At 42.9% G+C, this 42,895-nt stretch carries 29 protein-coding genes and 1 riboswitch; of the genes, 14 read left to right on the top strand and 15 right to left on the bottom strand.

Annotated features, from left to right (window positions below; translation table 11 throughout):
• Positions 1–341: 341 nt before the first annotated feature.
• The 7 genes from BLT15_RS10070 to BLT15_RS10035 all read left to right on the top strand — a co-directional run bounded on the left by BLT15_RS10070 (position 342) and on the right by BLT15_RS10035 (position 9,385).
• Positions 342–2,120 carry a sigma 54-interacting transcriptional regulator gene (locus BLT15_RS10070; protein ID WP_234985589.1) on the top strand — a complete coding sequence of 593 codons (1,779 nt, stop codon included), beginning with the start codon at positions 342–344 and terminating at the stop codon, positions 2,118–2,120.
• A gap of 324 nt (positions 2,121–2,444) precedes the next feature.
• Positions 2,445–3,737, top strand: coding sequence for a GntP family permease (locus BLT15_RS10060; protein WP_200769749.1), 1,293 nt, complete (start codon positions 2,445–2,447; stop codon positions 3,735–3,737).
• 151 nt (positions 3,738–3,888) lie between these two features.
• On the top strand, positions 3,889–5,454 hold the full coding sequence (locus tag BLT15_RS10055) for an acyl CoA:acetate/3-ketoacid CoA transferase (protein ID WP_089761286.1): 1,566 nt from the start codon (positions 3,889–3,891) through the stop codon (positions 5,452–5,454).
• A 59-nt stretch (positions 5,455–5,513) separates the two neighbouring features.
• A complete protein-coding gene (locus tag BLT15_RS10050) occupies positions 5,514–6,257 on the top strand; it encodes a beta-ketoacyl-ACP reductase (protein ID WP_089761283.1) in 744 nt (247 codons plus the stop codon).
• 126 nt (positions 6,258–6,383) lie between these two features.
• On the top strand, positions 6,384–7,571 hold the full coding sequence (locus BLT15_RS10045) for a thiolase domain-containing protein (protein ID WP_089761281.1): 1,188 nt from the start codon (positions 6,384–6,386) through the stop codon (positions 7,569–7,571).
• 28 nt (positions 7,572–7,599) lie between these two features.
• Positions 7,600–8,781 carry an acetyl-CoA C-acetyltransferase gene (locus BLT15_RS10040; protein WP_089761278.1) on the top strand — a complete coding sequence of 394 codons (1,182 nt, stop codon included), beginning with the start codon at positions 7,600–7,602 and terminating at the stop codon, positions 8,779–8,781.
• A gap of 199 nt (positions 8,782–8,980) precedes the next feature.
• Positions 8,981–9,385 carry a universal stress protein gene (locus tag BLT15_RS10035; RefSeq protein ID WP_089761276.1) on the top strand — a complete coding sequence of 135 codons (405 nt, stop codon included), beginning with the start codon at positions 8,981–8,983 and terminating at the stop codon, positions 9,383–9,385.
• A 206-nt stretch (positions 9,386–9,591) separates the two neighbouring features.
• On the opposite strand, the gene BLT15_RS10030 is transcribed toward BLT15_RS10035, so the two are convergent.
• Together BLT15_RS10030 and BLT15_RS10025 are read right to left on the bottom strand one after the other, a co-directional pair.
• A complete protein-coding gene (locus tag BLT15_RS10030; protein ID WP_089761274.1) occupies positions 9,592–10,611 on the bottom strand; it encodes an aldo/keto reductase in 1,020 nt (339 codons plus the stop codon).
• Positions 10,612–10,809: 198 nt separating this feature from the next.
• The gene (locus BLT15_RS10025; protein WP_089761271.1) at positions 10,810–12,813 is read right to left on the bottom strand and encodes a methyl-accepting chemotaxis protein; all 2,004 of its coding nucleotides are present in this window, start codon (positions 12,811–12,813) and stop codon (positions 10,810–10,812) included.
• Positions 12,814–13,076: 263 nt separating this feature from the next.
• On the opposite strand from BLT15_RS10025, the gene BLT15_RS10020 reads away from it, so the two are divergent.
• The gene (locus tag BLT15_RS10020) at positions 13,077–14,276 is read left to right on the top strand and encodes a SpoIIE family protein phosphatase (RefSeq protein WP_089761268.1); all 1,200 of its coding nucleotides are present in this window, start codon (positions 13,077–13,079) and stop codon (positions 14,274–14,276) included.
• A 309-nt stretch (positions 14,277–14,585) separates the two neighbouring features.
• Positions 14,586–14,790, top strand: a riboswitch (cobalamin riboswitch).
• Between the two features lie 98 nt (positions 14,791–14,888).
• Positions 14,889–15,665, top strand: coding sequence for a TVP38/TMEM64 family protein (locus BLT15_RS10015; RefSeq protein ID WP_089761290.1), 777 nt, complete (start codon positions 14,889–14,891; stop codon positions 15,663–15,665).
• Between the two features lie 31 nt (positions 15,666–15,696).
• Here the strand turns inward: BLT15_RS10015 and BLT15_RS10010 are convergent, their stop codons facing one another.
• Genes BLT15_RS10010 through BLT15_RS10000 form a run of 3 tightly spaced genes read right to left on the bottom strand, consistent with a single transcriptional unit; the run spans position 15,697 to position 20,572 of the window.
• On the bottom strand, positions 15,697–17,172 hold the full coding sequence (locus BLT15_RS10010) for an HD domain-containing phosphohydrolase (RefSeq protein ID WP_089761266.1): 1,476 nt from the start codon (positions 17,170–17,172) through the stop codon (positions 15,697–15,699).
• A gap of 29 nt (positions 17,173–17,201) precedes the next feature.
• Entirely contained in the window at positions 17,202–18,455 is a 1,254-nt protein-coding gene (locus BLT15_RS10005; RefSeq protein WP_089761263.1) for a DUF2225 domain-containing protein, read from the bottom strand.
• A gap of 14 nt (positions 18,456–18,469) precedes the next feature.
• Positions 18,470–20,572: a methyl-accepting chemotaxis protein gene (locus BLT15_RS10000; RefSeq protein ID WP_089761261.1), complete on the bottom strand. Its 2,103-nt coding sequence runs from the start codon at positions 20,570–20,572 to the stop codon at positions 18,470–18,472.
• A 416-nt stretch (positions 20,573–20,988) separates the two neighbouring features.
• Here BLT15_RS10000 and mgtE point away from each other — a divergent pair, with 416 nt between their 5' ends.
• Positions 20,989–22,368 (top strand): magnesium transporter, encoded by a 1,380-nt coding sequence (gene mgtE / locus BLT15_RS09995; RefSeq protein WP_089761259.1) that lies wholly within the window; start codon positions 20,989–20,991, stop codon positions 22,366–22,368.
• A gap of 55 nt (positions 22,369–22,423) precedes the next feature.
• On the opposite strand, the gene BLT15_RS09990 is transcribed toward mgtE, so the two are convergent.
• The 9 genes from BLT15_RS09990 to BLT15_RS09960 all read right to left on the bottom strand — a co-directional run bounded on the left by BLT15_RS09990 (position 22,424) and on the right by BLT15_RS09960 (position 35,464).
• On the bottom strand, positions 22,424–22,726 hold the full coding sequence (locus BLT15_RS09990; protein ID WP_159429899.1) for an STAS domain-containing protein: 303 nt from the start codon (positions 22,724–22,726) through the stop codon (positions 22,424–22,426).
• A gap of 178 nt (positions 22,727–22,904) precedes the next feature.
• Positions 22,905–24,995, bottom strand: a complete 2,091-nt coding sequence (locus tag BLT15_RS09985) for a sensor domain-containing protein (RefSeq protein WP_089761255.1) — start codon at positions 24,993–24,995, stop codon at positions 22,905–22,907.
• Positions 24,996–24,999: 4 nt separating this feature from the next.
• Positions 25,000–25,842, bottom strand: coding sequence for an ATPase domain-containing protein (locus BLT15_RS13445; RefSeq protein ID WP_200769748.1), 843 nt, complete (start codon positions 25,840–25,842; stop codon positions 25,000–25,002).
• Positions 25,835–26,188, bottom strand: coding sequence for an ATPase domain-containing protein (locus BLT15_RS13640; RefSeq protein WP_268762249.1), 354 nt, complete (start codon positions 26,186–26,188; stop codon positions 25,835–25,837). Before BLT15_RS13640 ends, BLT15_RS13445 begins: the two co-directional genes overlap by 8 nt.
• Positions 26,189–26,232: 44 nt before the next feature.
• A complete protein-coding gene (locus BLT15_RS13635; protein ID WP_200769747.1) occupies positions 26,233–26,469 on the bottom strand; it encodes an RAD55 family ATPase in 237 nt (78 codons plus the stop codon).
• 134 nt (positions 26,470–26,603) lie between these two features.
• A complete protein-coding gene (locus tag BLT15_RS09975) occupies positions 26,604–29,111 on the bottom strand; it encodes a SpoIIE family protein phosphatase (RefSeq protein ID WP_159429898.1) in 2,508 nt (835 codons plus the stop codon).
• An 87-nt stretch (positions 29,112–29,198) separates the two neighbouring features.
• Positions 29,199–31,052 carry a FapA family protein gene (locus BLT15_RS09970; RefSeq protein WP_089761251.1) on the bottom strand — a complete coding sequence of 618 codons (1,854 nt, stop codon included), beginning with the start codon at positions 31,050–31,052 and terminating at the stop codon, positions 29,199–29,201.
• 15 nt (positions 31,053–31,067) lie between these two features.
• Positions 31,068–32,534: an HD-GYP domain-containing protein gene (locus BLT15_RS09965; protein WP_089761248.1), complete on the bottom strand. Its 1,467-nt coding sequence runs from the start codon at positions 32,532–32,534 to the stop codon at positions 31,068–31,070.
• Between the two features lie 275 nt (positions 32,535–32,809).
• Positions 32,810–35,464 carry a diguanylate cyclase gene (locus BLT15_RS09960; protein ID WP_089761246.1) on the bottom strand — a complete coding sequence of 885 codons (2,655 nt, stop codon included), beginning with the start codon at positions 35,462–35,464 and terminating at the stop codon, positions 32,810–32,812.
• Positions 35,465–36,055: 591 nt separating this feature from the next.
• Here BLT15_RS09960 and BLT15_RS09955 point away from each other — a divergent pair.
• The 4 genes from BLT15_RS09955 (at position 36,056) to BLT15_RS09940 (ending at position 41,839) form a co-directional block, all read left to right on the top strand.
• Positions 36,056–37,846, top strand: a complete 1,791-nt coding sequence (locus tag BLT15_RS09955; RefSeq protein WP_089761244.1) for an alpha-amylase family glycosyl hydrolase — start codon at positions 36,056–36,058, stop codon at positions 37,844–37,846.
• Positions 37,847–37,907: 61 nt separating this feature from the next.
• On the top strand, positions 37,908–38,861 hold the full coding sequence (mnmL, locus tag BLT15_RS09950) for a tRNA modification radical SAM protein MnmL/YtqA (RefSeq protein WP_089761242.1): 954 nt from the start codon (positions 37,908–37,910) through the stop codon (positions 38,859–38,861).
• Positions 38,862–38,881: 20 nt separating this feature from the next.
• The gene (gene mnmG / locus BLT15_RS09945; RefSeq protein ID WP_089761240.1) at positions 38,882–40,768 is read left to right on the top strand and encodes a tRNA uridine-5-carboxymethylaminomethyl(34) synthesis enzyme MnmG; all 1,887 of its coding nucleotides are present in this window, start codon (positions 38,882–38,884) and stop codon (positions 40,766–40,768) included.
• 312 nt (positions 40,769–41,080) lie between these two features.
• Entirely contained in the window at positions 41,081–41,839 is a 759-nt protein-coding gene (locus tag BLT15_RS09940) for a hypothetical protein (protein WP_089761238.1), read from the top strand.
• Between the two features lie 642 nt (positions 41,840–42,481).
• On the opposite strand, the gene BLT15_RS09930 is transcribed toward BLT15_RS09940, so the two are convergent.
• Positions 42,482–42,895 (bottom strand): transposase (locus BLT15_RS09930; RefSeq protein ID WP_200769746.1); only part of this gene is annotated, 414 nt, incomplete at its 5' end.

Raw genomic sequence — 42,895 nt, 5'->3', positions numbered from 1 at the left:
CAGTTGATAGATATAGTATTAGATCACTGTCATGACAATAATGGCTGGAAGATATAAAGCAAAGTGATACTCGAAATTTTTCGAGATTCAGGTTAAGTCCATGGCCAAAAAATAGTGTCCCCGGCTCAGGAGGTGCCGGGCTGAGCGGGAGCTCAGGGATAAGCTTTTGCGAAGGAAGCGCAATTTTTTGGCCGAAAACTAAACTTATGCCGGGGAAAAATTTCATTGTGAACGCAGCTTTATATCTTACAGCACAACTAAATGAGGTTTTTACACACCTTTTAGCCAACTGAAGACAAGAAGATCCATATTTTTTATCCTGAACAGAGGTGATATTAAAATTGCTCTTAAATGAAAAAATCACCGAGGAATTCAAACAAAACGATAGATTCAGTGACTGGCTTCAGGCGCTTTTAAATTCTGTTTATAACGGGATTATAGCGGTTGATGAAATCGGCAAAGTCGTTTATTGCAATAGATCGGCGGAGCATATAATTGAGATTAACAGAAACAAAATTTTGGGCAGGGATATAAAAGAAATATTACCTAAAAGCGGTCTTTTACAAACTCTGGAAAAAGGGGAACCCGAACTTTCCGATCGCCTGACCATCAAAGGTAAAGAAATTTTTTCTAACAGAACCCCAATTTTCCAGGGTGGTGAGCTTAAAGGAGCAATAGCGGTTTTCCAGGAGCTCAATGACATCACCAAACTTCAGGGCAGACTGGAGGATGCCAGACATCAACTTCAGATTTTTGATGCAATCCTGAATAAAGTATACGAAGGTGTAATTATCGTCGACCAGAATGGTTATATAACCAAATTCAACAAAGCCTACCAGGAATTTTTAGGAGTCGATGAGGAGGATATGGTGAGTGAACATGTGACAGATGTTATTGAAAACACCAGAATGCACAAGATCATACAGACCGGCGAAAAGGAAGTGGGGCATATTCAGCGCATTCACGGTAATGATATGATCTGCAGCCGTCACCCGATTTTCGAAGGCGAGAAAATCATCGGTGCTGTCGGTATAGTGCATTTCCAGGATATAGAAGAGCTGCGGTCGCTGGCCATGCGACTGGAAATCATGGAAGATCATCTGGGCAAATTCAAAGGAGAGTTTAAGAGGCTGCAGGAAGCTAAATACTCCTTCGACAATATTCTGACCAAAAATCCCAAAATGAAGTATCTGAAAGAGATGGCCGGCAGGGCAGCAGAAAATAATTCCTCAGTCCTGATAGAAGGTGAAACCGGTACCGGCAAAGAACTATTTGCTCATGCAATTCATGAAGCCAGCTATAGAAAATACGGTTCCTTCATCAGGGTTAACTGCGCTGCCATACCCCGAGACCTGCTGGAGTCGGAACTTTTTGGTTATGAAGAAGGAGCCTTTACCGGAGCTAAAGAAGAAGGAAAACCGGGTAAGTTTGAAATGGCTGACGGTGGCACTATATTTTTGGATGAAATCAGCTGCATGCCGAAGGAAATGCAGGCTAAACTTTTGAGGGTGCTGGAAGAAGGAGAATTCACCCGGGTGGGTAGCACCCAATCAAATCAGCTCGACGTCAGAGTTATAGCTGCTACCAACGAAAATCTGGAAAAGAAAATTCAGGCCGGGGATTTTCGAGAAGACCTTTATTATAGATTGAACGTAGTCAGAATCAGCATCCCTCCTCTGCGCGAGCGGCGTGAAGATATCCCTCTGCTGGCAAGAAAAAAACTCAAAGATCTGATAGCTGAACTGACCCTGGAGGAGAAGATTTTTTCCGATCAGACGATAAAACAGCTGAAAGCTTATTCCTGGCCCGGCAATGTTCGAGAGCTTTTCAATGTGGTCGAAAGAGCCGTCAACACCACCGACAACAGATTGATTCAGACACGACATCTGCCGGAAATTATCGGAAAAGAAAAGCCTGATGTCGATGAAAATGATCAGGATGATATAGATATAGATATAAATGATGATTTAGATCTCAACCAAAATATCGAGGAGCTCGAAAAAAAATCGATTAAAAAAGCTCTTGAAATAACCGGGAATAATAAGTCTAAAGCCGCTGAAATTCTGGGCATTCATCGCACCAGTCTGTATAATAAGTTAAAAAAATATAATCTGAAATAGTTCACTGCTTCTGGTCAAAAAATTTTAGCCTGTAAAAGTGAAGTAATTATATACAGGTTACAGCCTGTGTATAAGTTTTCTACAGACGGGCTGCTCTCCTTCATGATCGAGATAAAAGCTTTTCTCCCCAGCTTATTGTACAATTTTTATACAAACCCTCTATAATTTTGGCAAAAATAAAAATCATATAAAACTGAGTTTATCAGCTCAAATCTCCTGTCCTGCGGGGATCTGAGCGTTTTTTTCTTTTCTGGTATAAAATATGCATGTATAATAGGTGGCAATAATAAAATTATCACCTCTTGAAGGGAGGAAAAAAGTAACATGTCACTATCTCTGCTGGGCATTATTCTAGGACTGATCCTGATCATGGCTGCCTGCATGAAAGGTATGAGCATTTTGATTGCTGCTCCGATCTCCTCTATGGTGGTCGCCGCCTTCAGCGGTTATCCGCTGCTGGAAACATTTTTAGAGACTTATATGGACGGTACAGTGGGTTATGTATTTAGCTTTTTCCCCATGTTCTTTCTGGGAGCTATCTTCGGAAAAATCATGGAGGATACCGGCGCGGCCGCTGCGGTGGCCAGCTGGGTCATGGACAAAATCGGCTCGGATAAAGCTATTCTGGCTGTAGTTCTGGCCTGTATGGTCTTAACTTACGGTGGAATCAGTCTTTTCGTGGTCGTCTTTACCATGTATCCTCTGGGCATGGCTATTTTCAAAGAGGCCAATGTACCCAAAAGATTTATAGCCGGTTCAATTGCTTTTGGCTCTTTCACCATAACTATGACCGCCACCCCGGGAACTCCTCAGATACAAAATATCATCCCCACCGAATTTTTCGGAACCGATGCTATGTCCGCTCCTTTCCTGGGACTTGCTGCTGCCGTATTGATATTCCTCGGAGGTTATTTTTACCTTCAGCGGGAGCTCAAAAAAGCCTGGGAAAATGGTGAGGAATATTCCGAAGGCGAGGATGAAGACTTCGGCGGCAACGATGAAGATCTGCCAGGAGTATTGAGATCCATCTTACCATTAATCTCTGTGGTTGTTCTGTTAAACGTATTCGGCATCGACATAAATGGCTCTCTTTTCTGGGGTAATGCCCTGGCCTTAATTCTGCTCTGGGATCGCTTTGATTATATCATGGAAGCGGTCAATACACTCAATGAAGGTGCTGATGGTTCGCTGACAGCAATAATGAACACTTCTATGGCAGTCGGCTTCGGCACGGTAGTTCAGGAAGTACCCGGTTTCGATGAGCTGGTTGAGGTGCTGGCCGATGTCACTCTGGGAAATGTCTATCTTTTTGGAGTTGTTTCAACCAATGTGCTGGCAGGAGCCACTGGATCAGCTTCTGGTGGCATGAGCATAGCTCTGGAGGCGCTGGCTGATACCTTCCTGGATATGGGCGGTAATCCCGAACTTCTGCACAGGACAATAGCAATAGCTTCTGGAGGTCTCGATGTTCTGCCGCATAACGGAGCCGTTATAACCCTTCTGGTTGTAACCGGTTTGACCCATGATGATGCCTATAAAGATATCTTTGTAACTGCTCTTCTGATCCCCGCGATAGTCGGTCTGCTGAGCGTCATTCCCGCCACTATAATCGGCTAAAATTCCCCAGCTGCTTTTGGGGGCCTATTGATAATGTCATCGGCCGGAGGTCTGCTTATTACAGACTTCCGGCTCAAATCGCCCTATAATTTACTCGAAGATAGATTTCCTTTATTCTCTTATTATAAAATTACACTGAGGAGGAGAAAGTATGTCTGTTGGTTTTGAGAAAAAAATCACAGTTTCTGAGGCCTCTCATTTAGTTGATGACGAAGACACCGTGGCTATAGCTGGATTTGTTGGTTTTGGCCATCCGGAAGATATCACTGCCAATCTGGAAAAAAGATTTCAGGAAGAAGAAAAACCGGAAGATCTAACACTTGTATATGCTGCTGGACAGGGGGACGGCAAAACTCGGGGAATGAATCACCTTGCTTATGAAGGAATGCTCAAAAGAGTCGTGGGTGGACACTGGGGTCTGGCCCCAGAATTGGGTAAGCTGGCCAACCAGAATAAAATTGAAGCTTATAACTTTCCCCAGGGCGTTATAACTCACATGTATAGAGATATAGCTGCCGGTAAACCGGGAACTATTACCCATGTAGGCCTTAAAACACTGGCCGACCCCCGGGTGCAGGGTGGAAAACTAAACGATATTACCGAAGAAGATCTGGTCGAACTAATAGAGATAGATGGAGAAAAATATCTCCGCTATAAACCCCTGTCGATAGATGTGGCAATTATAAGAGGCACTACTGCCGATGAAAAAGGCAATATCACCATGGAAAAAGAAGCGCTCACCCTGGAAAGTCTGCCCATCGCACAGGCCGCTCAAAACTCCGGCGGTATAGTAATCGCTCAGGTGGAGAGAACAGCAAGAAACGGCACTCTCGATCCCAAACTGGTGAATATTCCTGGCATTCTGGTTGATTACGTCGTTGAAACCGAAAATATGGAAAATCATCAGCAATCTTTTGTGGAAGAACACAACCCAGCCTTTACCGGCGAAATAAAAGTTCCTCTGGAATCTCTGGAAACTATGGAGCTTACGGAGAGAAAAGTCATAGCCAGGCGGGCCGCCATGGAGCTCGTTCCCAACGCAATAGTTAATCTGGGCATAGGCATGCCAGAAGGAGTTGCTTCGGTGGCTTCAGAAGAAGGAGTCAGCGAGGAAATGAAGCTGACAGTTGAGGCCGGGCCTATCGGAGGGGTTCCCGCAGGAGGCGGCAACTTCGGAGCTGCAACCAATCCTGAGGTTATAATCGATCAGCCCTATCAGTTTGATTATTATGATGGTGGCGGTCTAGATGTGGCCTTTCTTGGGCTGGCTCAGGCTGATGAGACAGGCAATGTAAATGTGAGCAAATTCGGTCCCCGCATCGCAGGAGTCGGTGGATTTGTCAATATAACTCAAAATGCTCAAAAGGTAGTATACTGCGGCACCTTTACGGCTAAAGGACTGGAAGTAGAAGTAAGTGAAGGAACGCTTGAAATTATCGAAGAAGGTGAAATAATTAAGTTTCTGGAAGAAGTAGAACAGATTTCTTTCAGCGGAGAATATGCCGTTGAAGAGAACCAGGATATTCTTTACGTGACGGAAAGAGCTGTATTTGAACTCAATTCTGAAGGCATAAAGCTGACTGAAATAGCTCCGGGTGTTGATCTGGAAAAGGATGTGCTGGAGCAGATGGGGTTTGAGCCTCAAATAGCCGATGATCTTCAAAAAATGCCAGAATCTATATTCCAGCCAGAGAAGATGGGACTGGAAATAGGATAAAAATCAGGACTTGAGAGATCCATTTAAATAATAACAAACCTTCAAGGAGGGATTTTGTGATGAAATTAAAAGATAAAGTTGCAATCATAACCGGAGCGGCCAGAGGCATAGGCGAAAAAACGGCCAAACTTTTCGCAGAACACGGAGCTAAAGTGGTGGTTGCCGATTATGATGAAATTCCGGGCCGTGAAACCAGAGATGAGATACAGTCTGAGGGCGGAGAAGCCTGCTTTGTAAAAGTTGATGTGTCCGATTTTGAAGATGCCCAAAATCTGATAGATGTGGCTCAGGAAGAATATGGCAGTATAGATATTTTGATCAACAATGCCGGCATAACTGCCGATGGATTTTTGACCAAGATGAGCGAAGAGGATTGGGATAGAGTGATAGATGTAAATCTAAAAGGAACTTTTAACTGCTCTAAGTTCGCTGCTCAAAAAATGATGGAACAGGAAGATGGCGGAGTCATTATCAATGCTTCCTCCGTAGTCGGCCTGCATGGTAACATCGGCCAGACCAATTACGCCGCCAGCAAATTCGGCGTTAAAGGCCTGACCAAAACCTGGGCAAAAGAGCTGGGAGGCCGGGGTATAAGAGTCAACTGCGTAGCACCCGGTTATACAAATACCCGCATGATGGACGATGTGCCAGAAAAAGTACTCGACAGCATCAGAGATAAAAATTCTCTGGGCAGACTGGGTGAATCCGAAGAGATCGCCCATGCATATCTCTATTTATCTTCGGAAGAAGCAGCCTATGTTAACGGCGCAATCCTGCCTGTTGATGGCGGTCAAATTCTTTAAAAAAACTGTCTGAAGGCATGATTAAGCCTGTTAAATGGCCGGAACTCAACCCTGCCAGCTATTATCCCCGGCAGGGTTGAGATTTATCCCGGCTGATAGCAAAATATTGTGCAGGAGGTTAAATTTATGAGCGTTAGCATTATTGGAACCGGACATACCGAGTTCGGCAATCTCGATAAAGATCTGTATGAGCTGCTCGAAGAATCTGGGAAAGAAGCACTGGCAGATACTGAGCTCGCTCCTGCAGATATCGACGGAATCTGGATAGCAAATTACAGCGCTGGAAGTTTCAATAATCAGGAACATCTTGGCCCATACGGGCTGGAAATACATGAAGATCTTCGCTTCACTCCGGCCACCAGGGTTGAAAATGCCTGCGCCTCGGGATCTGCAGCCATAGATGCTGCCCGCAATGCTCTGCTTTCCGGCAGCGCCGACTATGCACTCATAGTAGGTGTTGAAAAGATGAATTCGCTCGACACAAAAGGGGCCATGAAAGCTCTTTCTAAAGCTTCCTACTGGCCTGATGAGGGAGCTGAGGGAATGACATTTCCCGGGCTTTTTGCTGAATTTGCCAGAGGGTACGGAGAAAAATATGGATATGATCAGGAAGAGATGGAAGAAATTCTGGCCCGTATTTCAGCTAAAAATCATCGCAATGCAGAAGAAAATGAACTGGCTCAGATGCCCTGGAACTGCAGTCATCAGGATATTTTGGACCTGGAAGAGGATAAAAACCCGATAATAGCCGATCCCCTCAGATTATATGACTGCTCGCTTATCACTGACGGAGCTGCAGCTCTAGTTTTGACTCGTTCGGAAATTGCCGAAGAGAACGGCTTTGAAGGTGTGGAAATTACCGCCTTCAGCCACACGACCGATTATCTTGAGCTGAACAAGCGTTCCAATTACGAATTTACCGCAGGGAAAATCGCCGTCGAAAATGCTTTTGAACAGGCCGGAATTTCAGTTGAAGACCTTGATTTTGCTGAAGTCCATGACTGCTTTACCATAGCCGAGCTGATCATCTATGAAACCCTGGGGCTGACAGAGGATGGTAAGGGGGCAGAGGCTATTCGTAACGGCTGGACGGAAGCTAATGGACGGCTCCCGGTAAATCTTTCCGGGGGGTTGAAAGCTAAAGGTCATCCTGTAGGCGCTACAGGTGTGTCCATGGCTGTGCTGGCAGCAAGGCAGCTGATGGGAGAACCTATCGGTTTAGCCCTGGATAATCCTGAATTGGGGATGAGTTTTAACATCGGAGGCAGCGCCGCTTCCAATTATGCTCTCGTATATAAGCCGTTAAATAGGTAAATTAATTAAATACAGGAGGTTATAAATAATGAGAAATATAGCCATAGTCAGCGCCGTTAGAACTCCTATCGGTGCTTTTGGAGGCTCTCTAAAAGATATAGAAGCCGTGGAATTAGGCTCTATAGCCCTGGAAGAAGCCATGAAGCGGGCCGGAATATCGGGCGAGGATGTCGAAGAGGTAATAATGGGCAATGTTCTACAGGGAGGATTGGGCCAGAACCCCGCACGGCAATCCGCCGTCAGAGCTGATATCCCTTATAAAGTACCAGCAGTAACCATCAATAAGGTGTGTGGTTCGGGATTGAAATCAGTTAATCTTGCAGCCCAGGCCATCCTTACCGATGATGCCGATGTGATTGCCGTCGGAGGTATGGAAAATATGAGCCAAACCGGATATGTAGTTGACGATTATCGCTGGGGCAATAAAATGGGTCACGGCGAAATAACCGATATGATGATAAAAGATGGACTCTGGGACGTTTTTAACGATTATCATATGGGCGTGACTGCTGAAAATGTCGCGGAAAAATGGAATATCAGCAGAGAAGAACAGGATGAATTTGCCGCCAAAAGTCAGCAAAAAGCAGAAGAAGCTATAAAAGATGATAGATTTTCTGATGAGATAGTGCCTGTAGAAATTCCTCAGCGCCGGGGCGAACCCGAAGTTTTTGATGAAGATGAGCACCCTCGATTCGGAACAACTGCTGAAAAACTGGCCAATCTCGGTCCTGCTTTCAAAAAAGATGGAACCGTCACCGCCGCCAATGCTTCAGGAATAAATGATGGGGCTGCTGCTCTAATAATGATGAGCGAAGAAAAAGCTAAAGAGCTGGGCGTAGAACCTCTGGCAGTTATTGAATCATATGCTTCGGCCGGAGTAGATCCAGAAATCATGGGAACCGGTCCCATCCCGGCCACTGAAAAAGCTCTGGAAAAAGCAGATCTGGAGATAGATGATCTGGAGCTGGTCGAGCTGAACGAGGCTTTTGCCGCTCAATCTCTGGCTGTTCTAAACGAGCTGGATCTGGATCCTGAAATTGTCAATGTCAACGGCGGCGCCATTGCTCTGGGCCATCCAATCGGCTGCAGTGGAGCCAGAATACTGGTAACACTGCTGCACGAGATGGAAAAGCGAGACGTCAAAAAAGGACTGGCAGCACTCTGCATAGGTGGCGGCCAGGGTACAGCGACCATAGTGGATAGAGGTTAATAGCAGGTCTATCCTTTAAAATCATATTTTTTTAAAAAAGCTGCAGAGTTGAAATATAAACTTTATATACAGCTCTGCAGCTTTTTATATCGATGATAATATTCAAAAATTGAACTTTTTTTATAATAATGTTATAATTAATTTGAAGGTTAAAACATTATATTTATTCTAAAAAACCACAGAAAGTGTGGTGAATAAAATGGAAAAGATTCTGCTGGCCTACGATGGTTCCGAAACTTGTGACAAAGCTGTTGGAAAAGTTAGCGAACTGGCCCAGGATTTAAATGCCAGTGTTACTGTTATAACTGTGGTCGAAAGTGCCACCTCCGCCCCCTCTCTTCAGAACGGTTACTCATCTCAAAGAGAAGAAAAAGCCCGGGAAATGGCCGAGAAATGTGCTGAAAGGATTGGCATTGAAAATGTTAATATAATTGCCAAAGAAGGAAACCCCGCTCACCTCATCTGCAATGAGGCGGAAAAAGGAGATTTTGATCTGGTAGTAATGGGCGAAAGGGGGAAAAGTCGAATCAAAAGATTCTTGATCGGGAGTACAACTGAAAAAGTAGTGAGACAGAGTAAAAAATCTGTTATGGTGGTTAAGTAACATCATAAGAGGATCAACACAATATAAAGCCCTCAATCGGCGGTGACGGACTGCTGTCGGCTGAGGGCTTATTATATTTTTAGCCTGGATAAAACCGCTCTAAAAAAGAAAAATCGATCCCGAAATCGGGATCGGCAACTTTAAAGCTAAAACCAACTGATAGTATCGGGCTTAAAATATAAATTTAATCAAAAAATCCGTTGAAGCTAGCCCAACTTTTGTCGGGCCAGTTCTAAATTTTCCTGTAGAAGTCGGGGAATGGGAAGCTCATAAGGACATTTTTCCACGCATTTTCCGCACTCGATACAATTCTCGGCCTGTAAAAATGTTTCGTAAGGACCTTCTTTTATCTTTTTTGCCGGCATGCGATTGAGAAAAGATTCAACTCTCAAAACAACCGGGATCTGTATTCCTTCCGGACAGGGAAGGCAGTACTGACAGCGCCGGCAGAACTGATCCCCCAATTCTTCCCTCTTTTTTTCTATAAATTCTATCTCTTCCTCGCTGAGCTTTTCAGTCCGGTCTGCTGCAGCCACATTTTCTGCAACTTCCTGAGGGCTTTCCATACCGGGAATGGGAATCACACTATCCCGGGTCAAAATATAGCGAAGAGCTATTTCAGGCGCCTGCAGTCTTCCGCCGGCCATGGGTTTCATTGCTATCATGCCCATATCTCTTTCTTCTGCGGCTGGAATCAGCTTCTTTTCCGCCTCAGTCTCGATAAAATTATAACAAAATTGAACGGTGGCAAAATTATTTTCTTTTATAGCCCTCAACAGCAGCTCATTGGAATGACCGGTGATCCCTATATGATCAATAAGTCCATCGCTGCGGGCCTTCATCAAACCCTGCAGGGCGCTATTTTTCTTTGTAACCTGATCTTTGTAATTCTCTTCGCTGCTGACATGATGCAGCTGGTAAAGATCGATCTTATCAACCTGCAGATTGTCAATGCTAACTTTTACATCCTGATATGCCTTTTCAGCATTTTCAGCTGGTGTTTTGGAAGCCAGATAAACTTTTTTGTCCAGTTCCTGCAAAGTCAGCCCGATCTTTTCCTCACTATCGGAATAAGCGCGAGCTGTATCGATAAAGTTAATTCCACGCTCGACAGCAGTTTTAACAGTGATTTTAGCCTCCTGCTGCGAAACTCTCTGTACGGGAATTCCACCAAAACCCAGGGTGGAAATTTCCAGCCCGGTTTTGCCCAAAATAATTTTTTTCATTATCGGATACCTCCCCAAGACTGTCTGTAATTACCTGAATTTTTAATGAAACCGAACACTTGGTCAGCTTTTTAGAGCCGGCAGTGAAAAAATCCCCCAATCATCTATCCAGATTGGGGAATTTCTTTCGGCAGCTTATTCACATTACTTGTCCACTCTTTTTGTTTGGCCTGAACTTTTATATAATTTATACGTGTTTCATTCTTGCTCTATATTAAAAGCTGAAATCATCTCTTTGAGATGCTCGGCCATATTTTCCAGTTCATCGGCTGAGGCGGCCACCTCTTCCACTGAAGCGCTCTGTTCTTCAGCCAGAGCCGAAACCTCTTCGCTGCTGGCAGCGTTGTCCTCGACTGATTCTGAAATGGAATTTATCGATTGATTTATATCCTTGATTCTTCTGCCCAGATCTTCAGCAAAGTCCTTCATTTCCTCCACCCTTTCCTCTGTGCTGCGAGAAGTGCTTACAATACCCTCAAGAGAGTCGCCGGCTTCATTTATTGATTCTATCTGTTTATCTACCTGTTTTATATTTGTCTGCATCGAGTTTATAGTAGCCTGAGTTTCGGACTGGATATCCTCGATCAGGCTGGTTATCTCACCGGCGGCTTCCGAGGACTCTTCAGCCAGCTCTCTTATTTCTTCAGCTACCACAGAAAATCCTCGTCCAGCTTCACCGGCCCGGGCTGCCTCTATGGCAGCATTCAAAGCGAGCAGATTTGTCTGCGAGGCTATAGATTCTATAACTTCTATCATATTACCTATCTGCTGAGACCTTTTATTGAGTTTTTCTATGGCATCGGTGGCAAATTCTACAGTCTCACTCACAGTATCAAGCTGTTCAATAGCTTCATTTATGGATTCCTGACCTTCACGGGCAGTTTCAACTGAATCGCTGGCTTCCTGGAGTACTTCGTTCACATTTTCCATAAGCTGGCCGCCATCTTCAGCCACCTTTTCTGAGGTTTCATCAATATTTTGAATATCGGTGTTGATATCTTCACTCTTTTCGGCAACCTCTGTGATGGTGCGGGCGATCTCCTCCGAGCTCTGTCCCATATCATCTGATGCCCTGCTCAGCTGGCGGGAAGCATCCACGACCGAGTCTGAATTATCATCGATTCCCAGAATTAAATTCTTCAATCCGTTTGTCATTTCGTTGAAGGAATCAGCCAGATCACCGAGCTCACCCCTTGATTTTATTTTCACCTGACCGCTCAAATCTCCATCAGCTACTTCAGCCGCTCTTTCAGCCAGCATTTCTACAGGCTTAAGCAGTCTGGAAATAAGAAGGAAGATCAACACACCAACTGCAGCTGTGCCTGCCACCGAAAATATTCCGATATTTCGAGTTATAGCAGCACTTTGAGCGACAACATCTTCTCGATCCTGCACTGTCTTGATGTAACCCAGCACCTCACCAGAATAGTCCTCGAAGGGCAGAAGATAAATACCTTCAGTCTCATCTTCGGAGTAAAAGAAAACCCTTTCTCCTGTTTCGGCTTCTGCCAGCTTCTCCTGAGGCACCTGCCATCGATCTTCTGCTGTCGCTCCAAAGAGGCCATCATCTTCGCTCACCTCTTCCCAGAACGGCATATCTTCATCCTCGAATACATAAAAGAAAATTTCTCCGCCCAGATTCTCCTGCAGCCTGTGGGCAAAATAATCATCAAAAGCTGATCCAAATTCAACAGTTCCCACATGTTCACCCTCATACTCGACCGGAGCTATGGCGCGAATACTGATAGCCGAAGTTCCAGCTTCCAACCCCTGCAAAAACTCCTGACGGCTGTTAGCTTCATTGACGATCTCTCTAACATCACTGAGATCATCCCCGTATCTTTCAGGTCTGTGAACTCTTAAAAAAGAAGTGGAATCAGGCTCGTGAAAATGAACTCTACCCACTTCCTCTTCCACCGCTTCTATCTCCGGGCCCAAAAACTCTGCCATCTGCTGACGTTCGCGCTCGCCAAAAAATTCCTGAACCATTTGATTGTTGGCAGTCCGCAGCACGTTTACCCGGGCCATTTCAACTCTATCTTCAATTTGCGCTTCCAAAAAATTGCCCAAAGCTGCAAAGAATTCCTCTTCTTCCTCCTGTAAAACGGTGTTAGACTGGTTGAGCGAATATAAGCTTAAACCTGTCGATAAAATTATAATCCCCAGAACAACAGCGATAATCAATTTTTTCTTAAAGGACATTTTCCGCAATGATGGCACTTTTTAAATCACCTCTATAAATTTGCATAGTATTATTCTGCGCTAATAATTTCTTCCCGATGTCAGCATCAATTTCCTGCATATTTCAGTACTTTTTTCCCGTATACAGGCAATCATATACTCCGGACGTAAAAATATTTATGAAAAATATACGATTTTATTGTATAATGATAAAAAAGGATAATATACTCACTATGATGAGCAAATGACATCTTTTAAACTCAGTTGAATTTAGGGGGATTACCATGTCCGAAAAAAAATCGGCCCAAATAGCCCCGGAAGATCAGTTCATAGAAAACAGATGCAGACTTGTTCAGGCTGCTCTGGATTCTCTCTCTGCCAATATAGCCATACTGGACGACAAAGGTATCATCCGTTACACCAACCGCTCCTGGAAAGAACACGCCCGGGAAAATAACCTGGATCCTGATAAATGTTCCGAGGGAATTAATTATTTGAAGGTCACCCTGAACGCGAAAGGAGAACCCACTGAATTGACCGAGGCAATCAAAAGCGTGATGCGCAGAAAAAGTGATTACTACGAAAAAGAATATCCCTGTCACGGCCCGGATAAAAAAAGCTGGTATAGAATGAAAGTTACCCCCTACGATGACGAAGGGCCTTATGCTGTCGTCATAGCGCACGAGGATATCACGGAAAAGAAAAAAGGCGAATTGAAAATAGAGGAATCTCTACAGAAAACCAAAATGCTCCATGATCAATTTTTGCCGGCGGGGCCTCCCGATATTCCCGGACTGGATTTTGCTTTTCATTACCAGCCGGCCAACAGACTGGGAGGCGATTTTTACAATTACGTAAAACTCGAAAATAAATTGATATTTTATGTTTCCGACGTGAGCGGTCACGATCTGAGCAGTTCAATTCTCAACATATTCCTGCGGGAAGCAATAAACTCTTATCTTTTGTCAGCTTCAAATTCCGATGAAATCAAGCCCGCTGATATCGTTAACTACATCTCCAGGCGCTTCAGCGAAGAAGATTTTCCCGCTGATTATTTTATCTCGCTGGTCATGGGAGTTATGGATATCGAGAACTATGAGATAAATCTCGTAAACGCCGGATTTCATTTTCCGCCCAAGCTGATCATCGAAAGCAGCAGACCGGCCAGCCTGAAGTGTTCCGGTCCCCCTATTTCTTATCTCACCACCCGTTCAGAGCAAAAATATGAAGATTGCCGGTTTGTTCTTTCTGAAAACTCAACTCTTTTAATTTATACAGATGGTCTGATAGAACAACGTCAGGCGGAGAGCTCAGAGGAGATGTATGGAGAGATGAGGCTGATGGAACTGATAACTGCGCTGGACTACAGAAGACCAGAGACTTTAATTAATAAAACCTGTGAAAGTTTAAAGCAGTTTCGAGGTGAAACTCCAGTAGGAGATGATATTACAATGATGGCAATAAAAAATAGAAAACTGAAATAAAAAAATACCTGCATCTCAGGAGGTATGAATCCTGAAACGCAGGTGCCCAGGAAGTACCCTGGGATTGGGGGGTTAGGATTGCAAAATTATAAAAGATATCCGGAAGTGATCAGACGCTTTTTTAGGGGGGAAGGATATTTCGATTAACCTGTTAACATGATAAAATACGAAACAAATAAAATAAAGTCATAAGCAAAATAAATACCTGTATACAGGTATCCAAAAGAATATTTTCTCGCAGAATACAATATATATGATAATTTAAGCAGGAATATGATCCTGCATCTATAAATTTAATTTTGAAAAAGAATTATAAAATTTAAGTCGGGTGTTCCCGGTCGTGACCGGGAGGTAATAGGGAATCAGGTGTAAAACCTGAACGGGCCCGCCACTGTAACTGGATTTGATGGCAATCTGCCACCTAAAGTAAGTTAAACGTTAGGGAAGGAATCTGTCGTTATGTCAGGTTTTGTTATCCAGAAGTCAGGAAACCTGCCCGGCACCGAAACCTGCTCTTTCCCTCGTCGGCAGGGGGCAGCAGGTAATCAAATCAGCTGCTGGCTGGATCAGCCCTGCTTCCGGAAGATTATTTTTCATCGGTCAGCAGTGTCCATGATTATCCTGCCACCGGCTGTCGAGGCCGGGTTTTTGTGTTTGGAGGGGGCTGCCATGGATAGGCTTCTGACAGCATTTAAGATTAGTCGCAAAAATATGATTCGCCTTTTTATATTTGTTATAGCAGCGTTAATGATGTATTTTATGCTTTTTGACAGCGGCTTCAGTCTGGAATGGTTTCAGGACAATATCAGCAGATTAAACACCTTAAGCCAGAATCATTTGCTGCTCTCAATAGTAATTTTTCTGCTGGTCCGTTATATTTTCGCCGTCATATCCATACCCGGAACCGGTGTGTTATCTATAGTTGGCGGCGCCATTTTTAATTTCTGGCTGGCAGTGGCGCTGGTTTCACTGTCAGTTAATCTGGGGGTTTTAACAGTTTTCCTGCTCAGCAGGTACGCTTTTAAAGACCCGGCCAAAAAAAGATTTGCCGGGCGTTTTCACTCTCTGGAACAGCTCCTGGATGAATACGGGGCCTCTCTTCTATTTCTTTTAAGATTGAGTGAATTGTGTCCTTCTTTTATCATAAACTCCTTTTTTGCCTTCACTCCTGTAAAGACTTTCACATTTCTCTGGGTTAGCTTCATAGGCCATCTTCCCGGCATCATCATTTTTGTAAATGCCGGCAGACAGATCAACGAAATTAATAAAGCAGCAAATTTAATGGATCCCCGGGTCATACTATCCCTCGTTGCTCTGGGATTGATACCTTTGCTATCAAAATTTCTACACAACCGAATACTCTGTACTTCCGATAATAATTGCCGGTAAATAGAGATTAGAACTGCAGCTGCGCGTAGCTTCAGTCAGAAAACAGGATGTTGAATGGCGGCGAGGAATCTTTTTGAGTTCTGTCAATAAAATCCTCATATTGGGGTATCTCTTCTGCTGATAGAAGTGAAAATTCAGGATGTAGTCTAAAATAGTGAGAAGCGACTTCATTTTCTGGAAGGCCGGCAAAATTGGCTTCAAGTTTGTTTTTATAAGAAATTATCTGGTCTAAATTTTCCAGAAAAAGGTCCAGCAACTCACCATCGAAGTGCTTGTTTCGATCATCTTTCATTATCGCTACAGCTTTTTCGACCGGATAGCTGTCCTTATAAACTCGCTCTGATACCAGAGCATCGAAAACGTCCACTATAGCAACAATTCTGCCTTCGAGAGGTATTTCTTCTCCCGCCAGTCCCCTGGGATAGCCTTCACCGTCCCAGCGTTCATGATGTGTACAGGCAATTCTTTTGGCCATTTTGATGAGCTCGTGGTCACTTCCCCTGAGAATATTGCCCGCTATAGAAGGATGTTCTTTTATTTTTTCGTACTCTTCATCGGTTAATTTTCCGGATTTAAATAAAATACGATCGGGGATTCCTATTTTCCCCACATCATGCATTAATGAAGCATAATACATCCTCTCAAGCTTTTCCTCATCAGAGGTCACCAGCGAGAAAGCAAGGGTTGAAAAGACTCCTATCTTGGCCAGATGCAGTGCTGTGTCCTCATCTCTATATTCTGCGGCAAAACAGAGCCTTTTAACTATCTCTCTGGTCCTTTTTTCATTTTCTTCCAGGGTGAAGCTGAGCATTACATTTTGATTGGCCAGCTGATTTACTTTTTCCTCTATCCCCTGTAGAGCGTTGCTGAGAAAATGTTCTATGATCTGATCTGAACGCAGATTTTCACCTTCAGCAAAGCTATGTGAACACGAAAAAGAATTATTCTTCTCCTCCTTCTCATCAGCCCCTGCAAAATTCCTTTCTGAAAAACCGGGGGAATAATCCTGTCGAATAAATCCCTTGATTATCTCGGCCGACTTTCTGACTATATCTTTTTCAAAAAACAAATTGCCTTTGAAGATACGAAAAGAATCGCCGACCATATGCTGTTTATCAGGCATTTCCTGGGTGACCAGCGCCATGGAGTGAACGGGATGATCCACAATGACTGCCCATTCCTGCAGCAGATCTTTTCTGATTTTCGCTGAAAACTCTTTGATATCAAAAAAGTGAGTGCTTTCGCTGAAATTAACCTTTAAATCCGGGCTAAATTCATCTGCGAACAGATAAAGTCCGGAACAAACAGCATCAAGTTTGAGATACCTATCGCGTTCGCTGGCAAAGAATTCATTTTTCTGAAAAAAAACATACATACAGGCCGGCAATTTATGTTCCATGACAACATCCTCTATGGCGTGGCTGACCGCCACCAGCGAAGATTTATTATAATTTTCTCTTCTAAGCGAGGAAAATTTATCATTTAACTGCTGATAAAGTGCAGACAAATAAAATTACCCCCAGTCACGCTTTAAATTTATCTATTTTTATCTTTTAATTCGCGGAACTTTTCCCGGGCCAATCTTCTATAAACTCTCTTTATATGATCAGCTCTTATCAAACTGTCGAGCATCTTTAAAGCTCTTTCAGGTTTTTCGTCGTGCTTTATTATCAGGTCAGAGAGCATTAAAACGATTCTGTGTTCTGCTTCCTGGGATAATCTGCCGGTATCACCGTGAAGATAAAATTTCTCCAGATGATAAAGAGCTCGCTCAGCAGCTTTTGCCTGGAGCTTCTCAAACCCTGCGTCTTCATACAGCCAGCTGAGCCGAATCCAGGCCGCTCCCGGTTTGTCGTGCTCAACTTCGAGAAAATCAAAAAGTCTCAGGGCAGTATAATAAGCTCGAAAAACCTCATTTAATTTTCTCGGCACACTATAGCCGGCCTTAACTTTTTCATCTTCAGTCTCCAAAATTACATCCTTAAATTTCTTTTCCAGCAGAGATTCATTTTTTCTGCAGAGCTCATCAAAATCATTTTTGGGGGCCGTATAAAAGCAGTAGGGGCAGGTCCAGATATAATACCAGCTGGGCTTGAAGTTAGAGTATATCTGCCGCAGGTCGCTGCGCATCTCATCCAGACTCAGACGGGATTTTCTTATTTTTCTGACCTCGATTTCAGCCTGACAGACCGGACATTTCCGGGTTTTGGAGAAGATGTATTTCGCAAAATTTTCAGCATCAGAAGAAATTTCCTCTCTTATCTCCCTGTGCCCGGATAAATATATACCATCCATTGGCAAATAATCCGAACTCCATTCCCCGAGACTGCTGCTTTCATTCTCCCCGGAGGAAACGACCCTGCTATCTTCAGAGGGGGGAAGCTTCCCCTTCAGCTCTACGATAACTTTCTCATAATCATCCTGGTTGAGCTTTTTCTTTCTGCGCGAAAGAGCGGCGAATAATTTTTCTCTCAGCTCTCCGGAGTTTCCCAGCAGATATTCAAAATCTTGAGCTTCAAGACCTGCATATAGGCTTTTTTTAAGAGCTACCGAGCTATAAAGATGTTTTTTTTCTTTTACCAGAGCTCCCTCGCCAAAAATCTCCCCCGAGGAAATCTTTTCTGCCATCATCTCGCGATTAAAATCAGATTGGGAATCAAAGATAGCTATCGTACCCTTGAGTAAAATAAAAACTTCCCGGGCTTTATCTCCTTTGAGGAAGATTTTCTTCCCCTGTTTTGTCCTGTAATATTTAGCCTTTTGCTTATCCAGCAAATCTTTGATATCCAAAAAATCATCTCCAGTTAAATTTCAAATTCATCTGTCAGTTCATTAAGCTTTTGAGCCATCTCAGCAAGATCTTCCGAAGCTCTGACGACTTCCTGGGTGGAAGCGCTCTGTTCCTCGCTGGCGGCGGCAACTTCTTCAGCGTTGCCGGAAACTTCCTCGCTGACCGCGGCAATCTCTTCCATAGCTGCCGATACCTCACTGCTGCCCACCGCCATCTGATTGGCGCTGGCGGTAACATCCTGAATTAGATCGGTGAGATCCTCTATAGCATCCTCTATCTGGGTGAAGGTATCGCGGGTATCTTCGATGGCCGTTACGCTTTCTTCCACAACATCAACAGTCTCTTCGGTCTGCTGTACAGAACTATCGACCCTGTTCTGGATTTTCCCTATCAATCCAGCTATCTCCTCGGTAGCCTGTGAAGATTCTTCGGCCAGCTCTCTAATCTCATCAGCTACCACGCTGAAACCCTGTCCGGCCTGTCCGGCCCGGGCCGCTTCGATGGCCGCATTTAAAGCCAGCAGATTTGTCTGTTCCGATATATTGCTGATAAGCTCAACTATTTCACTGATCTCGTCGGATAGATCGCCAAGTTTATTGATATCTTCAGCAACCTGAGAAGATTTTTCCTCCACGCTGTCGATCTTCTGACGCGAGTTTTCCAGCGCATTATTGCCCTGGTCAACCTCTTCTCTTACCTGATCTGCCTTTTCTTCCATATTCCGGGCGCGCTCGGTCACTGCATCTATACCCTGGCTGAGATCTTCCATGTTTTCCTGAGTTTCATCTATCTGAGCTGACTGCTCCTCTGCGCCCGAAGCGACTTCCTCTATGGCCGTGCTGATCTCATCAGCAGAGGCGGACATCTCTTCGCTGTTGGCCGAAAGCTGCTGGCTGGAAGAAGCCAGATTCTCGGCAATATTCTTCTCCTGCTCAACAGAATCAATCAAATTCTGCTGCATATCGGCGACGGATTGGGTGATTCTACCTATTTCATCATCTCTATCGAGAAATTCGGTTGCCCTGCTATCTTCCTGGAACGTCAGGTCTAAATCAGCAATTTTTTCGATGACTCCGGTCAAAAGTACAATGGGGTTAGCCACACTTCTGGCTATAAAATAGGCGAAAAAGGCTATTATAATGCCGGATGCCAGTATAGTTATCAGCATATTGTTTCTGAGATCACGGGTGCCAGCAAGTATCTCCTCCTGATCAATCTCGATAATCAGACCGGCTGCCGTATCTCCGTAACGTATGACTTCATTTTGACCTAAGACTGGCTGACCTCTATATTCAACATACTCTGCTGTGTATCGAAAATCGAATTCTCCTGCGGAAATTGGTTCTGACAGTCTCCCTACAGCTTCAGTTTCTATCCGTTCCTGGAAGGCAGCTCCTTCCGCCAGATCACCGATCAGAGTGTTGGTCAATAGAAGTCCATCCGAATCTATTATGTAAGCATCGGCTGTCTCACCCAGCTCTTCCAGCCCCTGATGTATTATCTCATCCACATGGGAGGTGTCGACCACGAATATCATAGCTCCGACAATCTCTCCTTCGACGCCTTCGGTTCTGACCGGAGCAGCAAGAGTGATAAGGTGTTCTTCTCTCACATCGGAATAAAAAGGCTCAGACCAGTTCATCTCCCCCTCCAGAGCAGCTTGAAGATAATCTCTGTCGGAAAGATCAGCTCCGATATCATCTTCATCGGTGGAGTAGGTAACGACGCCGCGAGGGCTGGTCACTGATATGGCTTCGTAATGCTCGAATGATTCATGGATATTATCAATGGTCTCACCAATTCTGAATTCAAAAACTCCTTTAGCCCATTCCTCTCCTTCATCCGTCTCATCTTCCGATTCAGTCATAGACTCATATATTTCATTGTTATTGATGGTGCTCAACATATCCATCTCACGTTCATTCCAGAAATCGTCCAGAGATGTCTCTGTTTGATAACCGGCCATGGAAATAGTATTATATATCTGATTCTGGATCTCCTGCTCAGAAGTTCTGAAAGAAAACACTCCTACAATTAAAACGGGAACAAGTCCGATGATCAAAAACAAAATTACTAATTTTGGTTTTAAACTCAAATTTGCCAGCCACTTTTTCAATGAAATAGCCCCCTGATATTTTTGTGCTTAAATAAGCATCCTTAAATTCTATCAATCTAAATGCCGCAGACTGTTTTGTGTTTTAGTACTGACTCTGCCTAATATAGAATTGTATATGCAGATTCATTTTCCTGCCTGCAGGTTCAGCTCAATATATCAATTAGAAAGTGATGCTCGAAATTTTTCGAAACTCAGGTTAAGTCCATGGCCAAAAAATAGTGTTTCCGGCTCAGGATGTGCCGGGCTAAGCGTGAGCTCAGGGACAAGCTTTTGCGAAGGGAGCGCAATTTTTAAATTCAAACCTTTTAACTAAGAATAATAAAGATTTTTAGCCGGGTGTTTTCGATGAAAATCCAAAAAAATGTTGCTATTAATAATGTTTTGATATATTATACTAAACTAACGGAGGTGAAAATATGCCAGGAAAAGAAACCTTGCTCGATACAGAAAGTTTAAAATTACAGGTGGAGAAGCTGGAAGCTTTACTGGAATCCGGCAATTATGAGGAAGCTGTAGAAATTTCTCAGCAGCTTTCCAACCGCAGAATAAGAGATATAATAATTGCTATTCCCCGCTCAAATATTCTTCCCTTTTTGCGCGGACTGGGCTGGGATCGCGCCGGCGAGATTGCCGCCTGGCTGCCCGAAGAACTGACTATAGAACTGCTAAAAGAGATGGAGGAAAATGAGCAAAAACAGTTATTCGCCCATCTGGATAGTGACGAAGTGACGGATCTGCTTGATCATCTGCCCTATGAAGAGCAGGAAAAGCTGTGGAAAAAACTTCATCCTGAGCTGGAGGAAGATGTAAAAAAACTGAGCTCTCATGGTCCTGAAACTGCCGGCGGCCATATGGAAACTGAGTATGTAGCAGTACATAGAGATACCACAGTTCCGGAAGCATTGCAGAAACTGCGCCGGGCACGCCAAAGAATTAACAACACAGCCTATGTATATGTTACAGATGACCGAGAAAAACTGATAGGAGTAATTTCCGCCCAGGAATTAAGTTTTGCCGACAGATCAGAAAAAGCAGAGGATTTGATGGATCAGGATATTCATGTAGCCAGAGTCGATGAGCCGGTCGAAGAAGCGGCCAAAACTTTGCAGTACAGGCGTCTTAATTTGCTGCCGGTGATTGACGAAGACGATAAATTGCTGGGGGTTTTGACCCTGGATACGGCTATAGATCAGCTCTCGGAAAAGCTGGCGGATGATTTTGTCTCCCTTACCGGTGCCAGCGGAGAAGAAAGCTTTTTCACCAGCCCTAAAGAGGCCATCCGTATGAGACTGCCCTGGATGGCTTTTAATGTTTTCCTCAATCTGGGGGCGGTGGCCGTCATCAGCAGCTTTGAAGATACCATCGCTCAAATTGCCATTCTGGCTGCCTTTTTGCCCATGATCACTGACATGGGGGGAAATGTGGGGATTCAGGCTCTTTCCGTTTCCATCAGGAGTATAGCTTTAGGGGAAGTGCAGCTGGGAGATTTTGTCCGCGTGCTGCGCAAAGAGGTGGCGATCGGAATATTTAATGGGCTGGCTTTGGGGCTGCTTTTTGCCCTGCTGGCATATTTCTTAGAAGGAATTCCGCTGCTGGGTATTATAGCGGGTACAGCTCTGGCAGCCAATGTGCTGGTCGCAGGTATAGTTGGAGGGACTTTCCCTTTCCTGATAAAAAAATTGGGCAAAGACCCCGCCATGATGACCGGACCTTTTCTAACTACCATTACTGATATTACCGGCGTCACGATTTATCTGGGCCTAAGCACCCTGTTTCTGCTGGGGGTGATAGTTTAAAAAAGATCGAACAAAGCTACACTATAAAATCTTCCGCTCCAATATTTTAGAAAGCCTAATTTCTGATCTCTATAACCTCATCCAGATTTATCATGTCAAAAATATCTTTGATATTATCCGAAGTTACATTTTCTATAACCATATTGCCGCCTTTTTCTCTCATTTTTTTATGAATAAAAAGTATTTTCCCTGCAGCCATACTATCTATATCAACCGTATCTTTCATGTCCAGAATAATGTTATGTATGTCTTTCTTTATAATTTCATTAAATTTTTCTTCAAGCTTTTCTGCATTGGCCAGGTCTATGCTTTCTTCCGGGATGATGCGAGCAGAATTATCTTTTACTTCTACTTTCAAAATATCATCCCCTTTCTGAGGTGGAATTTTAACTTGGTTTTAATTTTTAAAATTACATCTACCCCAAATCTTCTGCCATAAACAAAACCTAACTGTTCTAATATTTCAAACCTTAAAACCATCAATTAATTTCTCCGTCTTTCCTATTCCCTTTGATCTCTCCTCCCAATTTTCCCTATCAAAAAATTTGCTCCTGCCAGCTGCCGTAAAAATCAACAAAGTCTTCTCTGGGCATAGGTTTGCCAATGTAATAGCCCTGACCGTAATCACAGCCCAATTCCTTTAAATCCCCCATAACATCCTGACTTTCAATACCCTCGGCCACAATTTCTTTCCCCAATACCTGACCCAATCTTATGGCGGTTTTCACTATTTCATAGCTTTTTTTATCTTCATTCATCACCTGCACAAAGGATAAATCTATTTTGAGAGTATTGATATCTAGATTCTTCAAATAAGCTAAAGAGGAATAACCTGTGCCAAAATCATCCATGGAAATTTTAATGTCTTCTTTCAATAGTTGTCCCAGGGAGTTATTGCCTCCTATTACATCTTCCATTATTTCCGTCTCCGTAAGTTCCAGTTCAAATTGAGCTGGCTTTAAACCATTTTGGGCGATTATATTTTTAACATCTTCTACAAATCCTTTTTGCTTTAAATTACGGGGAGAAATGTTAACTGCCATGTTTATATCAATTCCTCTATCCGCCAAAATCCGCTTTTTTTCGGCTGCTCTATTGAGCACCCAGTGAGTCAATTCATTAATGAGCCCTGTTCTCTCCACCGGAGGTATAAATTCTCCGGGTGAAATATTACCGCGTTCAGGGTGCGGCCATCTAATTAATGCCTCCACACCCGTAATTTCACCGGTTTTTAACCTGACTTTAGGCATGTAATGTAATTCGAACTGATCTTCATCCAGAGCATTTCTCACATCTCCTAAAATCATAAAATTCTCCTGTGTCTCTGTTTCTAAAGCTTCTTCATAAATTTTTATTCTCTTTTTATCACTCACAGCAGAATTCATGGCCTGATAGGCACGCTGAAATAACTCTACAGCTTTATCTCCCTTCTGATAGGGGGCTACTCCCAGATGAGAATTCAAAAATATCGGAATACTATTGTAATAGAAGGAGAGTTCCGTTTTATCCTTCAACTCCTCAATAAAGTCAGTGAGCCTATCCTCGGAAGTATTTACCAACAAAAAACCAAGCTTATCATGGTATATATTGTATACACTTATTTCCATATCACTATTCGCAGCTTCTCTTTCGTTCAGGATAAATTTAAGTTCCAATCTTTCTTTCAGCTGAGTGGCAATTTCCTTGAGAAAACCTCCCCATCTTGTATGGCCGATTGAATTCATAATCTCCTCGTAATTTTTGATATCTATGACCAGAAGATATATATCTTCAGTTTTTTCCTCTTCTATCAGCTTGTCCATGTTTTTAATTAAACTGGAGCTATTGGGCAGTCCACTGTTGGGATCGTAAAAAGAAACCTCTTCTAGTTCTTCTCTTTTTCTCTTTTCAGTCATATCCCGGGCAGCACATAGAATCTGCTCTTTTCCCTGTATATTAAGTTTCCGAGCATTTATCTCCACCGGAATTGCTTCCCCTTCTTCGGGATAAAATTTAGTGGTTAACAAAGCTTCTCCCTGATCTTTCAAGAATTTAAATAACTCATTAACATCTTCTTCCGGCATAAATTTTTCCAGAGAAGAATTTTTCAGAGCTTCTTTGTCATATTTAAGCTCTTCCAGAAGTTTTTTATTTACTTCGACAATTTTAAATCCAGGTTCTTCCTTCTCAATAATGTCTACTAAAAATATCATATCATTAATATTATTAAATATGTTTTCATATCTCTCTTTTAAAATATTCCATTCAGTCCATAATCTTTTGTTGCGAATCAGATTATCTACTCTTGCCAACAATAATTTTTGGGAAACCGGTAATTCAATGACATCTTCAACCAATTTAAATAAATTTTGTGAAGTATCTTTACCTTTATCCTGCAGGTAAATCATAGGAGTAAATGTTCGATTATCCTGCTTATAACTCTTTATCTGTTCTTTATATCGTTTAAAATATTTTTCATCCAGAAATATCAGGTTAAATTTATTGAAATTTGTCTCTTCCTGCACAAAAACCTCAAATTTATCACTGAGCAGCTCCTTTAATAATTCTCGGTTCCTGTCATTGGAAATTAAGAGATTTATATTCTCTTTTTTGATCTTTTCTTCAGAAGATTTTCCAAGCCTGCTCATAATTTTAACCCTCCTTTTTATTACTATTTGATCGCCCTTCAGAAGTCAACTCGGGATTACCCGAAAGTATTCCGCTTAGATCCTCCATGGGCTCTCCCACTTCTAAGCCATATTTTGAAATCTCAAACTCTCTCAACTTGGTTTCAAAACTGCTCAGCCTTTTTTTCAGCACTCCGATTGCTTTTTGCATACCTCCACTTAATTCTATATAGCGAAGAATTATTATATTATCTGCCAGATAGCTTATTTGATCATCGGTCACCCGAAAATCCCCGGTGATATTGGGTATCTCGTTGATCATAAGAAGGGTGGCATTGTTATTAATAAGAAGCTTCCGCAGGGAATCCAAAACTTTCCTCAAATCAAGTTTGTTCCAGTTCTCATCCAGGAAAAGGGAATTAAATGCTGTAACACTATCAATCATTACCAGCTTTGTATCATTCTCTTCGACTTCTTTCTTAACCCGATGAACAAATATCTCGGGTGTTAATTCCCCGCGGTTTACCGTAATTAATTGCAAATTTTTATTTTCAATCATCTCTTCAACGGGGATATTGATGGTTTTGGACCTCCGCTTTAAAACTTCTGGACTTTCTTCCAGCAGGTATACAACTGATCTTTCACCCCGGCCTGCTGCTTCTTTCATGAATGTAAGCCCCAGAGATGTTTTCCCCGAACCAGTAGGCCCTGTAATAATTGTACTTGTATTCTTTTCAATTCCGCCGTGCAGCATCTTATCAATTTCTGGAACTCCCGAAGATATAGGTGCATTATCAGTTTTTTCTCTGGCGGAAGGGGAAAAATCAGGATTTAAAGAGGGATAAACCTTCATACCTTCTTTATCCAAAATATAAGTGTGTAAACCTTTTTTTAAACCCGGATCCTCTAATTTTGGCAACAGAAATTTTCCTCTCGCTTCCCCGTTTCTTAAGATTAATTATGCCATCACTGATAAACTGCAGATCATCATCCGGCCGGCTGCCCACTTCCGATACTAGCATGGGAGTTGCCTCTATATCTGCCATTAGATTAATCAGAGATTGAATATTTTTGCGGAAGCGATAATCATCTGTGGACAAAATGCGCAGCTGGGTCAGCCCATCAATAAATATCCTCTCCGGCTGCATCTCTTTTATTTTTTCAATGATTTTTTCTAAAAGAGGCTGCTGCTCAACCTCGGAAGAAGGAAACACACTGTAATCTTCTTCCTCTACAAATCTGCTGGAAGGACTTAAATCTAAAAACTCAATCTTTTCTCAGCGTTTCTGGCTATTTTAGAGGCAGGCTCTGATAGGGAAACGAATAGACGAGAGCTGTCTTCCTCTAAATTAGCACACAAAAAATGCAGACCCAGTGTTGTTTTACCACTGCCTGCTTTTCCTCTCACCAGATAGGAATCACCGGAAATTAAGCCACCTTTTAAAATTGTGTCCAGACCGCTTATCCCTGTTGATAGCCTCTCTTTATTTACCATTTTAACCACCTCTTGATATAATTTAGTTTGTTTATCTTAATAATTTGAGATATTAAATGATGTATTTGTTTGCCTTATTATATCTGATAATTTATCCGCTTACTTCAACATTGCTGCAAATTTTATCATTTTCTTTAAGCAAACTCACGCTGGATTAAAAGTGAGGTTAAATCATCCTGAAGGAGTTCATCACCTTTAAATTCAGCAAAATCTCCATAAATTTTATGCACCATTTCCTCTGGTTTTAAATCAGCATTCTCGATCAATATCTGCAGATGCCTCTCTTCACCATACATATTATTTCGGCTGTCTGCCTGTTCAAATAATCCATCTGTACTCATAACGAGAGTGTCCCCGGGCTTGAGATTATAACTGCAGTTTTTATAGATGAAATTTTCATTCACCACTGTTACAGGCATACCGCTGCAGGGGATAGAAGAAACACTGCCCTGTCTCTGGATTAGGAAAGGCGGAAACTGGATTCCAGCATTGCTGAGATTAACTTCAAAACTTTTTTTATCTATTGTTCCCATCAACAGACAGATGAAATAATCGGCGAGAAAGTTTTCCTCCTTGAACCGCTCATTTACGTGCTGGATAATGTGAGCGGGCGATAATTTTTTCTTTTTCTCTGTCTCCTGACTGTGAAAAAGATAGGAGTTGATCGCATCTTTTAGAAAAATATTCAGCATGGAGCTGCTCAAATCATGACCGCTCACATCCGATATATAAAAAAGAATTTCGTCTTCAAATTCGATCATATAATAAAAATCCCCGCCCAGCCTATCTGCCGGCTCATAATAGGTGCTGAAAGAAAGATTATTAACCTCCGGCAGGTGATCGGGCAAAAACTGTCTATGCATCATTCTCGCCTTTTCTATATTGGCATTTAAACTATCGTTCAGTTCTTCTATTTCCTCTTTTTGTTCCTGCAGCTTTCTTTCTCTTTTTTTGCGTTCGGTAATATCCCTTATATTGCCGTGCCAGATGATGCTGCCGTCAGGCCTTTTTTCCGGCTCGGCATAGCCATGCAGCCATCTTATGCCTTTTTCGGGCAGTTTAACTCTGTATTCTTCCTCCCATACAGTTAAATTTTCCGCTGACTTTTTGATGGAATCAGCTACCCGCTCATAATCCTCCGGATGAAGCCTATCAAATACTTTGCCGGCATCTTTTTTTACTTCTTCCGGAGTAACTTCATAAATCTCATAGATATCTTCGGTGGCATAGGGAAAACAGAAGGAACCATCAGGCAAAAGCTTAAGCTGATAGACTGAACCCGGAGTTGTATTGGCCAGGCTCTGCAGCAGGTTTTTATTATCTCTGAGCTGTCTCTCTTTTTCCTTTCTCTCTGTTATATCCAGGACAAAAGCCAGTTCATACTCTTTATCTTTATACTGCAAATAACGGTTTATCACTTCAGCCGGAAATTTTTCCCCATTTTTTCTTATCAGCTGTGTCTCCAATTTGTCATACTTTTTCTCCTTGATCTTCTGCCACTCCTGGTCATGATTTTCTGCCTGAAAGTTGGGGTCTATATCAGGAACTTCCATACCAACTAACTCATCTTTTGAATAACTCAAAATTTCACAGGCTCTATCATTTACATACTCAAATTTCCCTTCCGGAGTTATCCAAAAAACTCCCACCGGGGCCTTATCCACAGAAAACTGTGTGAGTTTAAGCTCTTCTTCACTGGCTCTGCGGGAAAATTCACTGCTCAAAGCTCTGGAAATATCCTGGATTAAATCCCTTTCTTCCGTAAGAAAAAGTGCCTGGCCATCTTGTCTTTCTCTATCCAGAGCAAAAACTTCTATAGACCCCTCTTTAACTCCCTCTACCATGATATCACTTTTCAAAATGCAGCTGGTTTCCTGGAAGTTTTCCGAAAGATATTCCTCACCTGCAAAGCTTATGCGGACACAGGTTTTTTCCGGATATTTAAAAAAATCAGATATTTTGCGGCTGAGCAGGGATAATATTTCATCTATGGTTTTGTCTCTGTTTTGGACGAGTTTGGAGGTAAAATATAAGCCCTTAAGTTCCTTGGTTCTTTTCCTGCGTTTTATCTTCTCCTTTACTCTCTCTGTTATATCCTCTATTGTCAGAAAAACAGCCGGCCTGTCTTCTTTCCCCTGTATGATTTCAGCCTTTAGCTGAACCCAGAATATTTCTCCCCCGGCCTTCTGCATCCTTAATTCACATTCCTGGGGACTGCCGGTGTCAAAAAGATCTTTGCGGAAATGATAGTAGGTATCCTGATCCTCAGGTAAGATATATTGAGAAATCTCTTTTTCCATCAATTCTTCCCGGGATTTTTCCAGATAGCTGGCAGCAGCCAGATTGACTTCTTTAATTTTGCCCTCTTTGGAAAGCCGGCAGTAGCCTACAGGAGCCAGGTCAAAAAGCTCGTAATAGCGTGAGCGGGCCTTTTCCAGTTTAGATTGCGCTTCGAGCAGTTCTTCCTTTTGCAGCTCAAGTTCTATTTGATGCACCTGTAGTTCGTGTAAAAACTGATGTATCTCCTCTTGAGACATCTCCTCTAAATCTTCTGGCTGCTCAATCTCCTTGCTGCTTAAAACTTTCTCAGCCTTCTCACGCAGTCCCTCAAAATCATCTTCACTCAATTCATTATCTTCCATTATAACCCTCCTCAAACCCTCTCGTTCTCTCATTCCAGGGGCCTGTACTTGCTGATAATTTTTGTTTGTTTAAAAAGCAAGTTTTCTTTACAAACTTTTCCAGGCTGAGATGAGTTCTTTATCGATCTTTTTTGCCACCATGTTTCGCCATTTACTGAAGCTTTTTTCCTGTAATTTACCTTCTTCATTCACCTGCAGATAAAGGGTTGTTTTTTGCGGAGCAATAGTTTTTTTATCATTCCAGGTTCCAACAATGATAGGTCCTTTAACCCTATTTACGATAATACCCTCTCCCACCCTAATTGTCGTTTGGGACATTGGTGTGCCCGCACAGCCAGAAACAAACCATCTCTGAGCATTAGCCTGACCGCTCTTGAAAAAAGCATTTTTCTGTCTAACTATAATATTTTTCCCCGCCTTTATAGTCGAGGTATAACTTCCTTCTCCCAATATAACAACATCTTCGGCTGCAGTTAAAGAAGAGTTTTGAGCCTGCCTTACCACTATATTCCCCTGGCCATTATTCTCAGCGGCGGCCCAGTTTTTCAAGTTATCCACAATATTTATAAATTGATCCCTGGTTTTATCCTTATCCAGTAACATATCACCGAAGACAAAATCATGCAGCCATTTTATTTCTTTGCCGGTAAGAGGCAGAGAAGCTGGAAGTTTTCTATCCTCTTTTTCATATTTTTTCCAGAGGGAATTTATTTGCTTTATAGATTTTCTGACTGACCTGTTTTCCAGAATTAATTTCCTTATTTCCAGATGAGCGCTTTCCTCTTTTTCAAGTTTTTTGACCAAATTATCAGCGTTGGTAAGGAAAAAAGAATACAGATCTTGAAGTGCATTTCCAATTTCAAGTTTTTCATGCTCACCTTTGAAATTAAGCAGGCCGGCATAAAGTTTTGCTCCTGCAATGCTGCCCCCGACAAAAATATCGCCGCCAGCCTTTATTTCGGCATTGTTGATTTGTTTTTTGACAGATATATTTTTTTCAGCAATGGCTCCAAAGTAATCCTGAATACTGCCCGTCACTTTAAGATCGCCGGCAAACTCAACATTGCCCTCGCTCTTATCTATATCACCGGCGATTAAATACCGGGAAACCACGCGAGCTTTTAAACCTTCTTTATCTTCTTTAAATTCCGGCCGTCCGGAGATAAGTGCTATAACTTTGTGACCATCATCACTGAGCTGAGCACCTTCTTCAGCTTCCAATTCTATATCTTCTCCGTCCTGAGCTGGAATCATTTTGCCGGTGACACTTTTGCCCGGCTTCCCCTCGGTCGGACCTTTCTTTTCTGCAATTATTTCACCGGGAAGAACAGAAAATATGATATTTTGATAATGATCAATCTTTTCCCGGGAATTTTTATTTTGTTTCTTAACTCGCTCGGGAACTATTCTATTTATGCTGGCCGACTCACCCGGGATCGGTTTTTTCCCTTCTGCTATCAGTTCTCCCTCACACCCGGAGTTTTTAGCAGCGATATCAGCAATCTTCTCTCGTTTAATTCCATAAAATATTCCGGCCTCCGCCAATTCCGATGTTATATCTTTTTTGGTAAGTTCGGGTACTTTTGAATTTACCTGCTTTCCCTCGATTTTTATACCCTCTCGAATTTCATTCAGGGAAATTTCGTATTTTATTGCCGGTTTCAGTTTGATATCGAGATAAGCTTTAATCTCGTCTTCACGAAGATTTATATCGATATGTTTACGAGGGGCTTCATGCAGGAGTTGATAATCAAGAACGCAATTAGAGGCTAATAACCGGCGGGAAGTAATTTTTTTCTCTTTCAGGTGTAATTCAATATTCTCACCCGGCATAATAACGGGGTAACGCTCCTGTTTTTCAGAAATTTTAACTTCAATTTTTTTATTTTCTTCATCAATCTCAAATAAATTTTCGAGAGGGTTTTCTCCCAGAACTGACATATATAAATCCCCCCTTTAGCTATCCATAATTTCCACAAACTTTTCCGCCAATTCCGGATCAAACTGCGTGCCGGCACACTCTTTAATTTCTTCTAAAGCTTCCTTTTTGCTTATTTTTTCCTGATAGGGTCTGCCGGTAGTCATAACATCATAGGCATCAACTATAGAAAATATCCGGGCTAAAAGAGGGATGTTTTCACCCACAAGCCCTTCCGGATAACCCTCGCCATCCCATCTCTCATGATGTGATTTTATTATGTCGGAAATAGAAGAAAATTCTTCTACAGAATTAACAAGAGCAGCGCCTTTAACAGGATGAACCTTTATTTTCTCAAATTCTCCTTCTTTTAACTTTTCAGGTTTTTTAATGATCTCCTCTTCAATAGTCATTTCTCCAATATCATGCAGCCCTCCCAGCCGGGCTAAATATTTCAGGCTATCATCATCCAAACCCAGCCTTTCCCCCAATTTTATTGCCAACCGGGTAACCCTTAAAGTGTGTGCTTCTGTTTCAAATGTTTTGGCATAAAGCCTATGTAAAAAAGCATTGATCATCTTTCTTTTGGCCATAAGTCCGTTTTCTCTCTTGTCCTCATACATTCTTTCATCGGCAAAATTAAGCGTATCTTCCATAGCCTGACCGGTGTTAGACTTAGTTGCCATCCCTATCCCCAAAGAGATTACAGGTTCTTCCCCTATTGCTTTATTACGATCTCCTTGATGGGTTTTTTGGCAGCTTTTTCTGATTCGTGCGGCTATTTCCTCAGCCTCCGCTTTGCCGGTCTGGGGAAGCAGTATTACAAATTCATCGCCGCCGATGCGGGCCAGAATATCTTCATCTCTGACATTATCTTCGAGAATTTCAGCTGCGTTTTCCAGCACTTCATCGCCTTTTTCATGACCGAAGGTATCATTTATAAGTTTTAGGCCATTGATATCCGCCATTATTATGCTGAAAGGAAGCTGTCTTTTTGTATCAAGTCTTTTCATCTCTTCTACAAAAAACGTACGGTTATATAAACCGGTAAGCTCATCATGGAATGTCTTATATTTTAACTGTCTTTCTTTTTCTTTTCTCTCCGTAATCTCTTCATGCATCACTACAGCTTTATCATCTGCAAATGTTTTCACTCTCATCTTAAACCAGCGTTTATTTTTCGGCGAATGGGCGGAATATTCCAGAGAAAATTCATCCACATCTCCCGCCAGCACAGCTTCTATGCCTGCGGCCGCCTTTTTTGCTTTTTTAGCTGCCTCTCCCTCTGCATTTCTGGCTATCTCCAGATAATTTGCCCCCAGACCATAATCATCCCGGGCAATATCATTGGCCCGCGCAAACTCTATCCAGGCTTTATTGATATATATAATTTTACCTTCTTTATCTAAAATTGCTGAATTTTCCTCCATGGTGTCAACAAAAGCCAAAAATTCTCTGCTTATTTCATAATCACCCTGGAGGAGCTTTTTGGCGCTTATATCCATATATAACACCTCAAATCCCCTATTTTTTTGTCTCAGATGGCCACATTCATTTATCGTTCCCGGCTATTATAAGCGATTACATTCTTAAAGCAGAAAAGCTCCCAGCTTGAATTGCTGGAAGCTTTTGGATTTTTATATTTATATCGAAAGGTCTGCTGTTTTGCCGTTAACCCGATGATTTAGTATGATAATTCTATATCTTAACTCAAGTATAACATATATTAAATCTTTCTGCAATTTTTAACCTGCAAAATATAATTTTTTAATTTATTTCTTTATTTTTCTTTCATCAGCTCCACAAATTTTTCCGCCAGTTCCGGATCAAACTGACCGCCGGCACAATCTTTTATCTCTCTTAGAGTTTCTTCTTTGCTCATAGAGGGGCTGTAAGATCTATTGCTGGTCATGACATCGTAGGCGTCTATTATGGAAATTATGCGGGCCAGATAAGGGATGCTTTCCCCTTTTAACCCCTGAGGATAACCTTCTCCATCCCAGCGTTCATGATGAGCCAGAATATCTTCGGCTACAGGGGCAAATTCTGCAGAGGCGGAAGCTATTTTGTAGCCTCTCTCGGGATGTTCTTTCATTATTTCCCATTCCTCATCGGTCAATTCTCCCGGTTTGGTCAATATCTCTTCGGAAATAGAAGTTTTACCTATATCATGCAAAGAAGCCAGCAGGGATAATCTGTTCAGTTCCGAATTGGTAATCCCCAGCTTTACCCCCAGTCTGGAGGCCAGATCGGTCATTCTTAATGCATGATCTCTGGTCTCATCACTTTTAGCCGCCAGAGCGTTCAATAAGACCTGTACCAGCTTATTTTTTCGGCTTTTTTTATCCGAGAGTTTGTTTCGGTTTAAAGCATCATCTGCCTTTTTCAAAATTTCGTATATCTCCCGTTCGACATTATTTTTAACAGCTATACCTGCTCCCAGCGAAACGGGAAGGTCTTCCTCTTCAGTTTTCTCACTGGATGTCCTTATGCGCTTTAGTACTTCTTCGGCTTTTTCCTTGCTGGTCTGCGGCAGCAAAATCACAAACTCATCACCGCCATATCTGGCCAGTATATCCTCCTTTCTTATATTATCTTTTAAAAGCTCGGCTGTTTTGACTATCAGCTCGTCACCTTTATCATGCCCCATGCTGTCATTGATTATTTTCAGGTCATTTATATCGAGCATGACAATGCTTAAAGGCAGCTGACGTTCTGTATTCAGCCTTTTCATCTCTGTTTGCAAAAATCTGCGGTTATAAAGGCCTGTCAGTTCATCGTGAAAGCTCATATATTCTAATTCTTTTTCATAACTGAATCTCTCCAGGGCAGCGGTAGTGTGAGAAATTAAAAGCTTGGCCAATTCCAGATCTTTTTTAGAGAAAGCTTTTTCCTCTTCTGCCAGAACCTGAAATACTCCATAGTTTCCGACGGGTATGCTGATTAATGATTTATAGGAATCTTTTACGGGACTGGCTTCTGGATTGCTGCTAATATTACCGCTGATAAAGCTTTCGCCGCTGCGATAGGTTTGTCCTGCTATCCCCTCGCTTACAGGCATCTTTTTCGTTTCTGCCCTGGAAGTGCAGGCTGTGGGTTTAAACATCCCTTCTTCCACCAGCAATATTTTACAGTTTTGAAAGTTCAATAAGTTTTCAGCAGCTTCTACAGTCATTTCCGATACTTCTTTTTCATCTTCCGCTTCTTTAAAGTTTACAGCAACATCATGCAGATTTTTGATCGCTTCTTCTCTTTTTTTGCGCTCGGTAACATCTCTTATATTGCCGTACCAGATAACGCTGCCGTCAGGTCTTTTTTCCGGCTCGGCATAGCCTTCAACCCATCTTATGCCTTTCTCGGGTAAATTGACCCTGTATTCATCTTCCCAGACAGTCAAATTTTCCGCTGATTTTTTGATGGAGTCAGCTACCCGTTCATAATCTTCCGAATGAAGCCTATCGAATACTTTACCGGCATCTTCTTTTATTTCTTCCGGTGTTACCTCATAAATTTCATAGATGCCCTCCGTGGCATAGGGAAAACGGGAAGATCCGTCGGGAAAAAGCTGATACTGATAAACTGTTCCCGGTGTCTTATTGGTCAGGCTCTGCAGCAGATTTTTATTATTTCTGAGCTTATTTTCTGTGATTCTACGGGAAAATTCACCGCTCAAAGTTCTGGAAATACCCTGAAGCAGCTCTTCTTCTCTGGCCAGAAAGAAATCTGCGCTGTAATCTTTTTTTTCCTCCGGACAAAAAACTTCTATCGTTCCTTTTTTCTCGTCTAAAACCACGATATCTCCCTTCAATATGCAGCCGGTTTCCCGGAAATTCTCCGAGAGATACTCCTCATCTGCATAGCGGATGCGGACCTGGATTTTTTCCGGATGCTGCCAGAAATCAGCTAATTTACGGCTGAGGCGGGATAATATCTCATCTATAGTTCTGTCTCTATTTTCTGCGAGTTTGAAAGTGTAATATAAGCCTTCCAATTCTTTGGTTCTTTCCCTGCGCTTAATCCTCTGCTTTACTCTTTTTGTTATATTTTCATGCATTACTATGGATTTATCGCCATATGCTTTTACCTTCATTCTAAACCAGCGTTTTTCCTCCGGAGAATGGCAGGGATATTCCAGAGTAAAGTTATCCATTTCTCCCGCCAGCACTGCTTTTATGCCTTCAACCGCTTTTTCTGCTCTGGCAGCATCCTCTCCCTCGGCATTTCTGGCTATCTCAAGATAATTTACTCCCAGACCATAATCCTCCCGGGCAATATCGTTGGCCAGGCCGAATTCTATCCAGGCCTGATTGATATATACAATTTTGCCTTCTTTATTTAAAATCGCCGTATTCTCTTCCATGGTGTCAACGAAGGCTAAAAATTCTTTGTTTAACATATGATTATTTTTTATGGGTTGTTCTAATTTTCTCTTCATGTAAATCACCCCGAAACTTCCAGTTTCATTTTATCCATTTTTATCCTTTTTCTGCTAATATATAAATTATTTTTCTTATTTGCCTCTTATTACCTTCATTATAACATACATATGTGTTATAACCTAATTTGATCGATCTCATCAAGTTTTGGCAGAATTTCTTCTGCCGGCGTCGAAAAAATAAAGCTTAAGATAAAGCTTTGAAGCAGGAGTATAATTGGGACATAACTTCTGAATTTATAAATTTATGCAGGAAAAAAACCGATTTCATCGAAATTAATTATTAATGAAATCTATCTGCGGCTGAATCTGGTCGGTCTCGACGGCGAAGATCTGACCGAAGCCATGGAAGAAGCTCCTCACGGCGATGAATTCATCCAAAAATTTCCCGTCGTGGGGGTATACAGAAAAGAAAAATGAGATCGCCTCCCAGCTGTTTTATTTCGGTAGCTGGGACTTTTTAATTCCTGCAAAAGTTTTGCTGCGATTCTTTATTGACCTCCGGTTCTGTCATCATCCCCCTCTATTCACCCGATCCGATCGGCGGCACCGGAGAAAAATAATTTAATTTTCCAGAATGGAGAGATAATAATGAGAGATACAGATTTTGATCTGCAAAAGATTGCTGAAAAACGCGATTATAAGCCCTCGCCCGAAGCCTGGGAAGAACAGATATTATATTTTCTGCTGGTTGACCGTTTTGCCGACGGCAGTGAAAGACCTTTATATGATCCGGAAAAGGATTACGAAAATATCCTGGGCGATGAAGAGTCCCGGCAGAGATGGGAAAATGCCGGAGATACCTGGAACGGAGGCAATCTGTCCGGTCTTATTGAGCGCCTGGATTATCTCAAGGATCTGGGCATTACCGCCATCTGGATAAGTCCGGTGTTAAAGCAGGCTCCTTTTGCCAGCACCTATCACGGCTACGGTATTCAAAACTTTTTGGCCGTCGATCCCCATTTTGGCAGCAGAGAGGATCTGCAGGAATTATGCCAGAAAGCTCATGACAGAGATATGTATGTCATCCTGGATGTAATAATCAACCACGCTGCTGATGTTTTCAGCTATGAGGTTGAAGATCCCGCCTACAGCGAAGAAAGATATCCGGTAAAAAGTTTTAAAAATGAAAAGGGAGAGCCGGATATCGATCCGGAAAATCCCGACCGCAGTGCGGCCTGGTCGGAGGGAGGAGTATGGCCCCGGGAAATTTTTGAGCTGGAGGCATTTTCCCGCAGGGGCTATATCACCGACTGGGAAAATTATCCCGAATATGTAGAAGGCGATTTCTATTCTTTGAAGAATATAAATACAGGGTCGGGCGAGCTGGCAGATTACAGAGCTTCTAAAGCTTTAGAAGTGCTGACCAAATGCTATAAATACTGGATTGCCTATGCCGATATTGACGGGTTTAGACTCGATACGGTCAAACATCTGCATCCCGGCGCTGCCAGATATTTTGTGACAGAGATCAGAGAATTCGCCCACACTCTGGGCAAGAAAAATTTCTATATAATTGGGGAGATAACCGGGGGGATGGAATTCGCCAGAGAAATTTGTGACAGCACCGGACTCAATGCCGCCCTGGGCATAAATAAAATACCCAAAAATTTGGAGGAAACGGCCAAGGGTTACTCCTGCCCCAAAAATTATTTCAGCATCTTTAAAAACAGTCAACTTCCCGGCGAAAGTGAATACAAATGGTATAAAAACAAGGTTATAACTATGTTTGACGATCACGATATGGTCTACCAGCAGGAGCACAAAGAGAGATTTTGCGCTGATAAAGAAACCACCCCTCTGCTCAAAAACGCTATCTTTTTGAATCTTTTTTCTCTGGGAATCCCCTGCATGTATTACGGCACAGAGCAGGCTTTTGACGGCAGCGGCGATGAAGACAAATATGTAAGAGAGTCGATGTTCGGAGGGGATTTTGGAGCATTTCGCTCACAGGGATGCAGCTTTTTTGATAGGGATAATCCCGTCTATCAGGAGATGAGCAAATTATCCCGGCTGAGGAAAGAACACGAGAGTTTGAAGGTGGGCAGACAATATTTGCGCAGATTTTGCTGCGATGGCGATGATGAAAAATTCCATCTGCCCGCCAAGCCGGAGGACGAAAAATACAGAGGCTTAATCGCCTGGTCCCGCATTTTTAGCCAGAAAGAATTTTTGCTGGCCATGAACAGCGATCTGGAGGAAGATATAAAGGCTAAGGTCATGATAGACAGCGATCTTTGCAGCCCCGGCGACAGCTTTCAATGCCTTTATTCCTCAAGGGAAGGGCAGATAGATGCCACAGCCGAAATTATAAAGATGGATGAAGAAAATTATTTCATCGAGATCGAGGTGCCGGCCGGAGGCAGAGTGATATTTGCCTGAATCCGCCTTCCAGGCCAGAACGAAAAACCGTTAAAAATATTGATGTTACGGGGGAGCCAGCATGGAAGTTTATTACAAATATTCAGAACATCTCAAACAAAAACACGGGGTCAAAACCTACAAGCTGCCGCTCAATCTGCCCCTCACCTGCCCCAACAGGGATGGGCTTTTGGGCGAGGAGGGCTGTTATTACTGCGGCGAAAAGGCAGCCGGCTTTGAAAGTAAGCCCGATGATTCCATACGCCAGCAGCTCACAGAGCTCAAAGATCATATCGGCCAGAGATACAACGCGGAAAAATTCATCGCCTATCTGCAAAATTTCACCACCACCTATCTTCCCCTGCCAAAACTAAAAGAATATCTGCAAAAAGCGCTGCAGGTAGAGGATATCGTGGAAATCACCCTCTCCACCAGACCTGATTGTTTGAATGAAAAGTATCTCGAAGGCATAAAAAAGGCGGTTCATTCCCGGGATGAGAGCATATCTTTGACCGTGGAGCTGGGACTGCAGACGGTCAATTATCACACTTTAAAGCGGGCCAATCGCGGCCACACGCTGGCTCAGTTTATCGATGCCGTAAAAATCGCTCAGGAATTTGATTTTGAGGTGGGGGCACATTTAATCCTAAACCTCCCCGGCGATAACAGGGAGGATGTCAGAGAAAACGCCCGCATTCTCTCGGCGCTGAAGCTGGATACGGTAAAGCTTCATGCTCTTTATCTGCGGGAGGGAACAGAATTCGGCGCTCAATATGAGGCGGGAAAGCTTGAAATTATCTCACTGGAGGAATATAAAGATCGGGTGATAGAATTTCTGCAGCTGCTCGATCCGGAGATTGCCGTGCAGAGGCTTTTGGGCAGAGCTCCCCGGGAGGGTTCTCTTTTTGTCAACTGGGGGCGGGATAATAGGCAGATACATCAGGAGATTGTGGCCGAAATGGAAAAAAGAAAAGTCCAGCAGGGGGAAAAGTTTGATTATCTCGGAGGCAGATGTCTGCAAAAATTTTCAAGCTGAATAAATGGAGGCGGCTTTAAATGTCTGAATACATAAAAGAACACGCTAAAAAATACGATATCATAGTGATAGGAGCCGGACATGCCGGCTGTGAGGCTGCGCTGGCCTCAGCCAGAATGGGCTTTAAAACTTTAGTGCTGACAGTCAACTTAGACCATGTGGCTTTCATGCCCTGCAACCCTTCGCTGGGCGGTCCGGGCAAGGCCCATATAGTGAGAGAGATCGATGCTCTGGGAGGAGAGATGGCTCTCAACATGGATCAAACCATGACCCAGATTCGCATGCTCAACACCAGCAAAGGTCCGGCGGTACAGGGATTGAGAGGCCAGGCCGATAAAGCTCGTTATCACAGCCGCATGAAGCAGGTGCTCGAGCGGCAGGAAAACCTGGATTTAAAGCAGGAGATCGTCGAGAATATAGAAGTTGATAGCCGGGGCCGGGCCAGCGGAGTGGTGGGCAGCACCGGCCTTTTTTATCGAGGAGAGAAGATAATATTGACCACCGGCACCTTTCTGAAAGCCCGCGTTATCATCGGCGAGGCCACCTACAATGCCGGTCCCAATCAGCAGTATCCCGCCAATGAGCTTTCACGTTCGCTGCAGGATTTAGGTTTTGAACTTCTGCGCTTCAAAACCGGCACCCCGCCCCGCATCAGCGGCAATTCCATCGATTTCAGCAGCCTCAAAAAACAGACCGGAGAAAAAGGCCTCTCTTTTTCTTTTCTGTCAGAACCTCTGTCGGGAAAACAGGATGACTGCTGGATAGTTCGCACCGACGAAAGAACGCATGAAATTATCAGAGAGAATAAGGATAGGACTCCTCTTTTCAGCGGGGAAATTGAGGGCACCGGGCCGCGTTATTGTCCCTCAATCGAGGATAAGGTGATGAAATTTCCCGACAAAAAGAGCCATCAGCTGTTTTTAGAACCGGAGGGGCGCAGCACTGATGAATACTATCTTTCCGGTTTTTCCACCAGCCTGCCGCTGGATGTGCAGATAAAGATGCTGCGAACTCTGCCGGGCATGAGCGAGGCTGAAATAGCCCGTCCGGCCTATGCTATAGAGTATGACTGTGTGGCCAGCGGTCAGTTTGACCTGAGTCTGGAAAGCCGGCAGGTGCCGGATCTTTTTACCGCCGGACAGATCAACGGCACCTCGGGCTATGAGGAGGCTGCAGGCCAGGGAATTATAGCCGGCATCAATGCCGGGCAGAAGCTGAGGGGCAAAGAGCCGATGATTTTAAAACGCTCTCAGACCTATATCGGAGTCTTGATCGACGATCTCGTCACCGATGAGCCCAAAGAGCCCTATCGGATGATGACCTCGCGCGCGGAATATCGTCTGCTTTTGCGGCAGGATAATGCCGATCAGCGGCTTACACCTTCCGGGAGGGAGATCGGGCTGGTCTCCGATAAACGCTGGCAGTATTTTCAGGAGAAGCAGGAAAAGCTGCAGCAGGGCAGAGATTATCTTCAAAAAGAAAGAGTCACCCCCACAGCAGAGGTGCGCGAATTTCTGCAGGAGCGAGAAAGCGGAGGGTTAAGCCAGCCCGCCAGTCTGGAAAAAATCCTGCGCCGGCCGGAGATATCCTGGCAGGATCTCGCCGCCCTGGCAGATGACTTACCCTCTTTGCCTCAACCTGTGCAAAAACAGCTGGAAATTGAAGCTAAATATAAGGGGTATATAGATCGGCAAAAACAGCAGATCAAAGAGTTTGAAAGGCAGGAGAATATCAGGCTGCCGGAGGATCTCGAATATAAAAATTTTGATAATCTGCGCCGCGAAGCCCGGGAAAAACTCAACAGGATAAAACCTCGCTCTCTGGGCCAGGCCTCCCGCATAGCCGGAGTTTCCCCGGCCGATATTCAGGCTTTGTTGGTTTATCTCAAAAAAGAAGGGGATTTATGACCTATCATTCCTTCCAGCTTTTTTCTATTTGAGCTCGACATTTAAACCACCAGTTGAAAAATTTTAGACTAGCGCTTTCCCTGACAGGGATAAGAGAGTAAGCGGAGGGGGTCGGTAGGTTCAAAGTTAAACCTACCGACCCCCTCCGCTTGTCTCCCTTTAAAAACAGGCTTACTGGTTGGCCGAGGTATGCTGGTCCCTAAATTAAATTTCTGATATAATATTGTTGCTGGACGTAATTTTGGCATGCTGGCTAAAAATTTATCAAATATTTAAGAGAGCCATAAAACGCTAAAAGGAGATGGTTATTTAATGGCCATTGATGTAAAACCGCTGATTGAAACTTACCGGGCATACCTGGGAAAAATAAATCGGGCAAATTTTTCTATGGACAAGCTTATGGATTTTTTAAAGGAAAAAGATTTTTTCAATATGCCGGCCTCGATCAAGTATCATTCCAGTTTTCAGGGCGGGTTGGCCTATCATTCTCTTTTGGTTCTTAACGAGTACACAAAATTAATAGCTGATTTGCAGATGGATATACCGAAAGATTCAGCTATCATAACCTCTCTTCTGCACGATGTCTGTAAGATAGATACGTATGAAAGAAAGGATGATGAAGAGCCGACCGAAAAGCAGCTCGAATATTTAAAATCGCTGCTGGAAAATCATAATAAGGAGCTTGAAGAAAATCCCGTCAACTTCTCCCGGCGATACGTTTCTTCTCTCATAGACTGGCTTAAAAACAAGCCTGAGGAAAAACGTCCCGAGCAGGATCACGGGTGGGGTTATAAAGAGAGTCCGCGGTATCCCTTCAAGCACGGTGATAAGTCCGTATATTTAGCGGAAAAATTTATTGATTTAAAGGATCGTGAAATGCTGGCCATCCGTTTTCACATGGGAGCCTGGGAAGATAGCCTTACAGAAGATCGAGAACTCCTCAAGCAGTACAATAATGCCAAGGATAAATATCCGGATGTGAAGCTTATAGCTATAGCTGATGAACTGGCAACTTACCGCGAGGATTGGAATAAAAATACTCATCTTAATAACATCGACTGCCATATTTGATATTCCGCAATCTTTCAACTAAATATCACAGCCCACCAAAAACCGCAGGTTAATAGCCTGCGGTTTAATTATTTCTTATGGGTATTTTTTATAAGAAGACTTCAACCCGCATTTCCTGGCACATCAGCATTCTTTAGATTCTTTAGTCTGATAAATTCTATAATTTAACGGTAAGATGAAGAATGTAGAAATTTGATTTGCCCCTACTTTTTAGACACCGCCGAAATGCTGGTGTTTTTTTATTGGTGTCTCCCTCTGAATGGCGTGTAATTCGAAGCAGGGCTTAAAAGGCACTGATCTGTTTGATTTCTCAGAAACAGTGCACGCAGAACTACATAGCCTTCTTGCAGTTTCAAATCTTTAATTTTGATGTTTCTTACTGTCCTGGCTCTGTTACCTGTGGCCAAAATGTTTTTGGTAAACTAAAAGTACAGAGAATGGAAACTAAAATTACAGAGGTGTACCTGAAAAAGGAGGGACAACTCCAGGCATCCTAGAATTAAACCTCCTGAATACTCCAAATTCGGGAGGTAATAGAAAGGATGCTAGGAGACTGTTGAAAAACCTCGTTCTTTGAAAATAAAATATGCGATAATTTCTCGCAAAAATGTTTGGGAGAAAAAAATAAAACACCAGCAGCATCTATACTGTCGATTTAGTGGCCTTTTTCTCATTACTTCCGCTTCCAAGTACCTTTTTTACCTTCTTGAGACATACTCCTGGCGCACTGCTTAACAGTTTAGGCAGTCTTTTTATGTTTACTGCTAAAGCTTTACACATCATCTGGAACTCTATTTTGCGTTTGCCAAAAAATCGAGCCTGCCTCATGCCGTGTCTAAAGAATAACTCAGCTATCTTTCTTTCAACGATATAGCGCTTATGATAAGTTTCTTCAAAATCTTCCTCTTCTTTCTGACGTCTTAATGCTTTTAAGGCTTCTGCTTCATTGTAACGAAGAGTAATAGTACGACCTTTTTTAGCAGTAGTGCAATTTTCTCTTTCATCGCAATCATCACAGCTTTCAAAATGAAAAACTTTGATCTTTCTGCCTTTGTT

The organism is Halarsenatibacter silvermanii, from assembly GCF_900103135.1.
GTDB classification, from domain to species: domain Bacteria; phylum Bacillota; class Halanaerobiia; order Halanaerobiales; family Halarsenatibacteraceae; genus Halarsenatibacter; species Halarsenatibacter silvermanii.
The sequence above is the reverse complement of the archived record's forward strand: the minus strand, read 5'-3'. Positions and strand labels throughout refer to the sequence as shown.

Bases quoted from the DNA above. Each gene is read 5' to 3' on its own strand.
- BLT15_RS10060 (WP_200769749.1), top strand. From the start codon at position 2,445: ATGTCACTATCTCTGCTGGGCATTATTCTAGGACTGATCCTGATCATG.
- BLT15_RS10015 (WP_089761290.1), top strand. From the start codon at position 14,889: ATGATTATCCTGCCACCGGCTGTCGAGGCCGGGTTTTTGTGTTTGGAG.
- BLT15_RS09965 (WP_089761248.1), bottom strand. From the start codon at position 32,534: ATGGATATAAGCGCCAAAAAGCTCCTCCAGGGTGATTATGAAATAAGC.
- BLT15_RS09975 (WP_159429898.1), bottom strand. From the start codon at position 29,111: ATGGAAGATAATGAATTGAGTGAAGATGATTTTGAGGGACTGCGTGAG.
- BLT15_RS09970 (WP_089761251.1), bottom strand. From the start codon at position 31,052: ATGTCAGTTCTGGGAGAAAACCCTCTCGAAAATTTATTTGAGATTGAT.
- BLT15_RS10050 (WP_089761283.1), top strand. From the start codon at position 5,514: ATGAAATTAAAAGATAAAGTTGCAATCATAACCGGAGCGGCCAGAGGC.
- BLT15_RS13635 (WP_200769747.1), bottom strand. From the start codon at position 26,469: ATGGTAAATAAAGAGAGGCTATCAACAGGGATAAGCGGTCTGGACACA.
- BLT15_RS10030 (WP_089761274.1), bottom strand. From the start codon at position 10,611: ATGAAAAAAATTATTTTGGGCAAAACCGGGCTGGAAATTTCCACCCTG.
- BLT15_RS09960 (WP_089761246.1), bottom strand. From the start codon at position 35,464: ATGAAGAGAAAATTAGAACAACCCATAAAAAATAATCATATGTTAAAC.
- mgtE (WP_089761259.1), top strand. From the start codon at position 20,989: ATGCCAGGAAAAGAAACCTTGCTCGATACAGAAAGTTTAAAATTACAG.
- mnmG (WP_089761240.1), top strand. From the start codon at position 38,882: ATGTCTGAATACATAAAAGAACACGCTAAAAAATACGATATCATAGTG.
- BLT15_RS10055 (WP_089761286.1), top strand. From the start codon at position 3,889: ATGTCTGTTGGTTTTGAGAAAAAAATCACAGTTTCTGAGGCCTCTCAT.
- mnmL (WP_089761242.1), top strand. From the start codon at position 37,908: ATGGAAGTTTATTACAAATATTCAGAACATCTCAAACAAAAACACGGG.
- BLT15_RS10045 (WP_089761281.1), top strand. From the start codon at position 6,384: ATGAGCGTTAGCATTATTGGAACCGGACATACCGAGTTCGGCAATCTC.
- BLT15_RS09955 (WP_089761244.1), top strand. From the start codon at position 36,056: ATGAGAGATACAGATTTTGATCTGCAAAAGATTGCTGAAAAACGCGAT.
- BLT15_RS09940 (WP_089761238.1), top strand. From the start codon at position 41,081: ATGGCCATTGATGTAAAACCGCTGATTGAAACTTACCGGGCATACCTG.
- BLT15_RS10025 (WP_089761271.1), bottom strand. From the start codon at position 12,813: ATGTCCTTTAAGAAAAAATTGATTATCGCTGTTGTTCTGGGGATTATA.
- BLT15_RS10035 (WP_089761276.1), top strand. From the start codon at position 8,981: ATGGAAAAGATTCTGCTGGCCTACGATGGTTCCGAAACTTGTGACAAA.
- BLT15_RS09985 (WP_089761255.1), bottom strand. From the start codon at position 24,995: ATGAGCAGGCTTGGAAAATCTTCTGAAGAAAAGATCAAAAAAGAGAAT.
- BLT15_RS10020 (WP_089761268.1), top strand. From the start codon at position 13,077: ATGTCCGAAAAAAAATCGGCCCAAATAGCCCCGGAAGATCAGTTCATA.
- BLT15_RS10040 (WP_089761278.1), top strand. From the start codon at position 7,600: ATGAGAAATATAGCCATAGTCAGCGCCGTTAGAACTCCTATCGGTGCT.